This window comes from Luteimonas notoginsengisoli (assembly GCF_042648885.1).
Classification (GTDB): domain Bacteria; phylum Pseudomonadota; class Gammaproteobacteria; order Xanthomonadales; family Xanthomonadaceae; genus Luteimonas; species Luteimonas notoginsengisoli.
Window position 1 is genome coordinate 114,525 of record NZ_JBHRYF010000008.1, and the last position, 55,417, is coordinate 169,941.

At 69.1% G+C, this 55,417-nt stretch carries 47 protein-coding genes and 1 riboswitch; of the genes, 20 read left to right on the forward strand and 27 right to left on the reverse strand.

Translation table 11 applies throughout. The features are described from left to right. The first annotated feature begins 155 nt into the window (after positions 1–155). Positions 156–554 (forward strand): phasin family protein, encoded by a 399-nt coding sequence (locus tag ACFOM9_RS08445; protein ID WP_386708919.1) that lies wholly within the window; start codon positions 156–158, stop codon positions 552–554. A 245-nt stretch (positions 555–799) separates the two neighbouring features. On the opposite strand, the gene ACFOM9_RS08450 is transcribed toward ACFOM9_RS08445, so the two are convergent. Next, positions 800–1,696 (reverse strand): LysR family transcriptional regulator, encoded by an 897-nt coding sequence (locus ACFOM9_RS08450; RefSeq protein WP_386708922.1) that lies wholly within the window; start codon positions 1,694–1,696, stop codon positions 800–802. A 287-nt stretch (positions 1,697–1,983) separates the two neighbouring features. On the opposite strand from ACFOM9_RS08450, the gene ACFOM9_RS08455 reads away from it, so the two are divergent. After that, the gene (locus tag ACFOM9_RS08455) at positions 1,984–3,048 is read left to right on the forward strand and encodes a YeiH family protein (RefSeq protein WP_386708925.1); all 1,065 of its coding nucleotides are present in this window, start codon (positions 1,984–1,986) and stop codon (positions 3,046–3,048) included. 267 nt (positions 3,049–3,315) lie between these two features. Here ACFOM9_RS08455 and ACFOM9_RS08460 read toward each other — a convergent pair whose 3' ends face one another. The 3 genes from ACFOM9_RS08460 to bioD all read right to left on the reverse strand — a co-directional run bounded on the left by ACFOM9_RS08460 (position 3,316) and on the right by bioD (position 8,494). Next, positions 3,316–6,462, reverse strand: coding sequence for a multidrug efflux RND transporter permease subunit (locus ACFOM9_RS08460; protein ID WP_386708928.1), 3,147 nt, complete (start codon positions 6,460–6,462; stop codon positions 3,316–3,318). Positions 6,463–6,468: 6 nt separating this feature from the next. Further along, on the reverse strand, positions 6,469–7,689 hold the full coding sequence (locus ACFOM9_RS08465) for an efflux RND transporter periplasmic adaptor subunit (RefSeq protein WP_386708931.1): 1,221 nt from the start codon (positions 7,687–7,689) through the stop codon (positions 6,469–6,471). Positions 7,690–7,804: 115 nt separating this feature from the next. Next, positions 7,805–8,494: a dethiobiotin synthase gene (bioD, locus tag ACFOM9_RS08470; protein WP_386708934.1), complete on the reverse strand. Its 690-nt coding sequence runs from the start codon at positions 8,492–8,494 to the stop codon at positions 7,805–7,807. Between the two features lie 111 nt (positions 8,495–8,605). Between bioD and ACFOM9_RS08475 the strand changes: the two genes are divergently transcribed. From ACFOM9_RS08475 to btuB, 3 genes are all read left to right on the forward strand, one after another. After that, on the forward strand, positions 8,606–9,103 hold the full coding sequence (locus ACFOM9_RS08475; protein WP_386708937.1) for a GAF domain-containing protein: 498 nt from the start codon (positions 8,606–8,608) through the stop codon (positions 9,101–9,103). Positions 9,104–9,220: 117 nt separating this feature from the next. Further along, positions 9,221–9,589 (forward strand): TfoX/Sxy family protein, encoded by a 369-nt coding sequence (locus ACFOM9_RS08480; RefSeq protein ID WP_386708940.1) that lies wholly within the window; start codon positions 9,221–9,223, stop codon positions 9,587–9,589. A gap of 250 nt (positions 9,590–9,839) precedes the next feature. Next, positions 9,840–10,094, forward strand: a riboswitch (cobalamin riboswitch). 234 nt (positions 10,095–10,328) lie between these two features. Then, positions 10,329–12,203, forward strand: a complete 1,875-nt coding sequence (gene btuB, locus ACFOM9_RS08485) for a TonB-dependent vitamin B12 receptor (RefSeq protein WP_386708943.1) — start codon at positions 10,329–10,331, stop codon at positions 12,201–12,203. A 237-nt stretch (positions 12,204–12,440) separates the two neighbouring features. Here the strand turns inward: btuB and dinB are convergent, their stop codons facing one another. From dinB to ACFOM9_RS08505, 4 genes are all read right to left on the reverse strand, one after another. Next, positions 12,441–13,541: a DNA polymerase IV gene (dinB, locus tag ACFOM9_RS08490; protein WP_386708946.1), complete on the reverse strand. Its 1,101-nt coding sequence runs from the start codon at positions 13,539–13,541 to the stop codon at positions 12,441–12,443. A 235-nt stretch (positions 13,542–13,776) separates the two neighbouring features. Next, a complete protein-coding gene (locus tag ACFOM9_RS08495) occupies positions 13,777–16,476 on the reverse strand; it encodes a bifunctional acetate--CoA ligase family protein/GNAT family N-acetyltransferase (protein WP_386708950.1) in 2,700 nt (899 codons plus the stop codon). A gap of 85 nt (positions 16,477–16,561) precedes the next feature. Further along, positions 16,562–17,314, reverse strand: coding sequence for an anti-sigma factor family protein (locus tag ACFOM9_RS08500; protein ID WP_386708953.1), 753 nt, complete (start codon positions 17,312–17,314; stop codon positions 16,562–16,564). Beyond that, on the reverse strand, positions 17,311–17,820 hold the full coding sequence (locus ACFOM9_RS08505; RefSeq protein ID WP_386708956.1) for a sigma-70 family RNA polymerase sigma factor: 510 nt from the start codon (positions 17,818–17,820) through the stop codon (positions 17,311–17,313). Before ACFOM9_RS08505 ends, ACFOM9_RS08500 begins: the two co-directional genes overlap by 4 nt. Before the next feature lie 252 nt (positions 17,821–18,072). On the opposite strand from ACFOM9_RS08505, the gene ACFOM9_RS08510 reads away from it, so the two are divergent. The 5 genes from ACFOM9_RS08510 to ACFOM9_RS08530 all read left to right on the forward strand — a co-directional run bounded on the left by ACFOM9_RS08510 (position 18,073) and on the right by ACFOM9_RS08530 (position 22,209). Next, entirely contained in the window at positions 18,073–19,194 is a 1,122-nt protein-coding gene (locus ACFOM9_RS08510) for a catalase family peroxidase (protein WP_386708959.1), read from the forward strand. Beyond that, positions 19,191–19,748, forward strand: a complete 558-nt coding sequence (locus tag ACFOM9_RS08515; protein ID WP_386708962.1) for a cytochrome b — start codon at positions 19,191–19,193, stop codon at positions 19,746–19,748. The genes ACFOM9_RS08510 and ACFOM9_RS08515 overlap by 4 nt, the downstream gene beginning before the upstream one ends. A 110-nt stretch (positions 19,749–19,858) precedes the next feature. Further along, positions 19,859–20,446 carry an NADPH-dependent FMN reductase gene (locus ACFOM9_RS08520; protein ID WP_386708965.1) on the forward strand — a complete coding sequence of 196 codons (588 nt, stop codon included), beginning with the start codon at positions 19,859–19,861 and terminating at the stop codon, positions 20,444–20,446. A gap of 142 nt (positions 20,447–20,588) precedes the next feature. Then, on the forward strand, positions 20,589–20,915 hold the full coding sequence (locus ACFOM9_RS08525; protein WP_386708968.1) for a helix-turn-helix domain-containing protein: 327 nt from the start codon (positions 20,589–20,591) through the stop codon (positions 20,913–20,915). A gap of 16 nt (positions 20,916–20,931) precedes the next feature. Further along, on the forward strand, positions 20,932–22,209 hold the full coding sequence (locus ACFOM9_RS08530) for a type II toxin-antitoxin system HipA family toxin (RefSeq protein WP_386708971.1): 1,278 nt from the start codon (positions 20,932–20,934) through the stop codon (positions 22,207–22,209). Positions 22,210–22,390: 181 nt separating this feature from the next. Here ACFOM9_RS08530 and glmS read toward each other — a convergent pair whose 3' ends face one another. Beyond that, positions 22,391–24,235 (reverse strand): glutamine--fructose-6-phosphate transaminase (isomerizing), encoded by a 1,845-nt coding sequence (glmS, locus tag ACFOM9_RS08535; protein ID WP_386708974.1) that lies wholly within the window; start codon positions 24,233–24,235, stop codon positions 22,391–22,393. 340 nt (positions 24,236–24,575) lie between these two features. Between glmS and ACFOM9_RS08540 the strand changes: the two genes are divergently transcribed. The 7 genes from ACFOM9_RS08540 to ACFOM9_RS08570 all read left to right on the forward strand — a co-directional run bounded on the left by ACFOM9_RS08540 (position 24,576) and on the right by ACFOM9_RS08570 (position 32,700). After that, the gene (locus ACFOM9_RS08540) at positions 24,576–25,871 is read left to right on the forward strand and encodes an efflux RND transporter periplasmic adaptor subunit (protein ID WP_386708977.1); all 1,296 of its coding nucleotides are present in this window, start codon (positions 24,576–24,578) and stop codon (positions 25,869–25,871) included. Positions 25,872–25,873: 2 nt separating this feature from the next. After that, the gene (locus ACFOM9_RS08545; RefSeq protein ID WP_386708980.1) at positions 25,874–26,113 is read left to right on the forward strand and encodes a hypothetical protein; all 240 of its coding nucleotides are present in this window, start codon (positions 25,874–25,876) and stop codon (positions 26,111–26,113) included. A 36-nt stretch (positions 26,114–26,149) separates the two neighbouring features. Further along, a complete protein-coding gene (locus tag ACFOM9_RS08550; RefSeq protein WP_386708983.1) occupies positions 26,150–26,869 on the forward strand; it encodes an ABC transporter ATP-binding protein in 720 nt (239 codons plus the stop codon). Between the two features lie 124 nt (positions 26,870–26,993). Then, positions 26,994–28,304: an ABC transporter permease gene (locus ACFOM9_RS08555; RefSeq protein ID WP_386708986.1), complete on the forward strand. Its 1,311-nt coding sequence runs from the start codon at positions 26,994–26,996 to the stop codon at positions 28,302–28,304. Positions 28,305–28,380: 76 nt separating this feature from the next. Then, positions 28,381–29,613, forward strand: coding sequence for an ABC transporter permease (locus ACFOM9_RS08560; protein WP_386708989.1), 1,233 nt, complete (start codon positions 28,381–28,383; stop codon positions 29,611–29,613). A 203-nt stretch (positions 29,614–29,816) separates the two neighbouring features. After that, positions 29,817–31,160, forward strand: a complete 1,344-nt coding sequence (locus ACFOM9_RS08565; protein WP_386708991.1) for a sigma-54-dependent transcriptional regulator — start codon at positions 29,817–29,819, stop codon at positions 31,158–31,160. A 229-nt stretch (positions 31,161–31,389) separates the two neighbouring features. Next, a complete protein-coding gene (locus ACFOM9_RS08570) occupies positions 31,390–32,700 on the forward strand; it encodes a sensor histidine kinase (RefSeq protein WP_386708994.1) in 1,311 nt (436 codons plus the stop codon). A 162-nt stretch (positions 32,701–32,862) separates the two neighbouring features. Here ACFOM9_RS08570 and glmU read toward each other — a convergent pair whose 3' ends face one another. Beyond that, positions 32,863–34,257, reverse strand: a complete 1,395-nt coding sequence (glmU, locus tag ACFOM9_RS08575) for a bifunctional UDP-N-acetylglucosamine diphosphorylase/glucosamine-1-phosphate N-acetyltransferase GlmU (protein WP_386708997.1) — start codon at positions 34,255–34,257, stop codon at positions 32,863–32,865. Between the two features lie 142 nt (positions 34,258–34,399). Between glmU and ACFOM9_RS08580 the strand changes: the two genes are divergently transcribed. Further along, positions 34,400–34,783, forward strand: a complete 384-nt coding sequence (locus ACFOM9_RS08580; RefSeq protein WP_386708999.1) for a GtrA family protein — start codon at positions 34,400–34,402, stop codon at positions 34,781–34,783. 299 nt (positions 34,784–35,082) lie between these two features. Here the strand turns inward: ACFOM9_RS08580 and ACFOM9_RS08585 are convergent, their stop codons facing one another. The 10 genes from ACFOM9_RS08585 to ACFOM9_RS08630 all read right to left on the reverse strand — a co-directional run bounded on the left by ACFOM9_RS08585 (position 35,083) and on the right by ACFOM9_RS08630 (position 44,809). Continuing rightward, a complete protein-coding gene (locus ACFOM9_RS08585) occupies positions 35,083–35,508 on the reverse strand; it encodes a F0F1 ATP synthase subunit epsilon (RefSeq protein ID WP_386709002.1) in 426 nt (141 codons plus the stop codon). Positions 35,509–35,628: 120 nt separating this feature from the next. Beyond that, on the reverse strand, positions 35,629–37,053 hold the full coding sequence (gene atpD, locus ACFOM9_RS08590; protein WP_386709005.1) for a F0F1 ATP synthase subunit beta: 1,425 nt from the start codon (positions 37,051–37,053) through the stop codon (positions 35,629–35,631). A 123-nt stretch (positions 37,054–37,176) separates the two neighbouring features. After that, positions 37,177–38,040: a F0F1 ATP synthase subunit gamma gene (gene atpG / locus ACFOM9_RS08595; protein WP_386709007.1), complete on the reverse strand. Its 864-nt coding sequence runs from the start codon at positions 38,038–38,040 to the stop codon at positions 37,177–37,179. 123 nt (positions 38,041–38,163) lie between these two features. Beyond that, positions 38,164–39,729 carry a F0F1 ATP synthase subunit alpha gene (gene atpA / locus ACFOM9_RS08600; RefSeq protein ID WP_386709011.1) on the reverse strand — a complete coding sequence of 522 codons (1,566 nt, stop codon included), beginning with the start codon at positions 39,727–39,729 and terminating at the stop codon, positions 38,164–38,166. A 79-nt stretch (positions 39,730–39,808) separates the two neighbouring features. Further along, positions 39,809–40,336: a F0F1 ATP synthase subunit delta gene (locus ACFOM9_RS08605; protein WP_386709014.1), complete on the reverse strand. Its 528-nt coding sequence runs from the start codon at positions 40,334–40,336 to the stop codon at positions 39,809–39,811. Between the two features lie 3 nt (positions 40,337–40,339). Then, positions 40,340–40,825, reverse strand: coding sequence for a F0F1 ATP synthase subunit B (locus ACFOM9_RS08610; RefSeq protein WP_386709017.1), 486 nt, complete (start codon positions 40,823–40,825; stop codon positions 40,340–40,342). 72 nt (positions 40,826–40,897) lie between these two features. Next, entirely contained in the window at positions 40,898–41,173 is a 276-nt protein-coding gene (gene atpE, locus ACFOM9_RS08615; RefSeq protein ID WP_027079743.1) for a F0F1 ATP synthase subunit C, read from the reverse strand. A gap of 73 nt (positions 41,174–41,246) precedes the next feature. Continuing rightward, entirely contained in the window at positions 41,247–42,128 is an 882-nt protein-coding gene (gene atpB, locus ACFOM9_RS08620) for a F0F1 ATP synthase subunit A (protein ID WP_386709022.1), read from the reverse strand. 4 nt (positions 42,129–42,132) lie between these two features. Further along, positions 42,133–42,519 (reverse strand): hypothetical protein, encoded by a 387-nt coding sequence (locus ACFOM9_RS08625; protein ID WP_386709025.1) that lies wholly within the window; start codon positions 42,517–42,519, stop codon positions 42,133–42,135. Between the two features lie 370 nt (positions 42,520–42,889). Then, complete coding sequence (locus tag ACFOM9_RS08630) at positions 42,890–44,809, reverse strand: N-acetylmuramoyl-L-alanine amidase (protein ID WP_386709028.1); 1,920 nt, start codon at positions 44,807–44,809, stop codon at positions 42,890–42,892. A 318-nt stretch (positions 44,810–45,127) separates the two neighbouring features. Between ACFOM9_RS08630 and ACFOM9_RS08635 the strand changes: the two genes are divergently transcribed. Further along, complete coding sequence (locus tag ACFOM9_RS08635) at positions 45,128–45,937, forward strand: hypothetical protein (RefSeq protein WP_386709031.1); 810 nt, start codon at positions 45,128–45,130, stop codon at positions 45,935–45,937. Positions 45,938–46,425: 488 nt separating this feature from the next. On the opposite strand, the gene lpdA is transcribed toward ACFOM9_RS08635, so the two are convergent. The 4 genes from lpdA to ACFOM9_RS08655 form a co-directional block, all read right to left on the reverse strand. Further along, positions 46,426–48,306 (reverse strand): dihydrolipoyl dehydrogenase, encoded by a 1,881-nt coding sequence (lpdA, locus tag ACFOM9_RS08640; RefSeq protein ID WP_386709034.1) that lies wholly within the window; start codon positions 48,304–48,306, stop codon positions 46,426–46,428. 4 nt (positions 48,307–48,310) lie between these two features. Beyond that, positions 48,311–49,495 carry a mechanosensitive ion channel family protein gene (locus ACFOM9_RS08645; protein ID WP_386709037.1) on the reverse strand — a complete coding sequence of 395 codons (1,185 nt, stop codon included), beginning with the start codon at positions 49,493–49,495 and terminating at the stop codon, positions 48,311–48,313. A gap of 8 nt (positions 49,496–49,503) precedes the next feature. Beyond that, positions 49,504–50,937, reverse strand: a complete 1,434-nt coding sequence (aceF, locus tag ACFOM9_RS08650) for a dihydrolipoyllysine-residue acetyltransferase (RefSeq protein ID WP_386709040.1) — start codon at positions 50,935–50,937, stop codon at positions 49,504–49,506. Between the two features lie 136 nt (positions 50,938–51,073). Continuing rightward, positions 51,074–51,856, reverse strand: coding sequence for a DUF2884 family protein (locus ACFOM9_RS08655; RefSeq protein ID WP_386709043.1), 783 nt, complete (start codon positions 51,854–51,856; stop codon positions 51,074–51,076). A gap of 207 nt (positions 51,857–52,063) precedes the next feature. On the opposite strand from ACFOM9_RS08655, the gene ACFOM9_RS08660 reads away from it, so the two are divergent. Further along, on the forward strand, positions 52,064–52,705 hold the full coding sequence (locus tag ACFOM9_RS08660; RefSeq protein ID WP_386709046.1) for an OmpW/AlkL family protein: 642 nt from the start codon (positions 52,064–52,066) through the stop codon (positions 52,703–52,705). A gap of 87 nt (positions 52,706–52,792) precedes the next feature. On the opposite strand, the gene ACFOM9_RS08665 is transcribed toward ACFOM9_RS08660, so the two are convergent. The 3 genes from ACFOM9_RS08665 to ACFOM9_RS08675 form a co-directional block, all read right to left on the reverse strand. Beyond that, positions 52,793–53,320, reverse strand: a complete 528-nt coding sequence (locus ACFOM9_RS08665; RefSeq protein ID WP_386709049.1) for a DUF1453 domain-containing protein — start codon at positions 53,318–53,320, stop codon at positions 52,793–52,795. A 57-nt stretch (positions 53,321–53,377) separates the two neighbouring features. After that, positions 53,378–54,235: a DMT family transporter gene (locus ACFOM9_RS08670; RefSeq protein ID WP_386710951.1), complete on the reverse strand. Its 858-nt coding sequence runs from the start codon at positions 54,233–54,235 to the stop codon at positions 53,378–53,380. Positions 54,236–54,353: 118 nt separating this feature from the next. Further along, the gene (locus ACFOM9_RS08675) at positions 54,354–55,409 is read right to left on the reverse strand and encodes an NAD(P)-dependent alcohol dehydrogenase (protein ID WP_386709052.1); all 1,056 of its coding nucleotides are present in this window, start codon (positions 55,407–55,409) and stop codon (positions 54,354–54,356) included. Positions 55,410–55,417 lie beyond the last annotated feature (8 nt).

Sequence of the window (55,417 nt, forward strand, 5' to 3'; positions counted from 1 at the left end):
CATTCAACCCGGACGGCAGGCGGCCCGTCCGCAACGCGTTGATATCCAAAGAATGAATGGCTCCACCGGGCGATGTTGCATTGCAACAAACGCGGGGTTATGCTGCACCGCACAAATACCGGCAATCCCTGTCGGACATCTAGCAGGAGCCCGCCATGTACCAGGATTTCAACCAGCAGTTCGCCGCTGCCTCGCGCCAGTTCGCCGACACCGCCGCCCAGGTCAACCGCCTGGCCCTCGAGAACGCCGAGAAGGTCTTCGGTCTGCAGCTGGCCGCGTTCGAAGAGAACGCCAATGCCGCGTTCGCCTTCTGGGGCGAAGTGTCGGAAGCGCGTGATTTCGACGGCCTGAAGGCCGTGCTGCCGAAGGGCGTGCAGGTTGCGCGCGAGAACGTCGAGCGCGCCGTCAGCACCGGCCAGGAAGTGTTCGGCCGCACCCTGAAGACCAACGAAGCCATCGCCCAGATCGCCAAGGCCCAGGTCGAGTCGGCCAGCGCCAAGGTCCAGGCCAAGGCCGAGGAAGCCGTCAAGGGCGCGCCCAAGGTCGGCAAGTAATCCAGCTTCAATCGGCCGGTTCCGGCCACGCGGTCTCTCTCCCGCGTCGAAAGCCCGGCAACCCAGGTTGCCGGGCTTTTTTGTGCCCAGTGCTTTTGCGGGAACGGCTTCAGCCGCGAGCCGCGCGTGCCCGCGAAATCGCGGGAAGACCGGGAGGGCCGGTTCCGGCAGGGCGCAATTCCCTCCGCGCGAAACCTCGCCTCTCCGCAGGGGAACCCAACGCGACAGCCCGGCGGCTGGAGCGCCTACGCCGATTCCGATTCCACCAGTTCGACGAACGCCTGCAGCGCCGGACCGCGCGGGCGGGCGGCGAGTTCCAGCTGGTAGAGCGGGCGCAGGATTTCGGCGTCGCCGGCCAGGCGCAGAATGCGCACGCGGTGCATCGCCAGCAGGTCGCGCACCACGATCGCCGGCAACAGCGCGATGCCCGCGCCGGCCGCGACCGCGTGCGCGATCGCCTCGTTGCTGCCCAGTTCGATCAGCCGCGCGGGCTTGATGCCGCGCGAACGCAGCAGCCGCTGCGCAACCTGTCGCGTCCCGGATCCGGCCTCGCGCAGCAGCCACGTTTGCCGCGACAGTTCGGCCACCGAAGCGTGCCGCTTCGCGCCCGGTTTCGCATCGGCGGCGACCACGACCTGCAGCGACTCGTCACGCCAGCGCGTGGCGACGATGCCCGGATCGTCGACCACGCCCTCGACGAATGCGATGTCGACGCGACCCTCGGCGATGGCATGGCCGATGCCGGCCGTGTTGCCGACCAGCAACTCGAACTCCACCCCCGGGAAACGCTGCACGAACGCCGCCACGTGCGGCGGCAGCCAGTAGCCGGCGACCGTGGTGCTGGCGCCCACGCGCAGCGAACCTTTCCGCAAGTCCACGCGGTCGCGGACGTCCGCGATTGCCGCGCGCTCCATGGCGAAGATCGCGCGCGCATGCTGGTGCAGCGAGGCGCCGTGGTCGGTGAGCACCACGCCGCGACTGCGCGCGGCGCCGCGCTCGAGCAGCGGCAGGCCCAGCTGGTATTCCAGCTCGCGCACCGCCTTCGATACCGCCGGCTGGCTGACGTGCATCGCCTCGGCGGCCCGCGAGAACCCCTGGTGCTCGACCACGGCCAGGAAGACGCGCAGCAGGTGCAGGTTCATCGATAACCTGAATTCATCGAATCCTGAATTATATGTATTGGATTCATCCGAAGCACCCGCCTAGCCTGACGCCTCGCCACAAGCTGCATCCGCATCCGCGCGGGGCGGCGACGAGCGCAAGTCCCGACGACAAACGACCCAGGGCCGGTCCTTCGCAAGCGCGCGGACCGACCTTGCTGTCGATGCCAGGCCGCTGAAGCCCCTTCGCTCCCGCGTGGGAGACGACGGGCACGAACTCGCGAAGCACCACGCCGCCCGCAACCGACACCGCCACCGACTTCCACGCCATGCACGCCACTGCCACAACGCTGCCGCTGCCATCCCGCCTGAAACGCTATGCCAGCCTCTGGCCGGGACTGGCGCTGGCCAGCGCGGTCGCCGGTGCCGGCATGCTCGCCGCGCGGCTGCCGGCGCTGCAGGCGCTGGGACTGAGCGCGCTGACCCTGGCGATCGTCTTCGGGATCGCCGTCGGGAACACCGTGTTTCCCGCCATCGCCGCGCGCAGCGGGGCCGGCGTGGACTTCGCCAAGGGCATGCTGCTGCGCACCGGCATCGTGCTGTACGGATTCCGCGTCACCTTCCAGGACATCGCCGGGGTCGGCGTGGAAGGCGTGCTGATCGCCGTGGCCATGGTGGGCCTGGTGTTCGGGCTGGCGGTGCTGCTGGGCACGCGGGTGTTCAAGCTCGATCGCGAGACCGCGATGCTGATCGGCGCCGGCAGCGCGATCTGCGGCGCGGCCGCGGTGATGGCCGCCGAGCCGGTGGTGCGCGGACAGGCGCACAAGGTGTCGGTGGCGGTGGCTACCGTGGTGGTGTTCGGCACGCTGGGGATGTTCCTGTACCCGTGGCTGTATCCGCACCTCGGGCTGGACGAACATGCGTTTGGGGTCTATGCCGGCTCGACGATCCACGAAGTGGCGCAGGTGGTGGTCGCCGGCCGCGCGGTGGGCGAGATCGCCGGCTCCGCGGCGGTGATCGAGAAGATGCTGCGGGTGATGTTGCTGGCGCCGTTCCTGCTGCTGCTGTCCTCGCGCCTCGCGCGCGAAGCGGGCGCGTCCGGCGGCCGCAAGGCGGGCATCGTGGTGCCGTGGTTTGCGGTGCTGTTTGTCGCCGTCGCCGGCTTCAACTCCCTGCAGCTGTTGCCGGCGAGCGTCGTCGACGCGCTGGTGCAACTCGACACGATCCTGCTGGCCATGGCGATGGCTGCGCTCGGCCTGCGCACCCACATCGGGGCGATCCGCCAGGCCGGGTTCCGGCCGCTGCTGCTGGCCAGCGCGCTGTTCGTGTTCCTGCTGGTGGGCGGCTATGCGGTGAACGTCGGCATCCATGCGGTGACGGCGGCGTTCTCCTGAAGTAGCCTTCGGACACGATAGGCGGAGGGCAAGACCGCGAGGTTTGCGGCAACCTGCGATCCGCCGCTGCGACGCGCCCAAAGGCCTTCGGGAGAAACAAGTAAGGCACTCCCACAGGCAGGCTGCAGGACATGCGCGCCGGCAGGTCGCGCCGATCCACCAGGTCGCAAGGGAGCGGCATCGAAGCGCCAGCCATGCGGACTCGCGCGCAGGACAAAGGAAAAAGGCCGCGTCTCCGCGGCCTTCCCCTGCATCCTGCGCTGCGCATTACTCGTGCGCGATCGCCGCCTTCCCTTCGGGCTGCTCGTCGAGCTTGTCGCCCAGCAGCCTGCGCACCACCACGTAAAACACCGGGATCAGCAGCAGCCCGAGGAAGGTGGCGAACAGCATGCCGCCGATCACGCCGGTACCGATCGCGTGGCGCGCATTGGCGCCCGCGCCGCTGGAGATGGCCATCGGCATCACGCCCATGATGAAGGCGAACGAGGTCATCAGGATCGGGCGGAAGCGCAGCTTGGCCGCCTCGATGACCGCTTCGCCCAGCGGCTTGCCGAGCTGGCGCTGCTCGATCGCGAACTCGATGATCAGGATCGCGTTCTTCGCCGCCAGGCCGATGACGGTGATCAGGCCGATCTTGAAGTAGATGTCGTTTGGCAGGCCGCGCATCAGCGACAGAGACACCGCGCCGAGCACGCCCAGCGGCACCACCAGCAGCACCGCCACCGGCACCGACCAGCTTTCGTACAGCGCCGCCAGGCACAGGAACACCACCAGAATCGACAGCACCATCAGCATGGTGGCCTGGTTGCCGGACAGGATTTCCTGATAGGACTGTCCGGTCCAGTCGTAGCCGAAGCCTTCGGGCAGGTCCTTCTCGACGATGCCCTGCATCGCGTTCATCGCTTCACCGGAGCTGTGGCCGGGCGCCTGGGAACCGACGATCTCCACCGCGGCGTAGCCGTTGTAGCGGCTCAGCGACGGCGGCGCCGTGGTCCAGTGGCTCTGCACCACGTTCGAGATCGGGATCATCCCGCCCCCGGTCCCATCGGCATCAACGCCCGGTGCCGGCGTGTAGAAGCGCGACAGCGATTCGGGGCCGGTGCGGTAGTCGCGATCGGCCTGCATCGTCACCCGCTTGACGCGACCGGCGTCGGTGAAGTCGTTGACGTAGACCGGCGCGAGCATCAGGCCGATGGCGTTGTAGATGTCGTTGACCGACAAGCCCATCGCCTGCGCCTGGGTGCGGTCGACGTCCAGCTTGAGCTGCGGCGCGTCGGCCAGCGTGTTCGGACGCACGGCGGTCAGCGCGGGATCCTGCGACGCCTTGCCCAGCAGCGTCCCCATCGCCTGCCCGAGCGCGGCGCGCCCGTTGCCGCCGCGATCCTGCAGGTACATGTCGAAGCCGCCGAACTGGCCGAGCCCGTTCACCGTCGGCAGGTTGATCACGAAGATCTGTGCGTCGCGGATGCCGAACAGCGCGCCGTTGGCCTGCTGGATGAACTCGGTCGCGGTGATGTCGCGATCGCTCCACGGCTTGAGCTTGATGAACGCCATGCCGACGTTCTCGCCCTGGCCGACGAAGCTGAAGCCCGCCACCTGCATCATGCCTTCGTAGCCGTCCATTTTCTCGAGGGTGCCGCGCACCTGCTCGAACACCCGCTGCGTGCGGTTGAGCGTGGCGCCCGGCGGCAGCTGGACGATCGCCAGCGCGTAGCCCTGGTCTTCCTCTGGCAGGAAGCTGCCCGGCATCCGCGTGAACAGGAATCCGCACAGCAGCGCCAGTCCGGCGAACACGATCATCCACCGCGGCGCGTGGCGCACCGCGCTGCTGACGTGGCCGACGTAGGTGCCTGACACCTTGTCATAGACCCGGTTGAAACCGCGGAAGATGAAGTTGCGCTTCTCGTGGTCGTCCGTGGGCTTGAGCATCGACGCGCACAGCGCCGGCGTGAAGCCCAGCGCGAGGAACGCCGAGAAGCCCATCGCCATCGCGATGGTGATCGCGAACTGCTTGTAGATCTCGCCGGCGCTGCCGGCCTGGAAGGCGCTGGGCACGAACACCGCCGCGAGCACCACGGTGATCGCGACCACCGCTCCGGTGATCTGGCCCATGGCCTTGATCGTGGCGTCCTTCGGCGACAGCCCCTCCTCGGTCATGATCCGCTCGACGTTCTCGATCACCACGATCGCGTCGTCGACCACGATGCCGATCGCCAGCACCATGCCGAACAGGCTGAGCTGGTTGATGGTGAAGCCGATCAGGTACATGCCCAGGAACGTGCCCATCAGCGCGACCGGGATCACCAGCGTCGGGATGATCGTGGCGCGCAGGTTCTGCAGGAAGATCAGCATCACCAGGAACACCAGCACGACGGCCTCGAACAGGGTCTTGACGACCTCCTCGATCGAGATCCGCACGAACGTGGAGCTGTCGTACGGCGAGAACCAGGTCACGCCCTGCGGGAAGCTCGACTCCAGCTCCGCCATCCGGTCCTTCACCGCCCCGGCCACGCCCAGGGCATTGGCGCCGGGCGCCAGCTGCACCGCGAAACCGGCCGCGGGCGACCCGCTCCACTTCAGGTCGAAGCCGTAGGCCGACGCGCCCTTCTCGACCCGCGCGACGTCCTTCAGCCGCACCGTGGTGCCATCGGCATCGGCGCGCAGGATGATGTTGCCGAACTGCTCCGCGGTGCTGAAACGCCCCTCGGCCGAGACCGTTGCGGTGAACGCCTGGCCTTCGGGGGAAGGCTCGGCGCCAACCGAGCCGGCGGCGAACTGCACGTTCTGCCCGCGCACCGCGGCCAGCACCTGGCTGGCAGACAGGCCATAGCCGCGCAGCTTGTCGGGGTTGAGCCAGATGTTCATCGCGTATTCGCCGCCGAACAGCTGGGTGCTGCCGACGCCGGGCGTGCGCGCGATCTGGTCGAGCACGCGCGCCGCGATCAGGTCGGCCAGCGCGTCCTTGTCGTAGGCGGGGTTGCTCGACCGCAGCGCCACCACCATCAGGAAGCCGGGGTTGGCCTTGGCCACCACCACGCCCTGCTGCACCACTTCGGACGGCAGCCGCGGGGTCGCGAGCGCCACCTTGTTCTGCACCTGCACCTGGGCGATGTCGGGGTCGGTGCCGGGCTTGAAGGTCAGCGTGATCGAGGCGCCGCCGCTGGAGCTCGACGACGAGCTGAAATAGTCGAGGTTGTCGATCCCGGTCATCTGCTGCTCGATGACCTGGGTGACCGCGCCCTCGGTGGTCTCCGCGCTGGCGCCCGGATAGCTCGCCGAGACGGTGACCTGCGGCGGGGCGATGTTCGGATACGACTCGATGCCAAGGCCATTGATCGCGAGCACGCCGCCAAGCGCGATCAGGATCGCGATAACCCAGGCGAAGACCGGATGGTTGATGAAGAAACGTGACATGGGCGGTCAGTCCTTGCCGGCCGCGTCGCCACCCTGCTTGTCTTTCGCAGGCTGGCCCCCGGCGGGTTGCGCGCTGGCAGGCGCACCTGCCGCGGCGGGCTGCGCACCCGGCGGCTGCCACGGCGCTGCTTTGGCGGGCTGGCCCGGCTGGGCACGCTGCACGCCGGAGACGATGACCTGCTCGCCGCCCGCCAGGCCGTCGGTGACGATCCAGTCGCTGCCCTGCGCGCGTTCGGCCTTCACGTCCTTGCGCGCGACCTTGCCGTCCTGGCCGACGACGAGGACGTAGGCGCCCTTGGCATCGCGCTGCACCGCGACCTGCGGAATCAGGAACGCGTCCGGCACTTGGCCCAGGGTGATGCCGAACGAGACGAACGTGCCCGGCAGCAGTTGCTTGTCCGGATTCGGCAGCCGCGCCCGCAGCGAGACCGAACCGGTTTCCGGATCGACGATGTCGCCGGAGAAGTCCAGTTCGCCCGCATGCCCGTAGACCGTGCCGTCGGGCAACTGCACCTGCACCTGCGGGGCTTGGCCGCTCGACTGCAAACCGCGGGCCTGGGCCAGTTCGGACACGCTCATCGAGAAGTTCACGTACAGCGGGTCGATCTGGTCGACGGTGGTCAGCAGGGTCGCGGTGCCCTGGCCGACCAGCGCGCCTTCGGTCACCTGCTGCTTGCCGGCGCGACCGTCGATCGGCGCCCGCACGGTGGCGTAGCCGAGGTTGATCTGCGCGGCGTCCACCGCCGCCCTCGCGGCCTGGATCGACGCCGCGGAGCTGCGCTCGGTGGCCAGCGCGTTGTCGTAATCGGACTTCGAAATGAATTTCTGCGGCAGCAGCTGCCGGGCGCGGTCGGCGTTCGCCTTGGCGTTGGCATAGCTGGCCTGGGCCTGCGCAAGCGAGGCCTGGGCCTGGCCGAGCGCGGCGCGCAGCGGCGCCGGATCGATCAGGAACAGCACCTCGCCCTTGCGTACGTCGCTGCCTTCCTCGTACACCCGCTTCTGCACCACGCCGGGCACCCGAGCGCGCACGTCGGCGCTGCGGAACGGCGCCAGCCGGCCGACCATTTCCTGGCGCAGCGGAACGTTGCTCTTCTTGGCGACGATCACGCCGACTTCCGGCGGCGGCATGGCGCCGCCGGCACCGGGCGCGGCTTCGTCGCCCTTTCCGCAGGCGGACAGCAGGAGGATCGCGCCGGCAACTGCCAGCGTACGGATGGACATCGTCATGGGTGGGGGCTCCGGGGCGAGGCGTGCCGACAGAATGGCCGCCGTTGCGGCAATTCCTATACCCGTCAGTCTAGCATCCGGCTTTTCCGCTCCAACGTGCCGGAAGTCAGGATTTTCAGCCGCCCATCAGCCCGGTTGTGCACAACTCGTGTGCCATCGTTGCGGGATCGGGCCTATCGCTCCAGCGCAGGCGCCCGAGGCAGGGCGCCGGCAGTCGCTGGCACAGTGCCTCGAAGTTCTCGTCGCGGCGCGCCATGTGCGGGTCCACTTCGGTGGCGATCCAGCCCGCCAGCCGGACGCCATCGTCGATGATCGCGCGCACGCTGAGTCGCGTATGGTTGAGGCAGCCCAGCCGCATTCCCACTACAAGCACCACCGGCACCTTTAGCGCACGGACCAGGTCGACCTGGTCCAGCGTTGCGGTCAGCGGCGCCAGCCAGCCCCCCACGCCTTCGACCAGCACGAAATCCGACTGCGCCGCCAGCCGCGCGTGCGCCGCAAGGATCGGTTCCATGCCGACGATGACGCCCGCGTCGCGCGCCGCGAACTCCGGGGCCAGCGGCAGCGGCAGCGCGAACGGATTGACGTCGTCGTAGTCGGGGCGCGGCATGCTGGCGGCCTGCAGCGCCAGCGCATCGTCGTTGCGCCAGCGGCCATCGGCGTCGCGCGTGCAGCCGCTGGCCAGGGGCTTCATGCCGACCGCGCGCAGTCCGCTCGCGCGCAGTGCATGCAGCAGCGCGGCGCTGGCGGTGGTCTTGCCGGCGTCGGTGTCGGTGCCGGTGACGAATACCCCGCGCGCGCTCACGCGTCCGCGTCCCGCGCCCGCTGCATCGCCGCTGCGCCAGCGCGCGGGAACCATGCCGCCCCCGCGTCGCGTGGCCGCGAGGGAAATGCCGCCACTGCTAGACTGCGGGCCATGTTCACGACCTCCAGTTTAAACGGCGACAAGCCGGAACAGTACGCGCAGCTCGCCCAGCAGGCGCAGGCCCTGATGGCGGGCGAGCACGACCGGATCGCCAATGCCGCGAACCTGTCGGCGCTCGTCTACCACGCCCTGCCGCGACTCAACTGGGTCGGCTTCTATTTCTTCGACGGCAGGGAACTGGTCGTCGGACCGTTCCAGGGCCTGCCGGCGTGCATTCGCATCCCGCTCGACAAGGGCGTCTGCGGCGCGGCCGCGCGCAGCGGCGAAACCCAGCGCGTCGCCGACGTCGACGCCTTCGATGGCCATGTCGCCTGCGATTCCGCCTCGCGCTCGGAGCTGGTCGTGCCCTTGTTCCGGCCGGGCCCGGACGGCAAGGACGTCCTGTTGGGCGTATTCGACCTCGACAGTCCGGATCTGGACCGCTTCGACGTTATCGATCAGAGGGGGATCGAAGACATCGCACGGATCTTCGTGCGTTCACTGGGGTAGGGAATCGATGAAGCTGCGCATGATCGGGCGGGACACCGCCACACCCACGCGGCATGGCCATGAACTTCCATGCAGGTCGAACCGGCGCGCCATCGCCCTGCGCGCGGGCGCCGGCACGTGAGCGCGCCACCGCTGAAGATGCGCAACATCGGCCCGAAGAGCGCGGCGTGGCTGCGCCAGGTGGGCCTGCGCACGGCCGAGGACCTCGCCGCCGCGGGGCCGGTGGAAGCCTTCATGCGCGTCAAGCGCGCGGGCTTCAAGCCGAGCCTCAACCTGCTGTATTCGCTGGAAGGGGCGCTGTGCGACTGCCACTGGCAGGAAGTGCCCGACGCTCGCCGCACGCAGCTGGTCGAACAGGCCGAAGCCGCCATCGCCGAGCTGCCACCCCCGCGCAACCGCCCCGCCGCCGCGCCGGTGACCACGACGATGATGCAGACCGACGACGCCATGCCGTCGCCGAAGCTGTTCGACGATGTGGACGACTGACAGCGAAGCACGTAACGCCGCTCGAGTAGGAGCGGCTTCAGCCGCGAGCTTTTTGCTCCTCCCCCTGCGACGGCAGGGGGAGGCTGGGAGGGGGTGCCCACGATGCGCGCTGATCCAAAAGACACCCCTCCCCAACCCTCCCCTGCCGTCGCAGGGAAGGGAGCAAGAGCTCGCGGCTTCCGCCGCTCCTGCAATTTGCAGGACTGGCCCTGTAGAGGCATGCCGAGCCGAACCGCATCGCCATGGCGTACAATCGCCCCCGCTTCGCGGTGACCCGGCGGCACTACGCCAACGGGTTGAAACGGGAAGCCGGTGAAGTCCGCCGCGCGCCGCACACGCATCGCGCCACGACCATTCCGGCACTGCCCCCGCAACGGTAAGCGAGTCGTGCCAACGCATCCGCCACTGTCCAGGCCCGCATCGGGCCGCACGGGAAGGCGCCGCGGCCGGAGTCGAACGACCCCAACTCGCCAGTCCGGAGACCGGCCACGGAGCAAGGGGTCCATCGACCCTGTCCGATTGTGATGCGGAGGGCATCGCGGCGGCGATGCCGACGCGTGCCCCACGCCCGACCCCGCAGCCGAACGTCCTTCTCCCGCAACGCGGATGCGAGTGCTTCGCCAGCTCCGCCTGCACGCCGTTGCAGCTGCGCTCGCAGGCCTCGCAAGGGCCCGCGCATCCCGCGCGTGCTTCCACCCTGTTTCGCGTGCGTGGGTGCGCGCGAATGGAGAAGCGTTCCATGCAGTCCAGAAACCTCGCGCTGGTGATCGCCGGCATCCTGTCCCTCCCGGCGTTCGCGCATGCCGAAGCGGCCACCGACCTCGACGAGGTCGTGGTGACCGCCACCCGCACGCAGGTGGCGCTGGCCGACAGCCTGTTCCCGGCCCAGGTCATCGACCACGACGAGATCGTGCGCAGCCAGGCGCGCAGCCTCACCGACCTGCTGCGCGGCCGCGCCGGCATCGACATCGGCAACCAGGGCGGCTTGGGCAAGAACAGCACCGTGTTCATGCGCGGCACCGAATCGGACCAGGTGCTGGTGCTGATCGACGGCGTGCGCGTGGGTTCGGTCACCGCCGGACTCACCGCCTTCCAGGACCTTCCGGTCGACCAGATCGATCGCATCGAAATCGTGCGCGGACCGCGCTCGAGCCTGTACGGCTCGGAGGCGATCGGTGGCGTGATCCAGATCTTTACCCGCCGCGACGAGGGCGCCTTCGCGCCGCGACTGCGCGTGGGCACGGGCAGCCATGGACTGCGCGAAGCCAGCGGCGGCATCGGCGGCGGCAGCGAGCGCGGCTGGTTCGGGGCCGACGTCGCGTACCAGCGCACCGACGGCATCAATGCCTGCCGCGGGTCGGCCAGCTTGTTCCAGGGCTGCTTCGTCGACGAACCCGACCGCGACGGCTATCGCAACAGCTCTGCCAACCTGCGCGGCGGCGTACGCGTCTCCGATTCGCTGGAGCTGCAGGCCAACGCGCTTCGCGCGCAGTCGCGCAACGAGTTCGACGGCGGCCCGTACGGCGGCAACGTCGCCGAGAACGTGCAGCAGGTGCTGGGCGCGAAGCTCGCCTGGTCCCCGACCGCGCGCATCGACGTCACCGCGCAGCTGGGTCGCAACGACGACCGATCGGAGAACTTCTTCGATGACGAAAGCGGCAGCCTCCGCGTCGGCAACTTCGACACCAGCCGCAGGACCGCTTCGCTGCAGGCGGATTTTGGGCTTGCCGTGGGCCAGCTGCTCAGCGCCGGCGCCGACTGGCAGCGCGACGCGGTCGAAAGCGACACCGCGTTCGACGTCACCCGCCGCGACAACACCGGTGTCTTCGTCGAATACCAGGGCCAGTTCGGTAGCCATCGGCTGCAGGCCGGCGTGCGCAACGACGACAACGAGCAGTTTGGCAGCCACACCACCGGCAGCCTCGGCTGGGGCATGGCCTTCGCGGACAACTACCGCGTCACCGCCAACTACGCCACCGGTTTCAAGGCGCCGACCTTCAACGACCTGTATTACCCGTTCTTCGGAAAGCCGGACCTGCGTCCCGAGGAATCGAGGGGATACAACATCGGCGTCGCCCAGTACGCACAGCGCTACAGCTGGACGGTCAACGCCTACGAAACGCGCATCGACGACCTGATCTCGTACGACTCGTCGATCTTCCTGCCCAACAACATCGACCAGGCCCGCATCCGCGGCATCGAACTGACGTTCGACACCACCGTGGGCGAGTGGGACCTCTCCACCCAGCTCAGCCACGCCGACCCGCGCAACCACACGCCCGACCGCGGGGGCTCGAGCAACGCCAACCGCGGCAACGTACTGGCGCGGCGCGCGCGCAACACGGGCCGCATCGATGTCGACCGCGCGTTCGGCGCGTTCGCGTTCGGCGCCAGCGTGAAGGGCGCGAGCCATCGCTACGACGATGCGGCCAACACAGTTCGCCTGGGGGGCTATGCAACGCTCGACCTGCGCGTCTCGTATGCCTTCGATCCGGACTGGACGCTGGAGGCGCGCGTGGACAACGCCTTTGACCGCGGTTACGAAACGATCGCGTGGTACAACCAGCCGGGCCGCGAATATGGCCTGAGTTTGCGCTGGGCGCCCGCGCGCTGAGTCATCGCCGCTCACCGCTCTCGTGGGAGCGGTTTCAGCCGCGAGCTTTCCCCAGCCACTACTGCGCCGAAGTCCTGGGGCGCGGCAGGATTGCCAACCCGCCTTTCTCCCGCGCGTTCGCGGGTCGGCGCGAAGAGCTCGCGGCTGGAGCCGCTCCTACGAAATCAACGTCATCATCCCTGCGCAGGCGGGCGCAGCAGCCTGCCCTGCGGGAAGTACTCGTGGCTCCCGCCGCTCCTACAAAGTCCGCACGGGCGCGACAGCGGTGGATCGGTCGTCCTCGAACAGGCTGCCCTGGCTCTCCATGTCTCCGCTCTCACGGAAGCCCGACACGCCGACGCCGACCAGACGGTAGCGCGTCACCGCCGGCAGGTCGACGCGGCTGCGCAGCGACAGCGCGATGGCGGTCAGCTCTTCCAGCGAGGCCGGCGGCGATTCCGGGGTGAAGCTGCGGGTCAGGATCCGGAACTGCGCGGTCTTGAGCTTGAGTACCACGGTGCGGCCGATGCGCTGCGTCTTGCGCGTGGCCAGCCAGGTCTTCTCGGCGAGGCGGCGGATGTCGGCCTCGAATTCGTACAGCAGCAGGTCGTGCTCGAACGTATCCTCGGCCGAGATCGACTGCACCGGCTGGTCCGGTTCGACCGGGCGCTCGTCGATGCCGCGGGCGCGCAGGTGCAGCCGCCTGCCGAAGCTGCCGAACCGCAGCTGCAGCTCTTCGGCCGGAAACCTGCGCAGGTCGCCCACGGTGGCGATGCCGAGGTCGGCCAGCTTCTTCTCCATCACCTTGCCGACGCCGTGGATCTTCGCCACCGGCAGCGGGGTGAGGAAGGCTTCGATCTGCGAGGGGCGGATGACGAACAGGCCATCGGGCTTGTTCCAGTCCGACGCGATCTTGGCCAGGAACTTGTTGGGCGCCACGCCCGCCGACGCGGTGAGCGCGGTCTCGTCCCGGATCTGTGCGCGGATCGCCTGCGCCGTGGCGGTGGCGCTCGGGGATGCGATCTTCGGCTCGGTGACGTCGAGGTAGGCCTCGTCCAGCGACAGCGGCTCGACCAGGTCGGTGTGGCGCAGGAAGATCTCGCGCACCTGACGCGACACCGCCTTGTAGCGCACGAAATCCGGTGGTACGAACACCGCGTCCGGACACAGGCGCTCGGCCCGCACCGCCGGCATCGCCGAGCGCACCCCGTACACCCGCGCCTCGTAGCTCGCCGCGCACACCACCGAGCGCGCGCCGCGCCAGGCCACCACTACCGGCCGCCCGCGCAGCGATGGATCGTCGCGCTGCTCGACCGACGCGTAGAACGCGTCCATGTCGACGTGGAGGATCTTGCGCATGCGCCGATTATCCCGCAGCTGCGTGCGGACCGCGCTTGTAGGAGTGGCTTCGGCTGCGAGCTCCTGCGCCCTTCCCTGTGAAGGCAGGGAGGGCTGGGGAGGGGTGCCGTCAGGATCATCGCGAACCGCAGACACCCCCTACCAGCCTCCCCCTGCCTTCGCAGCGGGCGGGGCAACAGCTCACGGCTGAAGTCGCACCCACAAGATCCGGGCGTGCGCTGCGCGCAGCGTCGAGCTAAACGCGATCGCCCACCGGCAACGCCACCAGCATCAGCGTCGCGTCCTCCGGGTCGGCCGTCACGGTGAATCCCAGGTGCCGGCACATCGACAGCATCGTGCTGTTCTCGCGCAGCACCTGGCCCTCGATGACGTTAAGGCCGAGCCAGTGCGCGACCTCGATCATCGCTTCCATCAGGCGCCAGCCGATGCCGGCGCCCTTGAGATCGGAGCGCACCATGATCCCGTATTCGCCGCGGTCGAAATTGGCGTCGGCCAGCAGGCGCACCGCGCCGAGCATTTCCCCGCTCGCCGCGTCGATGGCCACCAGCGCCATCGAGCGCGCGTAGTCGAGCTGGACCAGCCGGGCGATGAAGTCGTGGCTGAAGTCGCGCACCGCGCGGAAGAAGCGCAGCCGCAGGTCCTCCGCGCTCACCCGGGTGAAGAAGGCGCGGAACATCGCGTCGTCCTCGGGCCGCACCGGGCGCACGAAGGCTTCGCGTCCGTCGGCCAGCGTGATGCTGCGCTCCCACTCCTTCGGATACGGCAGGATCGCGAAGCGCGGATGGCCACGGCCGCGGTGCAGCCGCCGCGGGGGCGCCACCGAGACGCGCGCGTCCAGCGCCACCACGCCGTCGGCGTCGACCAGCAGCGGATTGATGTCCAGCTCCCGCACCGCGGGGATGTCGGCCGCCAGCTGCGCCAACTTGACCAGCACCAGCGCCAGCGCGTCCTCGTCCGCGGCCGGCATGTCCCGATAGGCCTTCAGCACACGCGACACCCGCGTGCGGCCGATGAGCTCCCTGGCCAGGCGCAGGTCCAGCGGCGGCAGCGCCAGCGCCTTGTCGTCGATCACCTCCACCGCGGTGCCGCCGCGGCCGAACACGATCACCGGACCGAACGTGTCGTCGTCGGCGATGCCGGCGATCACTTCGCGCGCCTTGGGCCGCAGCGCCATCGGCTGCACCAGGACGCCGTCGATGCGCGCATCGGGCCTGCGCGCACGCGCGCGACCGACGATGTCGTCGAACGCCGCGCGCACGGCGTCGCCGCTGGCCAGGTTCAGGCGCACGCCGCCGACGTCGGACTTGTGCGCGATGTCGGACGACAGCAGCTTCACCGCCACCGTGCCGCCGGCCTGGAGCAGCGGCATTGCAATGCTCGCGGCCTGCTCCGCATCGCGTGCCGGCAGCGATGGCGCGAAGGCGATGCCGTACGCGGCCAGCAGTCGCGCCACCGCTTCGGGTTCCAGCCAGCGTTGGCCGCCGGCGAGCGCCTCGGCCACCACCGCGTGCGCGGCTTCGCTGTCGACGACGAAATCCTGCGGCAGGCTCGGCGGCGTCTCCATCAGCGCCTGCTGCGCTTCACGATGGCGGACGAGATACATGAAGCCGCGCACCGCCTCGGCCTCGGTGGCGTAGGTCGGCACGCCGGCATCGTTGAGCGTCGCCGCGGCCTGGGCGTCGGCGCCGACCCACACCGCCAGCGTCGGCTTGCGCGCGCCGTTCGCCTTGCCTGCTTCGATCGCGCCGACCACCGCGCGCGCGGTGTCCTGCGGCTGCGACAGCGCGGTGGGCACGTGCATCGCCAGCACCGCGTCGACGTCGCGGTCGGCGAGCAGGGCCTGCATGCCGCCGCCGTAGCGCGCGCCGTCGGCGTCGCCGAGCATGTCCACCGGATTGGCACGCGACCATCCGCGCGGAAACGCGGCGTCCAGTGCGTCGAGCGTGGGCGCCGACAGCGTCGCCGGGACGCCGCCGAGGTCCACCAGCCGGTCCAGCGCCAGCATCCCGGTGCCCGCGCCGTTGGTCAGCACCGCCAGCCGCTTGCCCGGCACGCTGCCCAGGTGCGAAAGCGTTTCGGCCGCGGCGAACAGTTCGTCCAGCGCGTTGACGCGCAGCAGCCCGGCGCGGCGAAACGCGGCGTCGTAGGCGGCGTCGGGCGTGGCCAGGCGCGCGATGTGGGTTTGCGCATCCGGCGGCGCGCGGACGTGGCGACCGGGCTTGACCACCACCACAGGCTTGCCGCGCGCCGCCGCGCGCGCGGCCGAGAGGAACTTGCGCGCATCGCGCACGTGTTCGAGGTACAGCAGGATCGCGCGGGTGTGCCGGTCGACCGCGAAATGGTCGAGCAGGTCGGCGAAGTCGACGTCGATCGCGTCGCCCAGCGACACCACCGCCGAGAACCCGATCCCGCGCGGCCGCGCCCACTCCAGCACGCCGGCCGCTACCGCCCCGGACTGCGACACCAGCGCCAGGTCTCCGGCCAGCGGCCGGTGCGCGGCGAAGCTGGCGAACAGGTTCGCGTGCGGCGCGATCACCCCCAGGCAGTTGGGGCCGACGATGCGCAGTCCGCGCGTCCGCGCGACCGCTTCGAGCGCCGCGTTGTACGAACCGGCGCCCACGCCCATCCCGCGGGTCAGCACGATCGCCGCCCGCGCGCCGTTGTCGGCGGCCGACGCCGCCACCGCCGCCACGTCCTGCGGCGGGGCCGCGATCACCACCAGTTCCGGCGCGAATCCCAGCGCATCGAGCCGCGGCGCGGCCGCCATGCCGTCGATCTCGCGATAGCGAGGATTGACCAGCCCCACGGGTCCGGCGAATCCGCCATCGCGTAGTTGCCGCAGCACCAGCCGACCGAGCGAGCGCTCGCGCGGACTGGCGCCGACCACCGCCACGGAGGCCGGCGCAAACACGGACTGGAGCGCGTAGGTGCTCATCGATTTCCGGGCGCCGAAGGAGCCGCGACCTTAGCACCCCGCACCGGACGATCCGGCGAGACTTGCCCGCCTGCCACACCACCGATCACACCGCGGGCGGGATCGCCTGCTGCACTTCCAGCGTGCGCGGGTCGTCGGCGCGCCCGACCACCGCGAAACCGTAGCCGTTGCGATACCAGTAGCGCAGCGCCAGGCCGTCGTCGCGGCGGGTGCCGCGCGCGTCGACGAAGCGCGAGCTCGGGCGGACGTAGAAACTGATTCGCCGGCCCGCGTCGTCCTGGTACATCAGCATCGCCGCGGCGCCGTCGGGCGTGGCGAGCATGCGTCCGCCAAGCAGGGAGAAGCCGAACGGTTGCAGGTCCGGCAGAGACATGGGACGCCCGAGGCGCGCGGACAGCCAGGCCTGCAGCTCCGGCCCGCGGCTGGCGTCCATTTCGACCGGCCGCATGCGGTCGGTGGCGAAGATGCGATAGGCCGTGAGCGCGTCGTCCATCGGCGGCGCGGCGGCCGCCACCCGCGCCGACTTCGCCTGCCAGCCGCCCACGCCGCCCAGGCCGATCGCGAGCACCAGCGAGGCGCACAGCGCGAGCCGGCGCCGCGTCCGCGCGCGGCGCGTGCGCCGGATCGCTATGGGATCCAGGCGCGCCGGCGGCGGCAGCGACAGACCACCGGCGAGCGCCGCGCGCAGGCCGGCCGCGTCGCGCTGCCACTGCGCCACGCGTGCGGCCAGCGCCGGCTGCGCGGCCAGGCAGGCGTCCACCTCGCGCCGCCGGGCTTCGTCCAGCTGGCCGTCCACGTAGGCCTGCAGCGTGTCGTCGTCGGGCATCCGGGTGTTCATCCGATCCTCCGCAGCCGGGCGCCGCCCGGTTCGTCGCCGGTCAGCTTGCGATAGGCCGCGCGCGCGCGCGACAGCCGCGACATCACCGTGCCGACCGGCACGCCCAGCGCGTGCGCGGCGTCCTGGTAGGGCAGGCCTTCCACCACGACCAGCAGCAATACCGCGCGATGGTCGGTGGCCAGCGCGTCGAAGGCCTGCAGCGACGAGCGCGCCACGAAGGTGTCCTCCGCCGACGGCGCCGCGCCCGGTTCGGCGCCGAAGGCCGCCAGCACGCGACGCCAGCGGCCCGCGCGCCGGCGCTGGTCGAGGAACTGCCGATGCAGGATCGAGAACAGCCACGCCTTCAGGCTGGCGTCGCCGCGGCGGGTGGACCAACGCGACAGCGCGCGTTCCAGGCTCGCCTGCACCAGGTCGTCGGCCTCCGCCGCATCGCGCGACAGCCACAGCGCGAAACGCCGCAGTGAAGGCAGCAGCGTGCGCAGTTCGTCGTCGTCGATCGGGTTCATGTATTCGGGCTCGTTGTTTCGCTGGCAGGAGGAAGACGTGGGGCGAACAGATTTATTCCCGGCTTGCAATCCGCGGCCCCGGTCGCTCCGGGACCCGCACTACGCGGCAGGCGGGCCAGGCCGTTGGTTTCGGGTTTGCGGGGTTCCTCGCGCGTCGGAACGACATCACGAACTGCCGCCATCGTCGTCGGCCTGGGAATAAGTCCTTCGCCCGAGCGTCCCACTGCCATCGAACGCCAAGCTGGAGCCACGATGCCCGCTTCCACCCGCACCCCGCAATTGTTGCGCCGGCTGCGCCGCCGGCGTCTTCGGCTGATCGCACGCTTTGGCGCGATCGCGCTGGCCGTCGGCGTCCCCGCGCTGGCGTTCGCCTGGACCGCCGGCTGGCTGGCGCCTGCGCGCCTGTCGGGCGCCGACGTCGCCGACGTGCTCGAGCGCCACAACGGCGAGCATCCGGGATTCCGGCGCGCGCACGAAAAGGGCGCGTGCGTCGTCGGCCATTTCGACAGCAACGGCCGCGGCCAGGCGCTGTCGCAGGCTGCGGTGTTCGCGCCCGGACGCACGCCGGTGTTCGGCCGCTTCGCGCTGGCCGTGGGCTCGCCGCACGCGCCCGACGGCGTGCCGGCGCCGCGCAGCCTCGCGCTGGATTTCAGCGCCGCCGACGGCAGCACCTGGCGCACGGCGATGAACAGCGTGCCCCTGTTCCCGGTGGGCAACGTGCGCGATTTCGTGGCGCTGCAGCGCGCGACCACGCCCGACCCGGCCACCGGCAAACCGGATCCGGACAAGGTCGCCGCCTTCCTGGCCGCGCATCCGGAAACACACGCGTTCAATGCGCTGACGGCGTCGCGGCCGATCCCGTCGAGCTTCACCAACGCCGGCTACCACTCGATCAACGCGTTCCGCTTCATCGACGCCCGCGGCACGGTCCGCGCGGTGCGCTGGTCGCTGCTGCCTGAAGCCGCGTTCACCCCCCTCGACCGCAGTCGCTTCGAGGCGCTCAACGCGCGCGAACCCGACTTCCTGTTCAACGACCTGTTCGCGCGCCTGCGCCGGGAACCGCAGCGCTGGCAACTGGTGGTCACGCTGGCCGCCGACGGCGACCGCACCGACAACGCCACCGTGCAGTGGCCCGCGAGCCGCGAACGCATCGACGTCGGCACCCTGGTGATCGAGCGCGCGCTGCCCGAGCCTGACGGCCCCTGCCGCGACGTGACCTTCGACCCGCTGGTTTTGCCCCCGGGCATCGCCGCCTCCGACGATCCGCTGCTGAGCGCGCGCTCGGCGGTGTACGCCGCGTCGCTGCGGAGGCGCTCGGGCGAAGGGCCGCGCCCGGGCGCGCCTGCCATCTCCCCGACGGAGCCAGGGCGATGAGCAGGCCCACGCTTCGATTCCACCCCAGTGCACGCTTGCTCCACTGGCTGATGGCGCCGCTGGTGCTTGCGATGCTGTTCATCGGCATCGGCATGCTGTCCACCACTTCATCCGCGTACGCGCTGCTGCTGGCGATCCACAAGCCGCTGGGGGCGACGATCCTCGCGCTGGTGCTGGTGCGCATCGTCGTGCGCCTGCGCCATCGAGCGCCGCCGCTTCCCGCCGACCTGCCCCGGGTACAACGAAGCGCCGCCACCGCCTCGCACTGGCTGCTGTACGCACTGATGCTGCTGATGCCGCTCAGCGGCTGGGCGATGCTGTCGGCCGCGGGCTATCCGGTCGTCCTGTTCACCGGAATCCAGCTGCGGCCGATCGCGCCGCATGACGCGGCTTTGTTCGCCTGGCTGCGCGGCGCGCACCACTGGCTCGCGCTGCTGCTGTTCGCCACGTTCCTGCTGCACCTGGCCGCGGCGCTGTTCCATGGCCTGGTCCGCCGCGACGGCGTGCTGGCGAGCATGGCGCCGTGGCTCCGTCGCCGTCGCCGTCGTGATTGAGCCGGACGCCAGATCCGCTCGGCCACGGACGGCCCGCAGCGTGCGCGATGGTGCCAAGATCGCGTCGAACCACGCTTGGCGCGTGGCCACTCGCCTGCGGAGCATCGCTCATGGCAAACATCGTCGGACTGTGCGGGAGCCTGCGCCGTGGCTCGTTCAACGCGGCGCTGTTGCGCGCGGCCGCGGCGCTGGCCCCGGACGGCAGCCGCATCGACGCGCACACGCTGCACGGCGTGCCGCTCTACGACGGTGACGTGGAAGCGGCCGAGGGCATCCTCCCGGTGGTGGCCACGATGAAGGACGCGGTGGCGGCGGCCGACGGCCTGCTGCTGGTGACGCCCGAATACAACAACGGCATCCCCGGCGTGTTCAAGAACGCGATCGACTGGATGTCGCGCCCAGGTTCGGACATCGCCCGGGTGTTCGGCGGCAAGCCGGTGACGGTCATCGGCGCTTCACCCGGCAGCTTTGGCACCCAGCTGGCGCAGAACGCCTGGCTGCCGGTGCTGCGCACGCTCGGCACGGCGCCGTGGTGCGAGGGTCGGCTGATGGTGGCGCGCGCGGGCCAAGTGTTCGACGACGAGGGCCGCATCGTCGACGCCGGCATCGAGGGGCGCCTGCGAGACTTCGTTGCACGGTTCTGCGCGCATGTCGATGACGCGGGCATGCGTCCCGGCGGCAGGGAATCCAAGCGGTAGCGGTGGATTCATACCGGTTGTGCTCGCATCGAGTATAATCGGCGTGTTTCCGCCGGAATTGAGTGAATAGTTGATCAATCACAACTGGTATCATTCCACCGGAATATCTACCCGTCTGCATTTTCAGGCGCATATCGACCGGATGAATACCATCGAGTCCCACATCGACGCACTGCAAGCCCGACTGGGAGACCAGCTTCGCCGCCTGCGCCTGGCGCGCGATCTCGACCAGCTGACGCTCGCCGACAAGGCCGGCGTTTCCGAGAAAGCCCTGCGCAACCTGGAGGCGGGACGCGGGTCCAGCCTGTCAACCCTGCTGCAGGTGCTGCGCGCGCTCGACCGCCTCGACTGGCTGGACACCCTGTCGCCGGTCGCCTCGGTCAGCCCGATGGCGCTGCTGCGCCAGCGCCCGGAGCGCGAACGTCGCCGCGTCGGCCGCCCGCGGCGCAAGGCCGCGGCGGCGAAGTAGGCGCGGACGCCCGACCGTGGACACCCCGGTCATCGAGGTCCGTCTCTGGGACCAGCGGATCGGCGCCGTCGCGGCCGATCCGAAGGCCGGCTGCTACGCGTTCGAGTACGACCCGGCCTGGCGCCGCCAGGGCATCGAGCTCGCCCCGCTGACCATGCCCACCGCCGCGACCGACCCCGTGTTCCTGTTCCCCGCCCTGCCGCGCAACAGCTTCCACGGCCTGCCCGGCCTGCTCGCCGACGCGCTGCCCGACGCCTTCGGCAACGCCCTGATCGACGCCTGGATGGCGCGCCATGGCGTGGCGCCGACCGCGATCACCGCACTCGACCGCCTCGCCTACATGGGCAAGCGCGGCATGGGCGCGCTGGAGTTCCGGCCGGCGCGCGGCTCGCACAGCGAAAGCGCCGAACCGCTGCAGATGAAATCGCTGGTCGAAGCCGCGCGCCAGGTGCTGCACGGCGACCTGTCCGACGACGCCCACGCGCAGGCCGCGCTGGCCAACATCATCCGCGTCGGCACCTCGGCCGGCGGCGCGCGCGCCAAGGCGGTGGTGGCCTGGAACCCGACCACGGGGGAGCTGCGCAGCGGCCAGTTCGACGCCGCGCCAGGATTCGAACACTGGCTGCTCAAGTTCGACGGCGTCGGCAAGGACATGGAACTGGGTACCGGCGCCGACTACAGCCGGATCGAGTACGCCTACCACCTGATGGCGCGCGCGGCCGGCATCGCCATGGAGCCGTGCCGGCTGCTGGAGGAAAACGGCCGCGCCCATTTCATGACCCGCCGCTTCGACCGCAACGGCAGCGCCAGGCACCACGTGCAGTCGCTGTGCGCGATCCAGCACCTGGACTACAACCAGCGCGCGACCCACGCCTACGAGCAGCTGTTTCTCGTCGCGCAACAGCTCGAACTCGGCGACGCCGCGCTCACCGAACTCTTCCGCCGCATGGCCTTCAACGTCATGGCCCGCAACTGCGACGACCACACCAAGAACCATGCCTTCCTGCTGCGCGAAGGCGGCCGCTGGGAACTGGCACCGGCCTATGACGTCACCCACGCCTACAACCCCGAAGGCGAGTGGACCTACCAGCACCTGATGGCCGTCAACGGCAAGTTCGACGCCATCACCCGCGATGACCTGATGGCGGTGGCCAAACGCTTCGGCGTGGTCGGCGCGCGCGATGCGCTGGCGCGGGTGCGCGAGACCGTCGGGCAATGGCTGGAGTTTGCCGACAAGGCGGGGCTGCCGGAATCCGAGGCCAGCGCCGTGGCAAAAGACCACCAGCCGGTCTGAACCGGCTGACCGTCCTTCGATCTCCAACGCCAGGCGGAACCCGCGACCGCATTTCGCCCGATCCCTGCGGCGACCACCGCACCGTCTCCGACTCCATCGCAGCGATGCGGCCTGCGGAAGAAGGTGGCGGCGACGCTGCTGGTGGCAGCGGCAACCGCCGGCCGGCCCTCGACAGCGGCTGCTATTCCACCGTCACCGATTTCGCCAGGTTCCGCGGCTTGTCCACGTCCGTCCCGCGCGCCAGTGCGGCGTGGTACGCGAGCAGCTGCACCGGGATGGTGTGCACGATCGGGCTGAGCACGCCGACGTGGCGCGGGGTGCGGATGACATGCACGCCTTCGGACTCGCTGAAGTTGCTGTCGGCGTCGGTGAATACGAACAGTTCGCCGCCGCGCGCGCGGACTTCCTGCATGTTGGACTTCACCTTCTCCAGCAGGTTGTCGTTCGGCGCGATCACCACCACCGGCATGTCGACGTCCACCAGCGCGAGCGGCCCGTGCTTCAGTTCGCCGGCCGGGTATGCCTCGGCATGGATGTATGAGATTTCCTTGAGCTTCAACGCCCCTTCCAGCGCGATGGGGTAGTGCACGCCGCGACCGAGGAACAGCGCGTGCTGTTTCGGCGCGAAGCGCTCGGCCCAGGCGGCGATCTGCGGCTCCAGGTTCAGCGCGTGCTGCACGCTGCCGGGCAGGTGCCGCAGGGCCTCGATGAACTCCGCTTCCTTCCCGTCCGTCAGCTTGCCGCGCAGCTTGGCCAGCGTGGCGGCCAGGGTGAACAGGGCCACCAGCTGGGTGGTGAAGGCCTTGGTCGAAGCGACCCCGATCTCGGCGCCGGCGCGGGTGTAGAGCACCAGCCGGCTGGCGCGCGGGATCGCGCTTTCGGGCACGTTGCAGATCGACAGGGTCTTGTCGTGCCCCAGTGACCTGGCGTACTTCAGCGCCTCCATCGTGTCGAGCGTTTCACCCGACTGCGAAATGGTCACCACCAGGTGCTTCGGGTTGGCCACCGCGGTGCGGTAGCGGTACTCGCTGGCGATCTCGACGCTGCACGGCAGGCCCGTGATCGCCTCGATCCAGTAGCGCGCGGTGGAACCGGCGTAATAACTGGTGCCGCAGGCGAGGATCTGCACGCCCTCGACATCCTCCAGCACGGCCTGCGCATCCTTGCCGAACAGCTCCGGGCCGAATGCGTTGGCGTCCATCACGGCCTCGATGGTGTCGGCGATCGCGCGCGGCTGCTCGTGGATCTCCTTCTGCATGAAGTGGCGGTACGGACCGAGCTCCAGCGAAGCGAGCGAGACGTCGGACACGTGCACTTCGCGCTCGACGCTCGCGCCGGTGTCGTCGAACACCCGCACGCCCGCGCGCTTGACCTCGGCGGTGTCGCCTTCCTCCAGGAAGATCACGCGGCGCGTGGCCTGGATGATCGCCGACACGTCGGAGGCGATGAAGTTCTCGCCCTCGCCCAGGCCGATCAGCAACGGGCAGCCCATCCGCGCGCACACCATGCGCTCGGGTTCGGCGCGGCTGACCACCGCCAGCGCATAGGCGCCGTGCAGGTCCTTGACCGCGCGCTGCAGGGCCGCGAGCAGATCGTTGCCCTGCTGCAGGTAGTGATGGATGAGGTGGGCGATGACCTCGGTATCGGTCTGCGATTCGAATGCGTAGCCCAGCGCCTGCAGGCGCGCGCGCTGCTGCTCGTGGTTTTCGATGATGCCGTTGTGCACCAGCGCCACGCCGTGGCTGACGTGTGGATGCGCGTTGGACTCGGTGACCCCGCCGTGGGTGGCCCAGCGGGTGTGGCCGATGCCGAGGTCGGCGCGGAAGCCCTCGGCGCCTGCGGCCGCTTCCATCTCGGCGACGCGGCCGGTACGGCGCACGCGGCGGATGTCGCGGCGATCGCCTTGCGCATCATCGACCACGGCAATGCCGGCCGAATCGTAACCGCGGTATTCGAGGCGCTTGAGGCCTTCGATGAGGACGGGAACCACATCGCGATCCGCGATCGCGCCGACGATGCCGCACATGGATGGGGGAACTCCTTCAGGAAGGGATCGATTGTAAGCGTTGGCCGGCGCGCGCCAGGAGTTGGCGCACTTGCGTGGGAGCCGTCATTCGCCGTGGAAGCACCCACCGTTGCGATGGCCTTTCGGCAAAGGCATCGCGCCCATGCAGGCGCCCCACGGGACGACCCACGGCGGTGCGCCCTGCACGTGAGAACGCAAGGACGGTGTCCGTGCGGACACCCCGGTGTCCGGCCGGACACTCGGTACTGGCCATAATACTTAATAAAATCAATATGTTATGATTGGCATGCGAATTGCGGATTGCAACCCCATGAAGCCTTCCAACATCCAAGACCTACGCATGGACAACCGACCCCGCATCCGCGACACCTCCGGCCAGGACCACGTGGTGTCTGCGGCGAGCCCTGCCCGGCGCCATCGCAAGGGCCTGATCATCGGCGGTGTCGCCGGGGCGGCGGTGCTGGCGCTGGCGACGTGGGTCGCCATCGGCTGGTCGTCGGGCGGGAGTTCCTTCGACGCCAGCCGCCTGCGGATCGCGCAGGTCACCCGCGGCGACCTGGTGCGCGACCTCTCGGCCGACGGCCGCGTGATCGCGGCCAACAGCCCAACCCTGTACGCCATCGCTGCGGGCACGGTCGCACTGAAGGTCGTCGCCGGCGACGTGGTCAAGAAGGACCAGCCGCTGGCGGTGATCGACAGTCCGGAACTGCGCAGCAAGCTGGTGCAGGAAGAATCCACGCTCGCGAGCATGGAGGCCGAGGCCAGCCGCGCGGTGCTCGACGCGCAGATCGCTCGCGCCGCGGCGCGCAAGGTGGTGCAGCAGGCGGAGATCAGCCGCACCGCCGCGCAGCGCGACCTGGAGCGTTACCAGCGCGCGTTCGAAGGCGGCGCGGTCTCGCAGAACGAACTGGCCAAGGCGCAGGACGACTTGAAGAAGGCCGAGATCGAACTCGACAGCGCCAAGCGCGACAACGCCCTGCAGGGCGAAGGCGCCGGCCTCGACGCGCGCAACAAGCGCCTGCTCGCCGACCGCCAGAAGGCGGTGGTGTCCGAGGCGCAGCGCCAGGTCGAGGCATTGACCATCCGCGCGCCGTTCGACGGCCAGGTCGGCCAGGTGCAGGTGCCGCAGGGCACCAGCGTGGTCGCCAACGGACCGGTGCTCAGCGTCGTCGACCTGGCCCGGTTCGAAGTCGAGATCAAGGTACCGGAAAGCTTCGCCCGCGACCTGGGCATCGGCATACCGGCGCAGATCACCAGCAACGGCAAGGTCTACAAGGCCGAGCTGTCGGCGGTGTCGCCCGAAGTGGTCAACGGCGAGGTCAACGCCCGCCTGCGCTTCGCCGACGGCCAGCAGCCGCCCGGCCTGCGCCAGAACCAGCGGCTGTCGGCGCGCATCGTGCTCGACACCCGCAAGAACGTGCTCATGGTCGAGCGCGGCCCGTTCCTGGAACAGGACGGCGGCAGCGCCGCCTGGGTGGTCGAGGACGGCAGCGCCACGCGCCGCCCGATCCAGGCCGGCGCCAGCAGCCTGGGCAACGTGGAAATCGTGTCCGGCCTGGAGGAAGGCGATCGCATCGTCGTCTCCGGCACGGACCAGTTCGGCAACGCGGACCGTGTCCGCATCAATGGAGAGTGATCATGCAAGCCCTGGCCAGTAAGTCCCCCGCTTACTTCTCGTTCCCGCAGCAGTGGAATGCGCAGGACCTCGCCGACGCCATGCCGCGGCGCCTGCGCCTGTCGCAGATGACCGATTACGACGCTGCGCGCGCTGGCGCCACCGCCAGCGCCAGCGCCAACACAGCGGCGCGCAGGTCGCGCGCCGTGCAGCGCGGCTATGCGCGCATCTCGGAATTGCCGGCGCTGTTCCGCATCCGCTGACAGACCGTCCCACCCATCGCCACCGAGGAAACACCCATGCTGGACATGCGCCAGGTCACCAAGGTCTACCGCACCGAACTGGTCGAGACGCACGCGCTGCGCTCGCTCGACCTGCACGTGAAGGAAGGCGAGTTCGTCGCCGTCACCGGGCCGTCGGGTTCGGGCAAGACCACCTTCCTCAACATCGCCGGCCTGCTGGAGACCTTCACCGGCGGCGAATTCACGCTCGATGGCGAGAACGTCAAGGGACTGTCCGACAACCAGCGCAGCCGCCTGCGCAACCAGAAGATCGGCTTCATCTTCCAGGGCTTCAACCTGATCCCGGACCTCAACCTGTTCGACAACTGCGACGTGCCGCTGCGCTACCGCGGCATGCCGGCGAACGAACGCAAGCTGCGGATCGAGGACGCGCTGGGGATGGTGGGCCTGGGTTCGCGGATGAAGCACTTCCCGGCCGAACTGTCCGGCGGCCAGCAGCAGCGCGCGGCGATCGCGCGCGCGCTTGCCGGCAGCCCGCGCCTGCTGCTCGCCGACGAACCCACCGGCAACCTCGACTCGCAGATGGCGCGCAGCGTGCTGGAGCTGCTGGAGGACATCAACTCGCAGGGCGCGACCATCATCATGGTCACGCACGACCCGGAGCTGGCCGCGCGCGCGCAGCGCAACGTGCACATCGTCGACGGCATGGCCACCGACCTGTCGGTGGAACCGAGCCTGGCGCGGGTACGCGCGGCGACGGCCAAGTCCACGGCGTAAGACCCCTTTCGCGGCAATGGATCAGGCCACGCGATGCATGGCCATCGCGGACCGGTCCCGACGCGGCACCTCCACAATCGATAGACGGCAAACGGCGGGCCCTGGCCCGCCCATGGAGCTCCCCATGTTCGGCTACTACCTGAACCTTGCGCTGCGCAGCTTCCGCCGCAACAAGGCGCTGACCGCGCTGATGGTGCTGGCGATCGCGCTGGGCATCGGCGCCAGCATGACCACGCTGACGGTATTCCACATCCTCTCCGGCGATCCCGTGCCGACCCGCAGCGGCGAGCTGTTCTACGTCCAGCTCGATCCCGCGGGCATGAATGGGTTCACGCCCGGCGAGGAGCCGGCCGAGCAGGTGACGCGCTTCGACGCCGAAACCCTGCTGCGCGAGAAGCGCGCCGATCGCCAGGCGATGATGACCGGCGGCAGCGTCGCGATCACCCCGCAGCGGCAGGGCATGACGCCGTTCTACGCCGATGCGCGCTACACCACGGCCGACATCTTCCCGATGTTCGACATGCCCTTCCTCAATGGCGGGGGCTGGAGCGCGACCGAGGACGAGCGCCACGCGCGCGTCGCGGTGATCGCCAAGGCGCTCAACGACAAGCTGTTCGGCGGCGCCAACAGCGTGGGCAGGACGGTGCGGCTGGAGAACGTCGACTTCCGCATCGTCGGCGTCCTCGACCAGTGGCGTCCCACGCCGCGCTTCTACGACATGAACAGCGATCGCTTCGGCGAACTCGAGCAGGTCTTCGTGCCGTTCTCGACCGCGCGCGACCTGAAGATGGGCCGCAACGGCAGCATGGATTGCTGGGGCGACTCCGGATCCGATCCCGAAGGCGAGACCGGGCTCAATGCGCCCTGCGTCTGGATCCAGTACTGGGCGCAGCTCGATACGCCGGCGAAGGCCGACGCCTACCGCCGCTACCTGGTCAACTATTCCGACCAGCAGCGCAGCAGCGGCCGCTTCGAGCGACCCACCAACGTGCGCCTGCGCAACGTGATGGACTGGCTGGATTACAACAAGGTCGTCCCGGGCGACGTGCGCCTGCAGGTGTGGCTGGCGTTCGGCTTCCTGCTCGTGTGCCTGCTCAATACGGTGGGCCTGCTGCTGGCGAAGTTCCTGCGCCGCAGCGGCGAGGTGGGCGTGCGCCGGGCACTGGGCGCTTCGCGCCGCGAGATCTTCATGCAATGCCTGGTCGAAGCGGGCACGGTCGGAGTGGCAGGCGGCATCGTCGGACTCGCCCTGGCATGGCTCGGGCTGTGGGCGGTGCGCCAGCAGCCGGCCAGCTACGCCGACCTCGCCCACCTCGATCCGCTGATGCTGCTGACGACCTTCGTGCTCGCCGTCGGCGCCAGCCTGCTGGCCGGCGTGATCCCGGCGTGGCAGGCGATGCAGGTGACGCCCGCGATGCAGCTCAAGAGCCAGTAGGCCAGCCCGGGTCCCGCGGCCGACGGGCCGCGTCCGCCGAACATTCCGCGATCCACGTTTCATCGAGGACTCCACCATGGAACTGCGCCCCATCCTGTCCACATTGCTCCGGCACAAGACCGCCGCCGCGCTGATCGTGCTGGAGATCGCACTGAGCTGCGCGATCGTCTGCAACGCCCTGTTCCTGATCGGCAACCGCATCGAGCGGATCGAACGCGTCAGCGGCGTCGCCGAGAACGAAGTCGTGCGCGTGCAACTCGCCGGCATCGGCGAGGACGAGAACGACGAAGCCCTGACCCGCAGCGACCTCGCCGTGCTGCGCGGATTGCCCGGGGTCAAGGCGGCCACCGTCACCAACCAGGTGCCGTTCGTGAACTCTTCGTGGAACACCTCGGTGAACATGACCAAGGACCAGAAGCAGCCCACCCTGGGCGCCACCGTCTACATGGGCGAGGAGCAGTTCCTCGACACACTCGGGCCGAAGATCGTGGAAGGTCGCCAGTTCGTCGCCGACGAGTTCATCGAGTGGGACGCGCTGGACGCGCCCGACAGCAAGGTCTCGATCCCCGCGGTGATCATCACCCGCAGCCTGGCCGAGAAGCTGTTCCCGGGCCAGAGCGCGGTCGGCAAGTCCTTCTACAGCTGGGGCGACAATCCGATCCGCGTCGTCGGCGTCGTCGACCACCTGGTTCGCCCGAGCGACCAGGGCGGGCCCACCGCGCACGAATACTCGATGGTGTTCCCGCTCAAGGTGCCCTATTCGCTGGGCGGCAACTACCTGCTGCGCACCGATCCCGCACGCCGCGCCGAAGTCCTGAAGGCGGCCATCGCCGCGCTCGAGCGCAACGGCCCGAACCGCATCATCCTGGCCGACAACACCAAGACCATCGAAGAGCTGCGAAACGGCTACTACCGCCAGGACCGCGCCATGGTCTGGATGCTGGTCGCGGTGATCGTCGCGCTGCTGGTGGTGACCGCGCTGGGCATCGTGGGGCTTGCGAGTTTCTGGGTGCAGCAGCGGACCAAGCAGATCGGCGTGCGCCGTGCGCTCGGCGCGACCCGGGGTCAGATCCTGCGCTACTTCCAGACCGAGAACTTCCTGCTGGCCAGCGTCGGCATCGTGCTCGGCATGCTGCTCGCCTTCGGGATCAACCAGATGCTGATGGGCAAGTACGAACTGCCGCGCCTGCCATTGGTGTACCTGCCCATCGGCGCGCTCACGCTGTGGCTGCTCGGCCAGTTCGCGGTGTTCTGGCCGGCGCGCCGCGCCGCGGCCGTGCCACCGGCGGTGGCCACGCGCAGCGTATAAAGTTGGCACTCGAAGCCCCTCTCCCGTCGGGAGAGGGGTTGGGGTGAGGGTCCGGCGAAGTTGCGCGACATCGGGCCGGATGCCAATCGTCAGCCCACTGCTGCAACTCCGATCCGGAACACAACAACTTCGCCGTACCCTCATCCGCCCCTTCGGGGCACCTTCTCCCAAGGGGAGAAGGGAACAGCCATCCGCAGCCCCCCATGCCCACGATCCTCGTCATCGATGACAACCCCTCCGTCGCCACCGCGCTGGAGGTGCTGTTCTCCCTGCACGACATCGGGACGCTGCGGGCCGAGACGCCGCAGGAAGGCCTGGCTCGGCTGCAGCGCCACGAGGTCGACCTCGTGATCCAGGACATGAACTTCCACGCCGACACCACCTCGGGCGAGGAGGGCATTGCGCTGTTCCAGCAGATCCGCGCGCAACATCCGGACCTGCCGGTGATCCTGCTGACGGCATGGACGCACCTGGAGTCCGCGCTCGAGCTGGTCCGCGCCGGCGCCGCCGACTACCTCGCCAAGCCGTGGGACGACCGCAAGCTGATGGCCACGGTGAACAACCTGCTGGAACTGGCGGTGGCGCATCGCGAACTGTCGCGCGAACGCGCCGGCGAACGCCAGCGCCGCGCCGCGCTGCTGCGCGACCACGACCTGCGCGGGCTGGTGTTCGACGATCCGGCCAGCGAAACCACCCTGTCGCTGGCGTGCCAGGTGGCGCGATCGGACATACCCGTGCTGATCACTGGACCCAACGGCGCGGGCAAGGAGAAGTACGCCGAGATCCTCCACGCCAACTCGCACGTGCGCAACGGCCCGTTCGTGGCGCTCAACTGCGGCGCGCTGCCGGCCGACCTGATCGAAGCCGAACTGTTCGGCGCCGAAGCCGGCGCCTACACCGGCGCGAACAAGGCGCGCGAAGGCAAGTTCGAGACCGCCGATGGCGGCACCCTGTTCCTCGACGAGATCGGAACCCTGCCGCTGGCCGGCCAGGTCAAGCTGCTGCGCGTGCTGGAAACCGGTCGTTTCGAGCGCCTGGGCGGCAATCGCGAACGCCGCGTCAGCGTGCGCATCGTCAGCGCGACCAACGCCGACCTCGCCGCGCAGATCGCAGATGGCCGCTTTCGCGAAGACCTCTTCTACCGGCTCAACGGCATCGAGCTGCGACTGCCGCCGCTGGCGCAGCGCCCGCGCGACATCCTGCCGCTTGCGCGGCATTTCCTGCCGGCCGGCAAGCACCTGGGCGAAGACGCCGAGCGCGCGCTGCTGCGCCACGGCTGGCCGGGCAACGTGCGCGAACTGCGCAACACGATGCAACGCGCGGCGCTGCTGGCGCGTGCGGACCAGATCTCCGCTGGCGACCTGGCCCTGCAGACGGCACCGGGCACGCCGCCTTCCGTGGCCGGGAGCGACGAACCGGACCGCGCGGCGATCGAAGCCGCGCTCGACCGCCACGGCGGCGTCCTGGCCCAGGCGGCGGCCGAACTCGGTCTGTCGCGGCAGGCGCTGTACCGCCGCCTCGACCGGCTCGGGATCAGGCGGGAGTGATGGCTGACATACGACCGGAGAATCCTGCACCTGCATTCACGCGCGGGCGGGAGGTGCACCACGACACACCCAAGGCGGGGTCATCCGGCGATCGGGTTTCGATACTGAAGACGTCATTCCTGCGCTCGCGCGAACTGGATGTCCCAAGTTTCCACAGTGCGACATCGACCGCTTCCCGCCTGCGCGGTCGAGAGCATGGTCTAAAGCGCGATCCCGCAGGGTGCTCCTGATGCACTGGTGGCATCGCCTTCCGCTGAATATCGTCTACGCGACGGTGACCTGCGCCTACATGCTGGCCGCCGCCGCGCTCGCGTTCGGGCTCGCGCACTGGTTGCCGCCGTGGGCGGCGAGCCTGCTGGCGGTGGCGTTGCTCGCGCCTCTGCTCGTCTACCACGTCCGCCGCGTGTTCGCGCCGGCGCGCTCCCTGTTCCGCGCCCTGGCGGGGAGTGTCGTCAGCTATCGCGACGGCGACTACAGCTCCGGCATCTCGTGGCACGGGCGCGGAGAGCTGCGCGAACTGGTCGACAGCCACAACCAGTTGGGCAAGGTCCTCCGCGACCAGCGCCAGTCGCTGGTCCAGCGTGAACTGCTGCTCGACACCGTGGTCCAGAACACGCCGGTGGCGATGCTGCTGGTGGACACCGCGCGGCGCGTGGTGCTCGGCAACCTCGCCGCGCGCAAGATGTTCGGCGAAGGCAGGAAGCTCGAAGGGCAGTCGTTCGACGCGCTTCTGGCGGCCACCAGCGAACCGGTGCGCGACGCATTCTCGCGGGGCGGCGACGGCATGTTCACCGTCGGCGAAGAGGACAGCGCCGAGATCTACCACCTGTCGCGGCGCACCTTCCGGCTCAACGGCCGGGAGCACGAACTGGTGCTGCTGCGCCTGCTTACGGCGGAACTGCGCCGGCAGGAAGTGCAGACCTGGAAGAAGGTGATCCGGGTGATCAGCCACGAACTCAACAACTCGCTGGCGCCGATCGCGTCGCTGGCGCATTCGGGCACCGAGCTGCTGCGGCGCGGACAGCACGAACGCCTGCCGATCGCGCTGGCCACCATCGAGGAACGCGCGCGCCACCTCGAAGGCTTCATCCGCGACTACGCGCGCTTCGCCAAGATGCCCGCGCCGCGATTGGAGGCCGTGGAATGGCGGCGCTTTATCACGCAGTTGCGCAGCCAGGTGGAGTTCGCCGACGACCTGCACCCGGCCGATGGGGTCGCGCGCATCGACGCCGCGCAGGTCGAGCAGGCGCTGCTCAACCTGTTGCGCAATGCGCATGAATCCGGCGGCCCCGAACATGAAGTCCGGCTGTCGGTGCGCGGCGTCCCCGGCGCCTGGCGCATCGACGTGCTCGACCGCGGAACCGGCATGAATGACGCGGTGCTCGCCAACGCGCTGCTGCCGTTCTATTCCACCAAACGCCACGGCACCGGACTGGGCCTGGCCCTGGCGCGGGAGATCGCCGAAGCCCACGGCGGCCGCATCGCCCTGCTCAATCGCGAGGGCGGGGGATTGTGCGTGTCGATGGTGCTGCCGGCGTAGGTGCGCATGACCCGCCGGCACGGCGAGGTCTCGCAGGAGCGATGCGAGAAGAGATCTTCCTGGCAGTTCGTCCGGGATTCCGGCAGCCACTCGTTGCTGCCAGCGCCACGGGAAAGCTCGCGGCTTCCGCCGCTCCTGCATGAGCAGCAACGACGCTGCCGACTACTTCGGCTTCTTGGCCGGCCGCTCCCAGCCCTCGATGGAAACCTGCCGCGCGCGCGCGACGGTGAGCTTGCCGGCAGGCGCATCGTTGCCGATCACCGAGCCGGCGCCGATCGTCGCACCCTTGCCGATCGTCACCGGTGCCACCAGCGACGCGTTCGAGCCGATGAAGGCGTTGTCCTCGATGGTCGTGGTGAACTTGTTGGCGCCGTCGTAGTTGCAGGTGATGGCGCCGGCGCCGACGTTGACGCCCGCGCCGATGTCCACGTCGCCGAGGTAGGTCAGGTGGTTGGCCTTGCTGCCCACCCCGACGCGCGCGTTCTTGGTCTCGACGAAGTTGCCGACGTGCACGCCGTCGGCAAGCACCGTGCCCGGGCGCAGCCGCGCGAACGGCCCGACCTGCACCGCGCCTTCGGTGCGCGCGCCGTCGATGTCGCAGTGCGCGCGCACTTCGGTGCCGGCGGCCAGGTCGGCGTCGCGGATGCGGCAGAACGGGCCGATGCGCACGCCTTCGCCCAGCGAGACGCGGCCCTCGAGCACGACGTCGACGTCGATCTCCACGTCGCGATCGACCGTGACCTCGCCGCGGATGTCGACCCGCTCCGGGTCCGCGAAGCGCACGCCCTGCACGCACAGCGCGCGCACCAGGCGGCGCTGGAACGCGCGCTCTAGCTGGGCCAGCTGCCACGGATCGTTGGCCCCCTCGGTTTCGATCGGATCGGCGACCGCGACCATCTCCGCGGCGGTGTACTCCGCAGCGGCCATCGCGAACACGTCGGTCAGGTAGTACTCGCCCTGTGCGTTGTCGCTCGACAGCCGCTGCAGCCAGCCCTTCAGCGCGACCGCATCGGCGGCCAGGATGCCGGTGTTCACGGTGCGGATGTGGCGTTGCTCCTCGTCGGCGTCCTTGTGTTCCACGATGGCGCCGACGCGGCCTTCCGAATCGCGAATGATGCGGCCGTAGCCGGTCGGGTCGGCGAGGTCGGCGACCAGGACCGCGATGCGTCCGCCCGCGGCCAGCAGGCGCTGCAGCGTGGCGGTGGTGATCAACGGCACGTCTCCGTACAGCACCAGCACCTGCGCCTCGTCGGGCACGTCGGGCATCGCCTGGCGCACGGCGTGGCCGGTGCCCAGCTGGCGCTCCTGTTCGACCCAGTGCAGAGCCTGCTCGGGACTTGATCCGGGGTCGGGCTGGTCCTCGAACGCGGCGCGCACCTGCTCGCCACCGTGCCCGTGCACGACGTGCACCCCGGCCGGGGCGAGTCCGCGCGCGGCGGCGATCACATGGGCGAGCATCGGCCGGCCCGCCACTTTCTGCAGGACCTTCGGCAGCGTGGACTTCATGCGCTTGCCCTCGCCGGCGGCGAGGATCACGACGTGCAATGGCGCGGTCATGCGGCGTTCCCGGATGGAATCGCTGAATTCTAACGGCGCCGGCATTACGATGCCCGCCACGCCCGTTTCCCGATGCCCGCATGCACGACGCCGTCCCTGCCGCGACCGCCCTGCCCCTGCTGTTCGCCGGCATCGCGCCTGCATGAGTCTCGGCCGCCAGGGCCGCCACTACCTGATCATCGGTGGCATCCAGTGGCTGGTGGACTGGGGCGTGATGGTGGCGCTCAGCCACTTCGGCATGGCCGTCGCCCCGGCCAACGTCGCCGGCCGGATCAGCGGCGCGCTGCTGGGGTACTGGCTCAACGGCAAGCTCACCTTCGCCGGCGAGGACACGGCGGTCGGTCGCACCCAGCTGCTGCGCTTCCTGGCGATGTGGCTGGTCACCACCGCGATCAGCACCTGGTCGATGGCCCACATCGACGACCTGTTCGGCCTGCGCTGGGCGTGGCTGGCCAAGCCGGGCATCGAGCTGGCGCTGGGCGTGCTCGGGTTCGTGCTGTCGAGGCACTGGGTCTACAAGCGCTGACGCGACAGGGCTCGCCGGACGGCTTCAGCGGGGTGCTTTGATCTTGCTTCCTCTGCTACTGCAGGGCAGAGGTAACGAAGGCGTGTGCGAACCAGTGGTTCGCGCCTGACGAGCTCCACTGACCCATGTTCGATGGGCGTGCAGATTGGCGACTGCCGCTGCTCGCACCGTGTGCATCCGCCGCCGACTCCCTGTCTTCGCGGCGCCAGGCCGGAGCAAAAGCCCGCGGCGGAACCCCTCCCTGCAGAAAGCAGAACGCCGGCACGGGGCCGGCGTTCGCGTAGCGGATGTTGCGTCGCTCAGTGCTTGAGGTTCTTGCGCAGCCGCTCCAGCGCGCTGAGCTGGGCGATGCTCATCGCCAGCTGCGTCTGCGCCTCCTCGGCGGACATCTTGGGGTCCTTGTTGGCCAGCGCGCGCTCGGCCTCTTCCTTGGCCGCGCGGACCGCGGCCTCGTCGATGTCCTGCGCGCGCACCGCGGTGTCGGCCAGGATCGTCACCAGCTGCGGCTGCACCTCGAGGATGCCGCCGGAAATCGCGAAGTCGAGCGTATCGCCGCCGGGCTGCGTCACCACCACCTTGCCGGGCTTGAGCCGGGTGATCAGCGGCGCGTGGCGCGGCGCGATGCCGAGCTCGCCCATTTCACCGGTGACCACGATCATCTCCGCCTCGCCATGGAAGATCTCGTGCTCGGCACTGACGATGTCGCAACGGATAGTGGATGCCATAGGGTTCTCGTTCTGCTCGTATGTGTTTCGCGATGGCGATTCGTGGGCGATCAGGACAAGCCAAGGCGCAACCGCGAATCAGCGCCTACGAAGCACCGGTCACGACCACCGGTCGCTGCCTCAGGCAGCGACCTTCTTCGCCTTCTCGATCGCTTCGTCGATCCCGCCGACCATGTAGAACGCCTGCTCGGGCAGGTGGTCGCATTCGCCGTCGACGATCATCTTGAAGCCGCGGATCGTGTCCTTCAGCGACACGTACTTGCCCGGCGAGCCGGTGAACACCTCGGCCACGTGGAACGGCTGCGAGAAGAAGCGCTCGATCTTGCGCGCGCGGCCGACGGCCAGCTTGTCCTCTTCGGACAGCTCGTCCATGCCGAGGATCGCGATGATGTCCTTCAGTTCCTTGTACTTCTGCAGCGTCGACTGCACGCGGCGCGCGGTGTCGTAGTGCTCGTTGCCGATCACGTTCGGATCCAGCTGGCGCGAGGTGGAGTCGAGCGGATCGACCGCCGGGTAGATGCCCAGCGACGCGATGTTGCGGCTCAGCACCACGGTCGCGTCGAGGTGGGCGAACGTGGTCGCCGGCGACGGATCGGTCAGGTCGTCCGCGGGCACGTACACGGCCTGGATCGAGGTGATCGAACCGGTCTTGGTCGAGGTGATGCGCTCCTGCAGCACGCCCATTTCCTCGGCGAGCGTGGGCTGGTAGCCCACCGCCGACGGCATGCGGCCCAGCAGCGCCGAAACCTCGGTGCCGGCCAGCGTGTAGCGGTAGATGTTGTCGACGAAGAACAGCACGTCGCGGCCCTTGCCGGTCTCGTCCTTCTCGTCGCGGAAGTACTCGGCCATGGTCAGGCCGGTGAGCGCGACGCGCAGGCGGTTGCCCGGCGGCTCGTTCATCTGGCCGTACACCATCGCGACCTTCGACTCCTTCATGTTGTCCAGCTTGATGACGCCTGCCTCGGCCATCTCATGGTAGAAGTCGTTGCCTTCGCGGGTGCGCTCGCCGACGCCGGCGAACACCGACAGGCCGGAATGCTCGGTGGCGATGTTGTTGATCAGCTCGAGCATGTTCACCGTCTTGCCCACGCCGGCGCCCCCGAACAGGCCGACCTTGCCGCCCTTGGCGAACGGGCACATCAGGTCGATGACCTTGATGCCGGTTTCCAGCAGTTCGTTGGTCGCGGCCTGGTCTTCGTAGCTCGGCGCGGTGCGGTGGATTTCCCAGTGCTCGGTGGCTTCGACCGGACCGGCCTCGTCGATCGGCTCGCCGAGCACGTTCATGATCCGTCCCAGCGTACCGACGCCGACCGGCACCGACACGGCCTTGCCCGTGTTCTCGGCGACCAGGTTGCGCTTCAGGCCGTCGGTGGAGCCCAGCGCGATGGTGCGCACCACGCCGTCGCCCAGCTGCTGCTGCACTTCCAGCGTGATCGCGGTGTCCTTGACCTTCAGCGCGTCGTACACGCGGGGCACGCTCTCGCGCGGGAACTCGACGTCGACGACGGCGCCGATGATCTGGACGATCTTGCCTGCGTTGCTCATCACTCTAGTCCTCTGGAACTCGGTATCTGATTTTGTAGGAGCGGCTTCAGCCGCGAGCTCTTGATTTTTCTTGTAAGAGCTCGCGGCTGAAGCCGCTCCTACAGGAATGATTTGTTCGCTGGATCAAACCGCCGCGGCGCCGCCGACGATCTCGGAAATCTCCTGCGTGATCGCCGCCTGCCGGGCCTTGTTGTAGACCAGGTTCAGCGTGTCGATCAGCTTGTTCGCGTTGTCGCTGGCGGCCTTCATCGCCACCATGCGCGCAGCATGCTCCGAGGCCACGTTCTCCATCACCGCCTGGTACACCAGCGACTCGATGTAGCGCGTCAGCACGTGCTCGAGCACGGCCTGCGCGTCGGGTTCGTAGATGTAGTCCCACTCGTGGCGCGCGACGGCCTCGTCCGACGCCGGCAGCGGCAGCAGCTGGTCGAACGCCGCGCGCTGGGTCATCGTGTTGACGAAGTCGTTGTAGGCCAGGAACACCTTGTCGACCTTGCCGCTGCCATAGGCGTCGAGCATCACCTTGATCACGCCGATCAGCTGGTCGACGCGCGGCTGGTCGCCCAGATGGGTGACCGTGGCCAGCATCTCGACCTTGATCCGGCGGAAGAACACCGACGCCTTCTGGCCGATGGTGACCACGTCGACCTCGACCCCCTGCTGCTGCCAGCCGCGGATCTCGCCCAGCAGCTTGCGGAACAGGTTGTTGTTGAGCCCGCCGGCCAGGCCGCGGTCGGACGAGACGATCACGTAGCCGACGCGCCTGATGTCGCTGCGCTCGACCAGGTAGGGGTGCTGGAACTCGGAGTTCGCCTGCGCCAGATGGCCGATGACCTGCTTCATCGCCCGTGCGTACGGTCGCGAGGCCTTCATCCGCTCCTGGGCCTTGCGGATCTTGGAAGCCGAGACCATCTCGAGCGCACGCGTCACCTTGCGGGTGTTCTGCACGCTCTTGATCTTGGTTTTGATTTCTCTGCCGCCGGCCATCTTCTGCTCGCTCTGCTCGCCGTGATCCGATACTGGTGATGCGTGGATGGAAACGGCAAGAACCGCACCACCCAGAAGCCCCGCCTTACGAACCAGCCCTCACGAATTACCCATCACACCAGCTCAGAATGAGCCGGTGGCCTTGAATTCCTCGATGCCCTTCCGGAACGCGCCTTCGATGGCGTCGTTCCAGTCGCCGCTTTCGTTGACCTGCTTGATCACATCCCCGGCGGTGTTGGCGAAATGCGCGTGCAAGGCTTCCTCGAACGCGCCGATCCTGTTGACCGGCACCTCGTCCATGTAGCCCTTGTCGACCGCATAGATCGACAGCGCCTGCTCGGCCACCGACATCGGGGCGTACTGCTTCTGCTTCATCAGTTCGGTCACGCGCTGGCCGCGCTCGAGCTGCTTGCGGGTGGCTTCGTCCAGGTCGGAGGCGAACTGGGCGAACGCCGCGAGCTCGCGGTACTGGGCGAGCGCGATGCGGATGCCGCCCGACAGCTTCTTCATGATCTTGGTCTGGGCCGCGCCGCCGACGCGCGACACCGAGATGCCGGCGTTCACGGCCGGGCGGATGCCGGCGTTGAACAGGTCGGTCTCGAGGAAGATCTGACCGTCGGTGATCGAAATCACGTTGGTCGGCACGAACGCGGACACGTCGCCGGCCTGGGTCTCGATGATCGGCAGTGCGGTCAGCGAACCGGTCTTGCCCTTGACCGCGCCGTTGGTGAACTTCTCGACGTAATCCTCGTTGACGCGCGCGGCGCGCTCGAGCAGGCGGGAGTGCAGGTAGAACACGTCTCCCGGGTAGGCCTCGCGGCCCGGCGGGCGGCGCAGCAGCAGCGAGATCTGGCGGTAGGCCACGGCCTGCTTGGACAGGTCGTCGTAGATGATCAGCGCGTCTTCGCCGCGGTCGCGGTAGTACTCGCCCATGGTGCAGCCGGAGTACGGCGCGATGTACTGCATCGCGGCCGACTCGGCGGCGGCGGCCGCGACCACGATCGTGTGCGCCATCGCACCGTGTTCTTCCAGCTTGCGCACCACGTTGGCGATCGAGCTGTTCTTCTGGCCGATGGCGACGTAGATGCACTTAACGCCGGTGCCCTTCTGGTTGATGATCGCGTCGATCGCCACCGCGCTCTTGCCGGTCTGGCGGTCGCCGATGATCAGCTCGCGCTGGCCGCGGCCGATCGGGATCATCGAGTCGATGGCCTTGTAGCCGGTCTGCACCGGCTGCGACACGCTCTTGCGCGCGATCACGCCCGGGGCAATGGTTTCCACCGGCGCGGTCTGCGCGGCGGCGATCGGGCCCTTGCCGTCGATCGGCTCGCCCAGCGCGTTGACCACGCGGCCCAGCAGTTCGGGACCGGTCGGCACTTCGAGGATGCGGCCGGTGGTCTTGGCCACGTCGCCCTCGCGCAGGTGTTCGTAGTCGCCCAGGACCACGGCGCCGACCGAGTCGCGCTCCAGGTTCAGCGCGAGCGCGAAGGTCTCGGCGCCGCTTTCGGAAGCCGGCAGCTGGATCATTTCGCCCTGCATCACGTCGGCCAGGCCATAGATGCGCACGATGCCGTCGGACACGCTGGTCACGGTGCCTTCGTTGCGCGCCTCGGCGCTGAGCTTGACCTTCTCGATGCGGGTCTTGATCAGTTCGCTGATTTCGGACGGGTTGAGCGTGGTGGTTGCCATTGCTGTTTCCTGTAGGGCGGGCCCAGGCCCGCCATCACGGTTTCATTGCGGCGGGCCGACGGCCCGCCCACGATTCGAATCAACTTGCGAGGGCGGCCTGCAGGCGCTCGAGCTTGCCCTTGAGCGAGCCATCGATGACCACGTCGCCGGCATCGATGACCGCGCCGCCGATCAGCGAGGCATCGACCGCCGACTCGACCTCGACCTCGCGCCCGAAACGCTTGCGCAGCGCGGCCTTGATGGTGTCCAGCTCGCCGGCGGGAAGCGCCGTCGCCGACGTCACCTTCGCCTTGACCACGCGCTCGGCCTCGGCGCGCAGGTCCTCGTACAGGCCGGCGATCTCCGGCAGCAGCACCAGGCGGCGATTGTCCGCCAGCAGCGCGAGGAAATCGCCGAACAGCGCCGAGGCGCCCTCGGGCGACAGCAGCGCAACCGCGTCGCTGTCGGCCAGCTGCGGATTGCCGAGCAGCCCGGCGACCTGCGGATCGGCCGCCACGCGCGCGGCGAAGCCGAGCGCCGCGGACCAGTCCGCGAACCGGCCTTCATCGCGCGCGATCGAAAACGCGGCGCGGGCGTAGGGACGGGCGAGGGTGAGGGCCTGGCTCATGGATCAGGCCGCTTCGGACGACAGCTGGGCAGCGAGTTCGTCGAGCAACGCCTTGTGGGCGTTGGCGTCGATCTCGCGGCGCAGCAGCTTCTCGGCGCCGGTCACCGCCAGCACGGACACCTGCTTGCGCAGGTCTTCGCGGGCGCGGTTGGAGGCCGCCGCGATCTCGCTCTCGGCCAGCGCCTTCTGGCGCGCGCCCTCGGCGATCGCCTCGGTCTTGGCGGCGTCGACGATCTGGTTGGCGCGCTGGTGGGCCTGCTCGATGATCTCGTTGGCCTTGACGCGGGCCAGCTTCAGCTCTTCGTTGACCTGGTCCTGCGCCTGGGCCAGTGCCTTCTGGCTGTTGTCGGCCGCGGCGAGGCCTTCGGCGATCTTCTGCTGGCGCTCCTCGATGGCCGCGATGATGTGCGGCCAGCCGAATTTCATCACCAGCCAGGCGACCGCGAAGAACGCGAAGCCCTGAATGACCAAAGTGAGGTTGGGTAGCATGGTGCTGTGCTCCTGGTGCCGGCGGCCCCGCCGCCGGCTATGCCTGAATCGCTTGTCGGGTCAGCGCGGCGTTCAGCCGGCGATCGAGCCCAGCAGCGGGTTGGCGAACAGCAGCAGCAGCGCGATGGCGACGCCGATCATCGGCACGGCGTCGAGCAGGCCGGCGACGATGAACATCTTGGTCTGCAGCATCGGGGTCAGCTCCGGCTGGCGCGCCGAACCTTCGAGGAACTTGCCACCGAGGATGGCGAAACCGATCGCGGTGCCGAGGGCACCGAGGCCGATCAGGAGGCCGGCGGCGATGACGGTGAACTTCAGCACTTCAGCATTGAGGACTGCGATATCCATGGTGTACTCCGGTTGGATCGTTTGACTGTTGCGTAGGGTGGATGGGCGGAACGAAAACGGTGGCGCTGACGGCTCAGTGGCTCTCGGCCGACATGCTCAGGTAGACGATGGTCAGCATCATGAAGATGAAGGCCTGCAGGGTGATGATCAGCACGTGGAACGCGGTCCAGGCGAAGCCCGAGATGAACTGCATCGCGCCCATGATGTAGGTGCTGAAGTGCGACATCGACGCATCGAGCGTCATCAGCGCGATCAGGATGAAGATCAGCTCGCCGGCGTACATGTTGCCGAACAGTCGCAGCGACAGGCTCAGCGGGCGCACGCCTTCCTCGATCAGGCGCAGCAACACGTTGGCCGGCGCCAGCACGATCTTCATCGGCGTGCTTTCGGCATGGAACGGCGCGGTGAAGATTTCCTTGGTGAAGCCGCCCAGGCCCTTGTGGCTGATCCCGAACACCTGGATCAGCAGGAACACCGCGATCGACAGGCCGAAGGTGGTGTTGAGGTCGGCGGTGGGCACGGCGCGCAGGTAGGCGTGCGCGGGATCGTGGCCGGCGGCGACGTAGCCGTTGGCCCAGGCCCACGGCAGCAGGTCCACCGGGACCATGTCCATGAAGTTCATCAGGAACACGAGCAGGAAGATGGTGATCGACAGCGGCGCGATCAGCTTGCTGCGGCCGTGGAAGGTCTCGCGCACCAGCCCGTCGACGAAGCCGACGATGATCTCGACCAGCGCCTGGAACTTGCCGGGCACGCCCGACGTGGCGCGGCGCGCGGTCAGCAGGAAGGTGACCACAAACAGCAGCCCCAGCACCGCCGTGAAGAACAGCGTGTCGACGTTCAGGGTCATGAACTGGCTATCGCCCACGCTCACCTGCAGGTGGTGCAGGTGGTGGTTGATGTATTCGGTGGATCCGCCGGTTTCGGCGGCCTGGCCGTTGTTTTCAGCGATCACGCGTTCAACCCTTGCTGTTTGCGTCTTGCTTGAGGAAATTGAGTGCCAGCAGGTAGGCCAGCAATCCCGCCACCAGGCCCGCCAGCATCGGCAACGGCGGCAGGCGCCAGGTTGACAACGCTGTCGCGAGGACCACGATCGCGACCAACCACTTGCCCATCGCACCCAGCAACAACCTGCCGAATGCGACCGGTGCCCGGACGATGCCGCGCAGCGCCACCAGGGCGGCCAGCGCATTGCCCAGCACCAGTGCGAGCCCCCCTACTCCCGCCGCCAGCGCCTCGCGCACGTCCCGCGCGAGGAAGGCCGCTGCCAGCAGCGCGACGACCCCTCCCTGGACGGCCACCGCGCGCAGCGCTGCCCGGCGACCGGCGGCGATGGGATCGTGCACGAATCACCTGTTCAGCTTGCGGGGACCTGCCGCGGAGGGCCGCATGATCTGCCCTGTGCAAATCCCTCCTGCGAAGCCGCGGAAGTATAGCAGGGCCCGGATTTGGCCGGCAACCGCCAGAAGCCTTGATTCTTCAGGGCTTTCCGCCCGGGGCGGGCGCGTCCGCCGGACGCGGTCGGCGGAACCTTTCGCGGCAGGCACGGTCAATGATCCCGAGGCCTGTGTCCCAATTCCTCGTCGGATCCGCTACAGGCCCCGAAGCCCCGGTTCTCTCCATGGCCGGGGCTTTTTTTCGTCTCGCGGATCGGCCTGGCGCGAGCCTTCGGCCGCCGCGGAAAAGGCGCCCGGCTGGCCGGGCGCCCGTTCTTCGTCAGTTGATCAGTTGCACGTTGTCGATATAGGTATTGACCGTGTAGCTGGTGTTGGCGTGGTACAGCCAGACCGCATCGAGCTTGACCGTGCTGGCGGTGATCGCGCCGTTGGCGCCACCTGCCCAGGCGTTCCACTGCGCGGAGTCGGACAGCTTCCATTCCACGTAGGTCCACGTGTTGGCGGGCAGCGCGCGCGAAACCGAGCGCTCGGTGCCATCGCTGTCGTCGATCCCGACCGCAACGCTGACGCCACTGCCGGCCGCGAACGCCCAGAACCCGACCCGCCCATTGCGCGACAGCCCGGTGTTGCTGCCGGGGTTGCCGCTGCCGGAGAGCAAGCGCACCGCCCACGACGACGACGACGACGTATTGTCCACCAGCCGCACCTGCAGCGAGCATGAGCCGTTGTGGCGGATGCTGCAGTTGCGCGCGGCGGTGGATGCGGTCGCGATGCCGGTGGTGCTGCCGGAGTACGTCGGGCTGGTCACGAAGTGGCCGACGCTGCTTTCGAAGCTGTCGAGGATGGTCGTGGTGCCGGACGACGGATTGATCAGGCCGTAGTACTTCGACCAGTTCCAGTACTTGCCCGGGTCGGTGTGCGAATTGTCGGTCAGGTTCTGGTGGCCGATGATGTCGTAATCGGCATCGCTCAGGTCCGCCGTCGTGTACGAGCGCATCGCGCGCGTGCAGACGATGCCCGCGTAGCGCGCGCACGACTGCCGGGTGATCGCAGCCGACGCGTTGTACATCGCCGTGGTGTACCAGTCGGGATTGCTGATGTAGCCCTCGTGCTCGATGCCGATCGAGTGCGGGTTGTGGGAACGCACGTGCCAGGCCTTCTGGCTCTCACGCACCATCTGCGTGACCTGGCCGTCGGAGCTGCGGATCAGGTAGTGCGCGCTGACCTCGGAGCTGGCGTTCTGGAACCAGGAAATCGAGCCGGCGTAGCTGCCCTGCATGGTGTGGACGGCGACCTCGCGCACCGCGGTTCCGCTGCGTGAGGACTGGTTGGGCGAGTACACCCAACGCGCTCCGGGGAAATCCACCGTCGCAAGAGTGGCGCTGGCGGACGTGTCGACGATGCCGGCATCCTCCCCGTCTGGCGCGCGAGCGACCAGCTGCTCGGTGCGCGGGTCGATCGCGAACGCCCCGGTCTCCGGGACATCCCGGTCCAGGTCGAGCCGCACCAGCGGCGCGTTCAGCCTGACCAGCGTGTCCGCGGGGAAGGCCCGCTCCCACTGCACTGCACGCTCGGGCACGCGGATGCCGTTGTCGTTCACGCCGCGGTCGATGCCGAGCAGCACGTCGAAGGCGAAGCTGGCGCGGGCGTAGGCATCCACGTCACCCACGGCGGCGCCGGCCTGGCCGCCGAAGCCCGCGTAGCGTTGCAGCGCCTGCGCCAGCGCTTCGTCGTCGCGCGCCGTGCCACGCAGTTCGCGATCGAGCAACACCGCCGCGGCGAGGATGTTCGTCGACGGATTGTGCTTGACCCGTTCCGGCGTGGTGCCCAGCAGCGCGGCGGCTTCAGCGACCTGGTCGGCGAAGCCTTCCCCCGCATACAGGCCCATCACGCCCCAGGCCTGCGGCATGTCGCCGTGGCGCGGCTCGCCGTTGCGGTCGGGCCGCAACTGGTGCCAGCGGCTCTGGCTGTAAGCCAGCGCTTCCAGCGTGCCGGCGGGAATCCGCGGGTAGCGCGCGTAGGCGGCGCGGAACATCGCCGGATAATAGGAACGCTCGTTCTGCAGGCGTTTCTCCTGCGCCTGCAGGTTCCGTGCGAAATCGCCGGTGGCACCGGCCTCGGCCAGCGCCCTGGCCTCATCAGCCGCCTGCGACGGCATCACGCCGATCGCGCCCGCCGATACCGTCGCGCTCCCCATTGCACCGGCCAACACCAGCGCAGTCCTGATCACATGCTTCATGTCGCTCTCTCTCCCTGGTCTCCCCTGTGCTGACTGGATACCGGCAAGGCCGTGTTCCCGCATCTGGGGCAAACCCCTGCCCGGTCGTCGATGCGTCACAGTTCGACGCTTGGGCTTCGCACGCGCATCGGCATCGGCACGTTCCGGGGCTGGTGTGCGCGCATGCGCGCATGAGGCGGGCGTCACACACACACGCTCCCGAGGTGCGCGTCGCGCGATCGCGCCGCGCTTCACGCGCATTCGACCGCGCCGCTGCACTAAATACGCACTGCGATCCCGCCACGGATTGCGTTCCCTCCCCCCCTCGGAGCAAACCAAGTGAGTCATTTCATCCGGGCCGTGTCCTTCTCCATCGCCGCCGCCGGCGCGCTGGCTTCGCTGGCCGCCCATGCCGACGACGATCGGTTCACCCTGCGCCTCGGCGCCATGCAGGCCAGCGGTGACGTCCGCCTCAACGGCACCGTCGATTTCGCCGGCGACACCTATCGCTACACCAGCGAGCATCTCGACTTCGGCGACGACACCGCGCCGCGGGTCGAGGGCGTGTTCCATTTCAGCGAACGCAACCGGCTGCTGTTCAACTATTTCCAGTACGACCGCGACAAGCGCTACGCCCTCGACGAGGACGTGGTGCTGGGCGACATCACCGTCCCGGCCGGCAGCATGGCCAAGGCCGAGGCCGAATTCGCGCTCGGCAGCGTGGTGTACGACTACGCGCTGGTCGAAACGCCGACCACCAGCTTCGGCCTGCAGATCGGCGCCGAATGGGCGCGGCTTGAGGGCAACGTCTACGCCACCGATGGCACCGACAGCTTCGAAAGCCGCGACAGCGAAACCGGCGTCGCACCCGTGGTGGGCGCGCGCTTCTCGACCCACACCGCCGACCAGAAGTGGGGCTTCACTGCGCAGGCGCAGTACCTGGATGCCGACTGGGGCGACTTCAACGATTACAGCGGCGACATCAGCCGCGCCAACGCGCTGGTCGAGTACCGCTTCACCCGCAATTTCGGCGTGTACGCGGGCTACGACTGGTTCAAGCTCGACGTCAACCGCGCCTACGACGACGGCAGCGCCGGCATGGACCTGACCTTCAAGGGGCCGACCGCCGGCGTGACGTTCGCATTCTGATCGCGGCGCAAAGGACTTCGCCCAACCGAGGAAAGGCGCGGCGTCCGCCGGATGGGGGCACCGGGCGTGAGTGGCCCGGGATGCGAATGTCCCCCGGCGTCGGCCTCGCGCCGACGCCTCCTCCTTGATTTCGCATCCCGGGCCACTCACACCCGGTGCTGCAAGTTGTGCCATGGCTGCATGAGCGCAGCGGAGCTTGGCTTTGGAGAAGCCCGCAATCCCACAGCCCGACGCGACCGGCAGGTCTTCAGGGCGAAACCAAGGAGGAGGCAGCCGCCGCCAGGCCGGATGCCGGGGGCGTCGCCCCGAAGGTCTGCCGGTCGCGTCGGGGCTCCGTCAGGCCGCGCGATGCCTGCGATCCGACAGGAAGCGAAAGCGCCTTCCGAAACAGGGAGAGGACCAGAAGAAAGCCCCGCAATGCGGGGCCTTTTCGGTGCAGCATCCGGCAGCGCGGCGCGCGGCAACATGCGCCGGCCCGGCGCGGCGGATCACTTCTTCTTCGGGATGTACAGGTCGGTGATCGTGCCGTCGTAGGCCTCCGCCGCCATGCCGACCGATTCGCTGAGGGTCGGATGCGGATGGATGGTGTGGCCGATGTCGGCGACTTCGCAGCCCATCTCGATCGCCAGCGCGGCTTCTGCGATCAGGTCGCCGGCGTGCACGCCGACGATGCCGGCGCCGACGATGCGCTGCGTGGCCTCGTCGAACACCAGCTTGGTGAAGCCCTCGGTGCGGCCCAGGCCAATCGCGCGGCCCGACGCGGCCCACGGGAACTTGCCCACGCCGACCTTCAGCCCCTTGGCCTTCGCCTCGGTTTCGGTCACGCCGACCCACGCGATCTCGGGATCGGTGTAGGCCACCGACGGAATCACCCGCGCTACCCATTCCTTCTTTTCGCCGGCGGCGACTTCGGCGGCGAGCTTGCCCTCGTGCGTCGCCTTGTGCGCCAGCATCGGCTGGCCGACCAGGTCGCCGATGGCGAAGATGTGCGACACGTTGGTGCGCATCTGCGCGTCGACGTCGATGAAGCCGCGCTCGGTCACGCGCACGCCGGCCTTGCCGACGTCGAGCGTGCCGCCGTTGGGCACGCGCCCGACCGCGACCAGCACGCGGTCGAACGTGCCGGCGTCCGGGATGCTCTTGCCCTCGAAGCTGCATGCGATGCCGGCCTTGCCGGCCTGGGCCTCGACCACCTTCGTTTCCAGGTGCACCGACACGCCCTGCTTCTTCAGCCGGTCGGCGAGCGGCCGGACCAGGTCCGGGTCGGCGCCGGGCATCAGCTGCGTGGCCAGTTCGACCACCGTGACCTCGCTGCCGAGCGCGCGATACACCGTCGCCATCTCCAGGCCGATGATGCCGCCGCCGACGACGAGCAGCTTCTTCGGCACGTCGGCCAGTTCGAGCGCGTCGGTCGAATCCATCACCCGCGGATCGTCCCACGGGAAACCCGGCAGCTTCAGCGCCTGCGAACCGGCGGCGATGATGCACTGCCCGAACTTCAGCAGCTGCGTGTCGCCACCTTGGCCGGTGATTTCGAGCTCGTTGGCGGACACGAACTTTGCCTGCCCGGTCGCCACGCGCACCTTGCGCTGCTTGGCCATCGCCGACAGGCCACCGGTCAGCTGGCCGACCACCTTGTCCTTGTAGGCGCGCAGCTTGTCGAGCGCGATCCTGGGCTTGCCGAAGTCGACGCCGTAGTCGGTCGCGTGCAGGGCCTCGTCGATCACCGCGGCCGCGTGCAGCAGCGCCTTGGACGGAATGCAGCCGACGTTGAGGCACACGCCACCCAGCTGCGCATAGCGCTCGACGAGGACCGTATCCAGGCCCAGGTCGGCAGCGCGGAACGCGGCGGTGTAGCCGCCGGGCCCGGCGCCGAGGACGACGACGGCGCATTCGATGTCGGGCTTGCGACCGCTTGCCGACGCAGCTTGCGGTGCGGGAGTCTCGCTATTGCCTGCGCTCTTGCCTGCGCTCCCGCTGGCGCGGGAGGGCTCGGGGGACGCCGGCGCTTTCGGAGCAGACCCCTCGCCCGGCTTGCCTTGCGCGCTTTGCTCTCCGGCAGCCGTGCGGGGAGGGTTTGGTTTGCCGGCGTCATCGGCACCTGCGGCGGCGGCGGGAGCATCGGTAGCCTCCTGCGTTTCCATCACCGCCACCACGCTGCCTTCCGAGAGCGTGTCGCCGACCTTCACGCGCAGTTCCTTGACCACGCCCGCCACCGGCGACGGCACTTCCATCGTCGCCTTGGCCGATTCCAGCGTCACCAGTCCCTGGTCTGTCGCGATCGTGTCGCCGACAGCGACCAGCACCTCGATCACCGGCACGTCGTCGAATCCGCCGATGTCGGGAACCTTCACTTCGAGCGTCGCCATGTCGTTACTCCTCGGGGGGCAGGCGGCCGCGCGCGGGGCCGGCCTTGGATGGTGGGGAAAGCGCCGCTTCGCGCTCGGCCTGCAGGCGTAGCGCTTCGTCTTCGGCGATCTGGCGCTGGGTGTCCTCGGAGGCGTCGTTGCCGGACAGGGCGCGGCGTTCCGCGGGCGCCACCGTCCCGGTTCCGGCGGCCACCGGCTCGGGGTGGACGCGTTCGTGCAGCAGGCGCTGCATCGCGCGCTCGCCTTCGAGCCCGAAGGCCGAGCGCACGCGCAGGTCGCGCTGCGGCACCGGCACTTCGATGCCGTGCTCCTTCAGCGAGCTGTCGAGTTCCCACAGGTAGGCGGCTTGGATCGCGACGTTGCGCCGCGCCGCGGCACCGGTCAGCCAGACCACCAGCAGGAACTCCACGCCGCTCTCGCCATAGGCCACCAGCCAGACCTGCGGGCGCTTCTCGCCCTCGGTGGCGAGCGTGAACGGCACCCGCGCGGCAGCTTCCAGCGCGGCCTTCTTGACCAGCTCCTTGTCGACGCCGAACGCAACCCGGAACGGCACGCGGATCCGGCGGTTGACGCTGCGGTGGGTCCAGTTGACCACGCGGCCGTTGACGAACTCGGAGTTGGGCACCAGCACGCCGATGTTGTCGTTGGTGATGATGCGGGTGGCGCGGATGTTGATCGCGCGCACGGTGCCACGGGTGGCGCTGTCGAGTTCGACGAAGTCGCCCACTTTCAGCGAGCGGTCGAACAGCAGCACCAGGCCGGCGATGAAATTGCCGAAGATCGCCTGCAGGCCGAAGCCCAGGCCCACGCCCACCGCGCTGGCGAACAGCGCGAACTTGCCCAGCGAGATGCCCGCAAAGTCCATTGCCAGCAGGATGCCGGCGAGCAGCAGCACGTAATGGATCAGGCGCGACACCGCGTACAGCGCGGCCCGGTTCACGCCCTGGTGGCGGTCGCCGAACCGGTTCACCGCGCGCCGCACCAGCGCCGACACCAGCCAGGTCAGCCCGATCACCAGCACCGCCGCGATCAGCCCGCCGACCGTGACGTCCAGGCCGGACGCACGCAGCAGGTGGAAGTCCAGCACCGGGCCGAGGTCGTCCCAGCCGCGGTTCACGGCCGCCCCGGCCGCGTCGCGCACCCGCTCTCCAGCGGTGCCGGGTGCAGCCTGGGCGACGATCGACGGCATCGGCCCGCCTACAGCAGCGCGCGCCGCATGTCGCCGAGCAGTTGCGCGAGATACGCGGTGAAGCGCGCGGCCGCGGCGCCATCGATCACGCGGTGGTCGTAGGACAGCGACAGGGGCAGGATCAGGCGCGGCGCGAATTCCTTGCCGTTCCAGACCGGCTTCATCGCCGACCTGGACACGCCGAGGATCGCCACTTCCGGCGCGTTGACGATCGGCGTGAACGACGTGCCGCCGATGCCGCCCAGCGAGCTGATCGAGAAGCAGCCGCCGCTCATCTCGGCCGGGCCGAGCTTGCCGTCGCGCGCCTTCTTCGCCAGCTCCCCGGTTTCGCGCGCGATCTCGAGCACGCCCTTGCGATCGCAGTCGCGCACCACCGGCACCACCAGCCCGTTGGGCGTGTCGGCGGCGAAACCGATGTGGAAATATTTCTTGAGCGTCAGGTTCTCGCCGCTGGCGTCGAGCGAGGCGTTGAACTCCGGGAATTTCTGCAGCGCGACCACGCTGGTCTTCATCAGGAACGCGAGCATCGTCAGCTTGGCGCCCTTGTCCGCGCCGCGCTCGTTTTCCTTGTTGAGCGCCACGCGCAGCGCTTCGAGTTCGGTGACGTCGGCATCGTCGTGCTGGGTGACGTGCGGGATCATCGCCCAGTTGCGGGCGAGGTTGGCGCCGGAGATCTTGCGGATCTTCGACAGCGGCTTGACCTCGATCTCGCCGAACCGGGCGAAGTCCACCTTCGGCCACGGCAGCAGGTCGAGGCCACCACCACCACCGGCGACGGCGCCACCGCCGGCCAGCGCGCCCTTGACGAACTGCTGCACGTCGTCCCGGGTGATGCGGCCACCGCGGGCGCTGCCCTGCACGCGCCCGAGGTCGACGCCGAGCTCGCGCGCGAACAGGCGCACCGCCGGACTGGCATAGGGCACCTTGTCCGGCATCAGGCCGTCGGCATCGAGGCGTCGCGCCGGCGTCGGCACGGCGTCGCCGGAGCGGGTGACGTCGCCGCGGACGATGTTGTCGGGCTGCGTGGCCACCGCCACCGGTTCGACCTTGGCGGCGGTTTCCGCAGTCCGGTTGTCGGGCGGCGCATCGGACTTCGCCGCCTCGGGCTGCGCGCGCGGCGGCGGCACGGCCGCAGCAGGCGCGGGCGGCTGGGCAGGCGCGTCGTCGCCGGCGGCCTCGATCATCGCCACCACGCCGCCTTCGGACAGCGTGTCGCCGACCTTGACCTTCAGTTCCTTGACCACGCCGGCGAACGGCGACGGCACTTCCATCGTCGCCTTGGCCGACTCCAGCGTCACCAGCCCCTGGTCCTTCGCGATCGCGTCGCCGACCGCGACCAGCACCTCGATCACCGGCACATCGTCGAAACCACCGATGTCGGGGACGCGTGCTTCCTTCAAATCGGCCATGTGACGCTCCGGGGAATGCCAGGGAACGGCCATTGTCGCCCGCCACGGTGTCAGCGCCAACTCCACGCCGCGCGCGGAGCCCGGAGAAAGGTGCGCCCTCCGTGGGGGCACGGAGGGCGCGGAGCCCACGCCGCAGGGGAGAAATCGGCGTGAACGCGAGCGGGAACGCTCAGTGGGCGGGCTGCGCGCGGTCCTTGACCTCGACTCGCAGCAGCTGCAGCGGCTTGCCGGCATGGCGGTACTCGAGCGCATCGTCGATCCGGTCGAGCGACTGCATCGTGCGACACAGCGTTTCGGCATTGCGCTCGAGTGCGCGGGCGCGCGGCTCGACCACCGCCTCGATGCGGGCGTCGAGCTTGTCCAGCTGCTCGAGCTGCCCGGTGTCGCCGGTGAACGCGGCGCGCAGCGCGCCGCCGACGATATCGCCCACCACGCGCGGCACCACTTCGGAGACCGCTTCGCCGATGCCCTTGCCCAGCTCCCGGCTGTTGAAGTGCCTGGTGCTGACCGAGCGCGCCAGGGTGCGGTCGAGATCGGCGCGGGCCTGCTGCAGCTTCGTCTCGGTCGCCGCCGGATCGCGGCTGAAGCCCTTGGCCACCTCGCCCAGCGCGGTGAAGGCGATGGTGGCGGCGTCGCGCGCGATCCCCGCCGCCAGCGGCATCGCCGCCCTGGCCTCGCGCTCGTAGTCGATCAGGCGGTCGCGGTCGGCGGCGCTGACGTCGACCCAGCGGTCGTCGACGAACAGCCGTCCCTGCCGCATCAGCACGGTCCTGGGCGCGCCGTTCCCGCGGGTCAGGATGACGCTCTTGTCGGTCAGCGCGAAGTCGTAGTCGCTGTTCACATCGCAATCGACGTCGATGCCATCGGACGCGAGCGCGCCCCCGGCCACCAGCATCAGCGCACAGCCCAGCACGACATTCCGCATTCCCGTCCCCGTGGTCTTGTCCTGCATTCAGTTTCCGTCGGCAATTGCGGAGCGGGCGCGTGCCGGTGGAGGGAGTGACCTTCGTCATGCTCTCGCCGCTCGTACGCTTTCGCTTAATCGGATGTCAAAGTTCCCTGAACGTTTCCGACGCGAACAAGCACGGTTCATGCGGTGCTCGCTAGGTTGTCCCCGCCCCTCTCCCTGGGGCATAGAACAATCAAGAGGAGACTCCCCATGTTGTCCATTCGCACACTGACCCTGGCCCTTGCCGCCACCGCCGCGCTCGCGCCCGCCGCGTTCGCCCAGGACACCGACGGCGACACCGCTTCGGGCAAGCGCTTCAGCGTGGTCGGTGGCTATTCGCTCACCGAACCCACCCGCAATCCCGTCGTCGACGGCAACCTGACCAAGGCCGAAGGCGAGGGCACGCCGACGCTCAGCGCGGCGTGGAACATCACCGACAACATCTCGGTCGAGGCCTGGGGCGCCGACAAGGCCGGCTACCGGGTGTCGACCGGCGGCAACAAGACCGCCAGCATCGACGGCCAGGCCTACTCGCTCAGCGGGCAGTACCACTTCGGCGCAGCCGACAACACGCTGCGACCGTTCGTCGGGCTCGGTTACCACGAGACCAACTACAGCAACGAGAAGGCGGCGGATACCGGCGCGCTCGCGGGCAACCGCATCGGCGTGGAAACCGCCAAGGGGGCGGTGGCCACGGTGGGCGTCGACGTCAATATCAACCCGACCTGGTTCGCACGCGCCGACGCGCGCTACTTCGATGGCGACGGCGACATCAGCGTCGACGGCGCCAAGGCCGGCACCACCGAGTTCAACCCGGTGATGGTGGGCGTGGGGATCGGCGCGCGGTTCTGACCGCACGCCTCCCGCCGACGACGCTAACGTGGCGGCATGTCGTCCCGAGGCGGGTCCGCAAGGACCCGCCTTTTTCTTGCAGGCTGCTCAGCGCCGTGACAGGCGCGCCCGCAGCGCCCACGCATAGCCGAGGTAATAGCCGAGCAGCACGCCGGCCATGCCGATTAGGGTGGCGTGGTCGGCCAGCATGCGCAACCACGGCGGCTGCACGCCCGACGGCGGCCACAGCGTCTGCCAGATGCCGAGCGCGATACGCGCGGCCAACAGCATGGTGAGCGCAAACACCAGCCAGCGATTGGGCGTGTACCACGCGCCTTCGGGGTGGTGCTCGAAACGCGTGGTCCAGATGCCCGCGATCCCGATCAGCACGCCCAGCAACAAGCCGCAGCACGCGTAGAGAAGCGCATGTGCGACCCAGTGTTCGCCGACCCAGGCGCTGGCCACGAACAACAGCGCCGACACCGCCAGCAGCCAGGCGTTGAGGCCGGCAAGCCAAGGGCGTGCTCGGCGCCGCGCGACGCCGGCGCGGTAGCGCTGCACCAGGCCGAGCGGGTAGAGCAGCACGGCAAGGACCAACACGGCGACCAGCAACAGTGGGATCAGCAGTAGCGGCATTGACGCAGCATGCTGCGCGTGCAGGGGATCTGCAAACGATGATTCGCCGGCCGCGCTTCACGGAAGATCGACCGGCTGCGGGCGTACCACGTTGCGCACGCGCTCGCGCCTGACCAGGTACAGCCCGCTGGCAACGATGATTCCCGCGCCCAGCCAGGTCATGCCATCGGGCAGCACCTGCCACAGCGCCACGTCGAGCATCACGCCCCAGACCAGCGCGGTGTATTCGAACGGCGCGATCATCGACGCCTCGCCGCGGCGGAAGGCCTCGGTCAACAGCACCTGCGCCATGGTGCCGACCGCGCCGATCCCCGCGATCACCCACCAGTGGCGCGCCTGGACCGGCGTCCATTCGTGCCACGACAGCGCGCCGCCGCCGACCACCAGGATCAGCATCAGCCAGAACACCATCGCCTGGGTGCTGTCGCGCTGCGCGAGCACGCGAACGGTGATCGCCGAGGCCGCGTAGCACACCGCCGCCAGCAGGATCGCCAGCCCGCCCAGCGTCATCATTCCCTGCCCCGTGGGGCGCAGCACGACCAGCACGCCGGCGAGCCCCACCACAATCGCGCCCCAGCGCCGCAGCCCCACCTTTTCGCCGAGGATCGGTACCGCCATCGCCGTGACCAGCAGCGGCGCGATGAAGCTGATCGCGTACGCCGTCGACAGCGGCAGCGTGCGCAGTCCATAGACGAAGCCGGCCATCATCGTCACGCCCAGCCCGCCGCGCAGCAGGTGCAGCGGCCAATGCACGCGCAGCAGCCCGCGCGCCCCGATCGACGCCAGCGACCAGCCCAGCACCAGCGGCAGCGCGGACGCGCCGCGCAGGGTGGCTACTTGCAGGGCCGGGTAGTGCGGCGCAAGCAGCTTGAGCCCGGCGTCCATCAGCGCGAACAGCGCCACCGCCGCGAGCATGTACAGCACCGGGCCTGCCCGCTTCACCTGCGGAGGCGGCACGGCCGGGGGCGGCGGGAGAATCGAAGGCTGGGGCATCGCGCGACGTTGCCCGCGTCGCGCGTCGCCTGCAAGTACTTCAACTTGCCGGTGACAGGCTGGCGGTGTCGATCACGAACCGGTAGCGCACGTCGCCGCGCAGCATCCGTTCGTAGGCCGTGTTGATGTCGGCGATGTCGATCACCTCCACGTCCGAGGCGATGCCATGGGCGGCGCAGAAATCCAGCATCTCCTGGGTCTCGCGGATGCCGCCGATCAGCGAGCCGCCCAGCCTGCGCCGCTGCATGATCAGCGCCCCGGCCGCCAGCGGAACCGGCTGGTCCGGCACGCCCAGCAGCACCATCGTGCCGTCGACCTTGAGCAGCGACAGGTAGGCGTTGTAGTCGTGCGGCGCGGACACGCTGTCGATGATGAAGTCGAAATGACCGCGCAGACGCTTGAACGTCTCCGGGTCGCGCGTCGCGGCGAAGGCGTGCGCGCCCAGTTCCTCGGCGTCCTGGCGCTTGGACTCGGACGTGCTCAGCATCGTCACTTCCGCGCCCATCGCCTTGCCGAACTTCACCGCCATGTGGCCCAGCCCGCCCAGTCCCACCACCCCCAGGCGGTCGCCGGCCTTCAGCCCGTAATGCCGCAGCGGCGAATAGGTGGTGATGCCTGCGCACAGCAGCGGCGCGGCGCGCTCGAGCGGGATGCCGTCGGGGATGCGCAGGACGTAGTCCTCGTTGACGGTGATGCGGGTCGAGTAACCGCCATAGGTTGGCGCCCCGGTGCCGCGCTCGCGGCTGTTGTAGGTGCCGGTCATGCCTTCGGCGCAGTACTGCTCCTCGCCCGCCTCGCATTGCGCGCAATGACGGCAGGAATCGACGAAGCAGCCGACGCCGACCACGTCGCCGACCGCGTGTTTCGTGACTTCCGGGCCGGCTGCGGCGACGCGACCGACGATTTCGTGGCCCGGCACCATCGGGAAGATCGAGCCGCCCCACTCGTCGCGCGCCTGGTGGATGTCCGAATGGCACACGCCGCAGTACAGGATGTCGATCAGCACCTCGCGTGGGCCCGGGTCGCGACGTTCGATGGAAAACGGCGCCAGCGGCGAGGCGGCACTGGTGGCGGCGTAGGCGGGGGTCGTGGGCATGGGGCGCT

Excerpts from the sequence above, each read along its gene's own strand:
- ACFOM9_RS08445 (WP_386708919.1), top strand. The coding sequence starts at position 156 with ATGTACCAGGATTTCAACCAGCAGTTCGCCGCTGCCTCGCGCCAGTTC.
- ACFOM9_RS08450 (WP_386708922.1), bottom strand. The coding sequence starts at position 1,696 with ATGAACCTGCACCTGCTGCGCGTCTTCCTGGCCGTGGTCGAGCACCAG.
- ACFOM9_RS08455 (WP_386708925.1), top strand. The coding sequence starts at position 1,984 with ATGCACGCCACTGCCACAACGCTGCCGCTGCCATCCCGCCTGAAACGC.
- ACFOM9_RS08460 (WP_386708928.1), bottom strand. The coding sequence starts at position 6,462 with ATGTCACGTTTCTTCATCAACCATCCGGTCTTCGCCTGGGTTATCGCG.
- ACFOM9_RS08465 (WP_386708931.1), bottom strand. The coding sequence starts at position 7,689 with ATGACGATGTCCATCCGTACGCTGGCAGTTGCCGGCGCGATCCTCCTG.
- ACFOM9_RS08475 (WP_386708937.1), top strand. The coding sequence starts at position 8,606 with ATGTTCACGACCTCCAGTTTAAACGGCGACAAGCCGGAACAGTACGCG.
- btuB (WP_386708943.1), top strand. The coding sequence starts at position 10,329 with ATGCAGTCCAGAAACCTCGCGCTGGTGATCGCCGGCATCCTGTCCCTC.
- dinB (WP_386708946.1), bottom strand. The coding sequence starts at position 13,541 with ATGCGCAAGATCCTCCACGTCGACATGGACGCGTTCTACGCGTCGGTC.
- ACFOM9_RS08495 (WP_386708950.1), bottom strand. The coding sequence starts at position 16,476 with ATGAGCACCTACGCGCTCCAGTCCGTGTTTGCGCCGGCCTCCGTGGCG.
- ACFOM9_RS08500 (WP_386708953.1), bottom strand. The coding sequence starts at position 17,314 with ATGAACACCCGGATGCCCGACGACGACACGCTGCAGGCCTACGTGGAC.
- ACFOM9_RS08505 (WP_386708956.1), bottom strand. The coding sequence starts at position 17,820 with ATGAACCCGATCGACGACGACGAACTGCGCACGCTGCTGCCTTCACTG.
- ACFOM9_RS08510 (WP_386708959.1), top strand. The coding sequence starts at position 18,073 with ATGCCCGCTTCCACCCGCACCCCGCAATTGTTGCGCCGGCTGCGCCGC.
- ACFOM9_RS08515 (WP_386708962.1), top strand. The coding sequence starts at position 19,191 with ATGAGCAGGCCCACGCTTCGATTCCACCCCAGTGCACGCTTGCTCCAC.
- ACFOM9_RS08520 (WP_386708965.1), top strand. The coding sequence starts at position 19,859 with ATGGCAAACATCGTCGGACTGTGCGGGAGCCTGCGCCGTGGCTCGTTC.
- ACFOM9_RS08525 (WP_386708968.1), top strand. The coding sequence starts at position 20,589 with ATGAATACCATCGAGTCCCACATCGACGCACTGCAAGCCCGACTGGGA.
- glmS (WP_386708974.1), bottom strand. The coding sequence starts at position 24,235 with ATGTGCGGCATCGTCGGCGCGATCGCGGATCGCGATGTGGTTCCCGTC.
- ACFOM9_RS08540 (WP_386708977.1), top strand. The coding sequence starts at position 24,576 with ATGGACAACCGACCCCGCATCCGCGACACCTCCGGCCAGGACCACGTG.
- ACFOM9_RS08545 (WP_386708980.1), top strand. The coding sequence starts at position 25,874 with ATGCAAGCCCTGGCCAGTAAGTCCCCCGCTTACTTCTCGTTCCCGCAG.
- ACFOM9_RS08550 (WP_386708983.1), top strand. The coding sequence starts at position 26,150 with ATGCTGGACATGCGCCAGGTCACCAAGGTCTACCGCACCGAACTGGTC.
- ACFOM9_RS08555 (WP_386708986.1), top strand. The coding sequence starts at position 26,994 with ATGTTCGGCTACTACCTGAACCTTGCGCTGCGCAGCTTCCGCCGCAAC.
- ACFOM9_RS08560 (WP_386708989.1), top strand. The coding sequence starts at position 28,381 with ATGGAACTGCGCCCCATCCTGTCCACATTGCTCCGGCACAAGACCGCC.
- ACFOM9_RS08565 (WP_386708991.1), top strand. The coding sequence starts at position 29,817 with ATGCCCACGATCCTCGTCATCGATGACAACCCCTCCGTCGCCACCGCG.
- ACFOM9_RS08570 (WP_386708994.1), top strand. The coding sequence starts at position 31,390 with ATGCACTGGTGGCATCGCCTTCCGCTGAATATCGTCTACGCGACGGTG.
- glmU (WP_386708997.1), bottom strand. The coding sequence starts at position 34,257 with ATGACCGCGCCATTGCACGTCGTGATCCTCGCCGCCGGCGAGGGCAAG.
- ACFOM9_RS08580 (WP_386708999.1), top strand. The coding sequence starts at position 34,400 with ATGAGTCTCGGCCGCCAGGGCCGCCACTACCTGATCATCGGTGGCATC.
- ACFOM9_RS08585 (WP_386709002.1), bottom strand. The coding sequence starts at position 35,508 with ATGGCATCCACTATCCGTTGCGACATCGTCAGTGCCGAGCACGAGATC.
- atpD (WP_386709005.1), bottom strand. The coding sequence starts at position 37,053 with ATGAGCAACGCAGGCAAGATCGTCCAGATCATCGGCGCCGTCGTCGAC.
- atpG (WP_386709007.1), bottom strand. The coding sequence starts at position 38,040 with ATGGCCGGCGGCAGAGAAATCAAAACCAAGATCAAGAGCGTGCAGAAC.
- atpA (WP_386709011.1), bottom strand. The coding sequence starts at position 39,729 with ATGGCAACCACCACGCTCAACCCGTCCGAAATCAGCGAACTGATCAAG.
- ACFOM9_RS08605 (WP_386709014.1), bottom strand. The coding sequence starts at position 40,336 with ATGAGCCAGGCCCTCACCCTCGCCCGTCCCTACGCCCGCGCCGCGTTT.
- ACFOM9_RS08610 (WP_386709017.1), bottom strand. The coding sequence starts at position 40,825 with ATGCTACCCAACCTCACTTTGGTCATTCAGGGCTTCGCGTTCTTCGCG.
- atpE (WP_027079743.1), bottom strand. The coding sequence starts at position 41,173 with ATGGATATCGCAGTCCTCAATGCTGAAGTGCTGAAGTTCACCGTCATC.
- ACFOM9_RS08630 (WP_386709028.1), bottom strand. The coding sequence starts at position 44,809 with ATGAAGCATGTGATCAGGACTGCGCTGGTGTTGGCCGGTGCAATGGGG.
- lpdA (WP_386709034.1), bottom strand. The coding sequence starts at position 48,306 with ATGGCGACGCTCGAAGTGAAGGTTCCCGACATCGGCGGATTCGACGAC.
- ACFOM9_RS08645 (WP_386709037.1), bottom strand. The coding sequence starts at position 49,495 with ATGCCGTCGATCGTCGCCCAGGCTGCACCCGGCACCGCTGGAGAGCGG.
- aceF (WP_386709040.1), bottom strand. The coding sequence starts at position 50,937 with ATGGCCGTTCCCTGGCATTCCCCGGAGCGTCACATGGCCGATTTGAAG.
- ACFOM9_RS08655 (WP_386709043.1), bottom strand. The coding sequence starts at position 51,856 with ATGCAGGACAAGACCACGGGGACGGGAATGCGGAATGTCGTGCTGGGC.
- ACFOM9_RS08660 (WP_386709046.1), top strand. The coding sequence starts at position 52,064 with ATGTTGTCCATTCGCACACTGACCCTGGCCCTTGCCGCCACCGCCGCG.
- ACFOM9_RS08665 (WP_386709049.1), bottom strand. The coding sequence starts at position 53,320 with ATGCCGCTACTGCTGATCCCACTGTTGCTGGTCGCCGTGTTGGTCCTT.
- ACFOM9_RS08670 (WP_386710951.1), bottom strand. The coding sequence starts at position 54,235 with ATGCTCGCGGCGGTGGCGCTGTTCGCGCTGATGGACGCCGGGCTCAAG.
- ACFOM9_RS08675 (WP_386709052.1), bottom strand. The coding sequence starts at position 55,409 with ATGCCCACGACCCCCGCCTACGCCGCCACCAGTGCCGCCTCGCCGCTG.